Source organism: Bradyrhizobium sp. USDA 3311 (genome assembly GCF_054062495.1).
In genome coordinates this window covers 7,160,770-7,218,440 of sequence record NZ_JBSSFI010000001.1, presented here as the reverse complement: position 1 = coordinate 7,218,440, position 57,671 = coordinate 7,160,770, and the positions used below count along the sequence as shown (strand labels likewise).

The following is a 57,671-nucleotide window of genomic DNA, read 5'->3' as shown; positions in this document are numbered from 1 at the left end:
CGGGCCGCCACCGTGATCAAGGCGATCCGCGCCGAGCGCGGCGACAAGGTCGCGCTGCTCGACGGCGGCGATACCTGGCAGGGCTCGTGGTCTTCGCTGAAGACGCGGGGCCAGGACATGATCGACTGCATGGCCCTGCTCAAGCCCGACGCCATGACCGGACATTGGGAATTCACCTACGGCACCGAGCGGGTCAAGCAGGCGATCGAGGGGCTCGGCTTCCCCTTCCTCGGCCTCAACATCCGCGATACCGAGTGGAACGAGGCGGCGTTCGAGCCTTCGACTATGATCGAGCGCGGTGGCGTCAAGATCGCGGTGCTGGGCCAGGCGTTCCCTTACACCCCGGTCGCCAATCCGCGCTGGATGATCCCGAACTGGTCGTTCGGCGTCCGCGAGGAGGACGTGCAGGCCCAGGTCGACAAAGCGCGCAAGGACGGGGCGCAGCTCGTTGTGCTGCTCTCGCACAACGGCTTCGACGTCGACCGCAAGCTGGCCTCCCGCGTCAAGGGCATCGACGTCATCCTGACCGGCCACACCCATGACGCGCTGCCCGAAGCGGTCAAGGTCGGCAAGACCCTGCTGATCGCGTCGGGCTCGTCCGGCAAGTTCGTGTCGCGGCTCGACCTCGACGTCCGCGACGGCGAGGTCAAGGCCTACAGCTTCAAGCTCATTCCGCTGTTCTCCGATGTGATCGCGGCGGATGCCGAGATGGCCGCGAAGATCGCCGAGGTACGCAAGCCCTTCGCGCCCGAGCTATCGAAGGTGCTCGGCAAGACGGATTCGCTGCTTTACAGGCGAGGCAATTTCAACGGCACCTTCGACGACCTGATCTGCCAGGCCCTGTTGCAGGAGCGCGACGCCGAGATCGCGCTCTCGCCGGGCTTCCGCTGGGGCACAAGCGTGCTGCCGGGACAGGACATCACCTTCGAGGACGTCACCAACGCGACCGCGATCACCTATCCGGCGGTCTATCGCATGGGCATGACGGGTTCGCGGTTGAAGGAGATCATCGAGGACGTCGCCGACAATCTCTTCAACGTCGATCCCTACTATCAGCAGGGTGGCGACATGGTGCGCATCGGCGGTCTGTCCTATGCGATCGATATCGCGAAGCCGCAAGGCAGCCGCATCTCGGATATGCAGCTGCTCAAGACCGGTGCGCCGATCGATCCCGCGAGGGAGTATCAGGTCGCAGGTTGGGCCAGCGTCAACGAAGGGACCGAAGGGCCGCCGATCTGGGAGGTCGTGGCCAATTATCTGACCCGACAGAAGACGGTTCGCCTCGAACCCAACAGAGCTGTCAAAGTGACCGGAGCGTGAGAAGCGATGTCGAAGATGGACAGTCCCCGGCAATCCCGACGCAGTTTCCTGGCCGCTGGCGCCGGCGTTGCGGCGTCGGTGCTCGCGAAGCCCGCCTTGGCCGGCGGCGGCAATCCGGCGAACCAGCCTCCCAACGTCCCGGAATGGACCAAGTCGCTCGGCGAGGGCGTCGCCGTGCGCCCCTACGGCAAGCCTTCGAAGTTCGAGAAGGATGTCGTCCGGCGCGACGTCGAATGGCTGACCGCCTCGCGCGAGTCATCGGTGAGCTTCACCCCGCTGCACGAGCTCGAAGGCATCATCACGCCGAACGGCCTCTGCTTCGAGCGGCATCATGGCGGCATCGCCGAGGTTGATCCGGCCGATCATCGCCTGATGATCCATGGGCTCGTCGATCGTCCGCTGATCCTCACACTGGAGGAGTTGAAGCGCTATCCGCGCGTCAACCGCATTCACTTCATGGAATGCGCAGCAAATTCCGGCATGGAGTGGCGCGGCGCGCAGCTCAATGGCTGTCAGTTCACCCACGGCATGATCCATTGCGTGCAGTACACCGGCGTGTCGCTGCGTACGCTGCTCGAAGAAGCAGGGGTCAAGACCAACGGTAAGTGGCTGCTGGTCGAGGGCGCCGATGCGGCCGCGATGGATCGCAGCTTGCCGATCGAGAAGGCGCTCGACGACTGCATCATCGCCTACAAGATGAACGGCGAGGCGCTCTATCCCGAACAGGGCTATCCGATGCGGCTCGTGGTGCCGGGTTGGCAGGGCAATCTCTGGGTCAAGTGGCTGCGCCGCATCAAGGTCGGCGATCAGCCCTGGCACACCCGCGAGGAGACGTCGAAATACACCGACTTGATGCCCAACGGAAAGGCACGTCGGTTCACCTGGTCGATGGACGCCAAGTCAGTGATCACGAGCCCTAGTCCGCAGGCGCCGATCAGGCACGGCAAGGGCTTCACCATCGTCTCCGGGCTGGCCTGGAGCGGAAACGGCAAGGTCAGGCGCGTCGACGTGTCGCTCGATGGCGGCCGCAACTGGTGGCCGGCACGGCTCGACGGCCCCGTGCTCGACAAGGCACTGACGCGCTTCTACTACGAGTTCGACTGGAACGGCGAGCCGCTGCTGCTGCAATCGCGCGTGCAGGACGAGACCGGCTACGTGCAACCGAGCAAGGCCGAGTTGCGCAAGATCCGTGGCGTCAACTCCATCTATCACAACAATGGCATCCAGACCTGGCATGTGCAGGCCAATGGTGAGGTCGAGAATGTCGAAGTCGCTTAAGTTTGCTGCCGCGGCACTGCTCATTTGCGCAATGTGCGCGCCCGCGCTCGCGCAGCAGAAGACCGATGCCAAAGCCGGTCCGCGCTATCACATCGGCCGCGCGCCGACCGCGGCGGAAATCCGCGGCTGGGATATCGACGTGCGGCCCGATGGTCAGGGCCTGCCGGAGGGCAAGGGCACGGTCGCCCAGGGCGAGAAGCTCTTCATGGACAACTGCTCGACCTGCCACGGCGAGTTCGGCGAGGGTAACGGCCGCTGGCCAGTGCTGGCGGGCGGCAAGGGTTCGCTGACATCAGACAATCCGGTCAAGACGGTGGGCTCGTACTGGCCCTACGCTTCGACCGTGTTCGACTACGTCCGTCACGCCATGCCTTACGGCAATGCGGAGTCGCTCTCGGTCAACGAGTATTATGCGCTGGTCGCCTACGTCCTGTACCTGAACGACGTTGTCACCGACCAGAATTTCGAGCTGACCAACAAGAACCTTGCCACGATCAAGATGCCGAACGAACAGGGCTTTGTGATGGACGATCGGGCGACGAGCGAGAAATCGTTCTGGCAGAAGGACCCCTGCATGAGGGATTGCATCGAGCCGGTGAAGATCACCGCGCGCGCTGCCGTCATCGACGTGACCCCAGAGGATACCAGGGACGGAAAGTCGCGGGGCGTGGAATGATCCGCGGCCGGGCGAGCCGCCGTGGGTTGCTTCGCAGTTTGTTCGCTGCCGCCTTCATCATGACAAGTCCGGCCGCTCCGTCCCGGGCGACCGAACCGCACCGGCTCGCGCTGCAGATCAGCGACGACGACCCGGCCAAGATGCGCGCCGTCCTCGATGTTGCGGCGAACGTCTCGCGGCATTATTCCGGGCAGGGCGACGACGTCGAGATCGTGGTGGTTGCCTTCAATGGCGGCCTCGACATGCTGCTCGACGACCGCTCGCCGGTGAAGGAGCGCCTGTTGAATTTCCTGAAATCGATGCCCAATGTGAGCTTCATCGCCTGCGGCAATACCCTGGAGACGCTTGCGGTGAAGGAAGGCAGGCGACCGCCGCTGATCGAGGGCATCAGCGTCACCCGGGTTGGTGTTGCCGCACTGATGGATCTTGCGGAAAAGAACTGGACGATTGTCCGACCGTAAGGAGAGAGCCGCCGATGCGATGGTTGATGGGATTGGCTGTCTTGCTCCTTCTCGCGCCGCCCGCCGGCGCGGCCGAGCAGGAGCTCGAACTGTCGGCCGGCGGCCGCACGACCCTCGCGACACTGCGCACACCTGCCTCGATGGGACCGGATACGCCGCTGGTCGTGATGACCCACGGCACGCTCGCCCACAAGGACATGGAAGTCATTCAGGGCGTCGCGAAGGCGCTTGAGCAGCGCGGCATCGCTTCGCTCGCCCATACCCTGTCGCTGGGGCTCGACCGCCGCAAGGGCATGTATGACTGCGCGGCGCGGCACGACTATGTCGTTGACGATGCGGTTGCTGAGATCGGTGCCTGGGTGACCAAGGCGAGGGGCATGTCGCGGTTCGTCTTCACCCTCGGTCACTCGCGCGGCGGCAACCAGGTCGCGCGCTATCTGGCGGCGGGCGAACCCCCGCCGGTCGCGGGTGCCGTGCTGCTGGCGCCGGTGACGGCGAAAGCCGAGGCCGACTTGCGCGCCTCCTATGCCCAGACCTACGGCAAGCCGCTCGAACCGTTCATGAAGCAGGCGACGAGGACCGTCGCGGCGGGCCGCGGTGGCGAGTGGATGGACGTGCCAGGCTTCATCTATTGCCGCAACGCGGTGGTGACGGCGCGCGCCTTTGCCTCCTTCTATGCCGCCGACACCGGCCAGGACGCCGCGGCGCTCGTGGCGCGGCTCAAGCTCCCTGTGCTGGTGCTCGCCGCGACCAAGGATACGGTCGTGCCCGACGTGGTAGCGTCCTTTGCACCGCTTGCCGATTCGAGCGGCGGCAGGGTGCAGCTCGATAGAATCGAGGACGCCGATCACTTCTTCCGCGACCTGTTCGCGGAAGATGCTGCCGATCGTATCGCCGAATTCATCAAGCAGACACGTTAGGAGGGACCATGCAGCGTCGATCCATGCTTGGCGCGAGCCTTGCCGGACTATTTGGTGCTCTTGCCGTGCGCGAAGCGGCAGCGGCGACGGAAACACCGGCGCGACAGCGCGTCGTCTATCACCTCGCCGATGCCGACCGCGTCGTCTTCGTTCTGGGCAACCTCCAGAACCATGTCGATGGCGTTGGTGGCCCCGGCAAGGCCGATATCAGGCTGGTCGTGCATGGGCCCGCGCTTCGCGCCTTCCACGCGCTCGCCGCCGAAGATCACACCGTTGCGATGATGAAGAAGCTCGCCGACGCTGGCGTCGGATTTGATGCCTGCGCCAACACCATGAAGGCGCAGGGGGTCAAGCTCGACGACCTCACGCCCGGCTTCGTGGTATAGCCGAGAAGGGCGGCGTGGTGCGGCTCGCCGAGCTGCAACAGCAGGGATATGCCTATCTGCGGCCCTGAGCAGGCGTGGCGCCGATGCGGCCGGGCCTTGATTTGGCTCATACGGCGCGACCGCAGCGAGCGATAGACTTGGCAGACCTCAAAGGAACACTGAGGCGGCCGTGCTGACGACACTCATCGATCTCCTGGGGGAAGACCGCCTGTCATGGCTCGGCGGCCTTCTGGTCGGCGGCGTCTTTGGATTCTTCGCCCAGCGCAGCCGCTTCTGCCTGCGCGCCGCCGCCGTCGAGTTCTCCCGCGGCGAGGGCGGCCCGCGCCTTGCGGTCTGGCTCCTGACCTTTGCCGCGGCGCTGGTGGGCACGCAGGCCTTTGTCGCGCTCGGTCTGCTCGACGTCTCCGAGGCGCGCCAGCTCGCGCAGCAGGGCAGCATCTCCGGTGCGCTCGTGGGCGGCATGATGTTCGGCTGCGGCATGATTCTGGCCCGCGGCTGTGCCAGCCGGCTGCTCGTGCTCTCGGCCAATGGCAATCTCAGGGCGCTGCTGTCGGGCCTGGTGTTTGCGGTGACGGCGCAGGCTTCTTATCGCGGCCTGCTGTCGCCTGCGCGCGAGTGGGTGAGCAATCTGTGGCTTGTCGACGGCGGGCCGTCGCGCGACATCATGGCGGCGTTCGGCGGCGGTACGCCCGAGAAGCTCGCTTTCGGTGGACTATGGCTGATCGCGGGGCTCACCTTCGCCTTTCGCAGCCATTTGCCGCGCCGGCTGATCTTCGCCGCGCTGGCGACGGGCGTAGCCGTCGTCGCCGGCTGGCTCTTCACCTACCAGCTGTCGCAGGCCTCCTTCGCACCGGTGACGCTGAAAAGCCTCACCTTCAGCGGACCGTCGGCCGAATTGCTGATGCTGGTCTTGAACAGCTCGCAGATCCGGCTCGGCTTCGACCTCGGCATCATTCCCGGCGTGTTTCTCGGCTCGTTCGTCGCTGCGGCAAGCGCGCATGAGCTGAAGCTCGAGGGGTTTTTCGACGGGCTCGGCATGCGGCGCTATCTGCTCGGCGCGGTGCTGATGGGTTTCGGCGCGATGCTCGCCGGCGGCTGCGCGGTCGGCGCGGGCGTGACCGGCGCCTCGATATTCGCGCTCACCGCCTGGCTCGTGCTCGGCGGCATGTGGCTCGGGGCTGGGCTCACCGACCTCTTCGTCGACCGTGCCGGTACGCCACAACCGCAGCAGGCCGCTGGCTCGCCCGCAGCGGGCGCGTGATCAGATATTTTATGGTTTGCTAAATTACATTTTCTGAATATGATTTTCGCAAATGCGGGCCGATTGCGCCGCAACAATGCGGGCGCGCCGCCCTCGGGGAAACGCACATGACCACCATCACAGAAAGCTACGTTCGCGAAGCGCCGCGCACTGCGCGCATCGACTGGTCGCCCTATCTCGTCGGCGCCGGGATCGGGCTGTTGAGCTGGATCGCCTTCGCAGTGTTCGGCGATCCGCTCGGCGTCACCACCGCCTATTCGCGCGTCGCCTCGCTGTTCGCCGTTCCGGTGATCGGGCCGGAGGCTGCGGCGCAGAATTCCTACTGGAAGAGCATGCCGCTGAAGTGGGACTACGGCGTCTGGTTCCTCGTCGGCATCCCGCTCGGCGCATTCCTCTCCGCAGTGATGTCGGGCACGTGGCGGCTCGAGCTCGTGCCGGAAGTCTGGAAGGAGCGGTTCGGACCATCGATCGCCAAGCGCTTTGTCGGCGCGTTCCTCGGCGGCATCGTGATCATGTACGGCGCACGGCTTGCTGGCGGCTGTACCAGCGGACACGGCATTTCCGGCGGTTTGCAGCTCGCGGTGTCGAGCTGGCTATTCCTGGCGGTGATGTTCGCCACAGGACTCGGTATCTCCGCGCTCATGTTCCGCAAACGGTGAAGGGAATCAAGATGGCCGCGATGATGACAATCCTTGGCCCCGTGCTAATGGGCGCTGCCTTCGGCTTCCTGCTGCAGCGTGGCAAGGTGACGAACTGTAATGTGATCGAGAACCAGTTTCGCCTGCGCGATTTTACTGTGCTGAAGGTGATGGGCACGGCGATCGTCGTCGGCGGCATCGGCGTGCTGCTGCTCGTCGATACCGGCAACACGAAGTACTACGTGAAGGATGCCAACGTGCTGGCGATCGCGCTCGGCGCCGCATTGTTCGGTATCGGCATGGTGGTCTATGGCTATTGCCCGGGAACGGCGCTCGGCGCCATCGCCACCGGCAGCATCCATGCCTTGGTCGGCGCGCTCGGCATGGTTGCCGGTGCTATCCTTTACGCGCTGAGTTTCGATTGGCTGAAAGCGCACGTGCTCAACGTCTGGGCGCTCGGCAAAGTCCGCCTTCCGGACGTGACGAACATCCCGGACATCATTTGGTTCGCCGCTCTTGCAGTCGGCGCCGGACTGTTCTTCTGGTGGATCGAATCTGTGGAAGCTGAGCAGAAGCGGATGTAGCAAATCACAGGTCACCGCTTTGGTGTCTTGCAGAAGAGCCTGTGCAGCGTTGAAAACAGCTCTTCGATCCTCCGGTCTGCGACACGGTACCACATCGTCTGACCATCGCGCCGACAGGCGACGATGCGCTCTGTCTTCAGCTTTGCAAGGTGCTGCGATAGGGCCGAAGTGGAAAGGCCGACATCCTCGGCAAGCGCGCTCGCGTTGATTTCGCCATATTCGACGAGCTTGCAGACGATGAGCAGACGATGCTCATTGGCAAGCATGCGCATCAGGGCGGCCACCCCCTTTGCCTGCCTTTCGAGTTCGTTCGTATTCATTCGGCGCATGACGGTGTTTCGTTAGGACTTGCGTGCCAGCCGTTAAATATGGGGGCGAAATCCGGGTTTGGCCGGTTAATGAATCGCCCGCGATTGAATCGGCGCAACATAAGCATGCGAATTATACTCACATCGCTGAATGAGTATAACCGAAGCCCATCGTTCTCAAGGATCTCTGACATACGCCATACGAGTGACGTGTGCACTCCCGCTCCCGGTCCAATCACATAAAGGACTGGCCGGAGTTAAAAGACCTCAATAAGATGAATGGGTTAGGCGGCAAATTTGCCGCGGCGCCCATGATGGACTGGAGCGATGGTTCATGATTTTCAACTGGTTAGAGGGCGGCATGTGCACGACGTGTGCACCTGGAGATCAAGAAAAACCTGACGACAGCCAATGCGGGCAGGTCTTCTACACAAGAGCTTGGCTCACATCGGCTCGATGCCGATCTTCTTGATGACCCCGATCCATTTCGTCGTTTCCGAGGTCATGAAATTCTTCAGGCCCTGGGGATCCATCACCAGCGGCTCGGCGCCCTGCTCGACGAAGAGGGCGCGCACCTTCGGATCGTTTACGGCTTCGACCATCGCTTTGTAGAGCTTGTCGACGACGGCCCTATCGGTGTTCGCCGGCGCAAGAAGCGCAAGCCAGGCGGCGCTCTCGTAATTCTTCAGGCCGGCTTCGGCCGCAGTCGGGACATCAGGCACCGCCGTCATGCGCTTGTCACTGGCCACCGCGAGCGGGCGCGCATCGCCGCTTTTGATCAGGCCGAGGACGTTCGGCAGGAGCTGGAATCCGAGCGGGACCTGCCCTGCGATGAAGTCCGGCGTGTAAGCTGCGATGTTGCGGTAGGGAACGTGTGTGAGCTCGGTGCCTGTGAGCTGCTCGAAATAGGCGGCCGCCAGATGCTGCGAGGAGCCGACCCCGACCGTCCCGTAGTTCAGCTCGCGAGGATGTCCTTTCGCGTAGTCGATCAGCTCGCGCAGCGATTTCGGCGGCAGCTTCGAATTGATCACGATGACATTCGGCAGCGTCGCGAACAGGCCGATCGGGGCGAGGTCCTTCAGCGGATCGTAGGGGAGGTCCTTGTAGAGCGCCTTGTTCGCAGCCAGCGGGCCGGAGGTGCTCATCAGCAAGGTGTAGCCATCAGGTGCGGCATGCGCCGCGGCATCGGTGCCGATATTGCCGCCAGCGCCGGGACGATTGTCGACCACGAAGGCCTGTCCAAGTGACGTGGACATGCGGTTGAGCAGGATACGGGTGATCACGTCGCTGGCGCTGCCGCCGGCGAAGGGCACGAGCACCTGGATCGGTCGGGCGGGATAGTCTTGGGCGTTCGCAGCCTGCATCCCCGCGGCTGCGAGCAGGGCACCACCGCCGAGTGCGAGCAGCGACCTCCGGTGAGGATGAAATCCCTCGCTCTGCCGCTGAGAAATGTCCGTGATCTTGCTGCGACCGAACTTTGTCATCTCGGACTGAATCTCCCGACTGTGTCTTGTTCTGCGAGGCCAGGGAGCGTCCGTGACAAGAGCCGTCGGGGATAAGCGCCAGGTCGCGATTATTGCGCCTGGACCGTAGTTAGCGGCTTGATGCGACTGCCATGCCGGCTGGTCTCAAAACTTACCAACCCGTCTCATTTTGCGGCGGGCGCGACATCTTGTCCGAGCCGAAATCCTGCATCTAAGAGATCGTTTTCCGCCGCGGCTTTCTGCGCCTTTTTCGGGAGGACGAGCTTGTGCCACCGGAGGTAGGCTCCACGAACTCCTTTGCCACGGCGGCGGCCTGCGCGAGGTCGCGGCTGATGACGTCGAGCACGGCCTTCGCCGCGACCGACACCGTTCGCCGCGGGTGATGCACCCAGGCAATCGAGCGCACGATCCGTTGCTCGTTGAAGCGATGCGCCCGGATGGCTCCGCTCGCGAGCGATTGCCGGAGTGCGATGGTCGGCAGCACGGTTGCGAAATCCGTGGTGGCGATCACATCGCAGAGCGCAGGCAGGGTGTCGAGTTCGAGACGCGGCCTCAGGTCGATGCCGACGGCGGCGGCGTGCTCGTCCAGGATTAGCCGCAGGCCGTGCCGTTTCGAGGGCAGCACGAGGTCGACATTGGCGATGTGGTCGAAACGCAGTTTTGCCGGCGGCTTGATCGGGCCGTCCTTACGGCAGGCGAACACCATCTCCTCGTCCATGACGTGATGCGCGGCCAGCGGAGCCCTGCGGCGCGGCACGTTGATCAACGCGAAATCGAGCTGGCCGGTGTTGACCCAGTCGACCAGCGTCTCGGTGTAGCCCTCGCAGACCGACAGCGTGATCTCGGGATAGCGGCTGGCGACGGTCGCCGACGACCTCGCCATCGTGCTTTGCGCCACCGACGTGATGAGGCCGACCGAGACGCGGCCCGAGATGCGCCCGCCGAGCTGTGCCATCTCCTGCCGGGCATATTCGGCATCGCGCACGATCGGCGCCGTCAGCCGCACCAGCGCTTCGCCGGCGCTGGTCAGCGTCATGCCCTGGACGCTGCGGTCGAACAGTTTTTGCCCGAGCTCGGCCTCGAGCTTGGCGATCTGCATGCTCAGCGCCGGCTGCACGATATTGAGCTGGCGCGCGGCCCGGGTGACGTTCTTTTCCTCGGCCAGGCACAGGAAATATTGCATCTGCCTGAGTTCCACGGGGCTATCCTTCGGTCGCTGATCCTGCTCGCGAGCCATCATCTCAGGTGATCGAATATATAATCAATCATTATTTGTGATGATGGTTGTGATTGCCTAGTCTTGCTGATCGAGGGGCGCGTGCCCCAGGGAGCGAGACCAAAGATATGCAGGACGTCAGCCCCAAGCGGATGATCATCGGCATTTCCGGCGCTTCGGGCGTCACCTATGGTGTGCGCCTGCTCCAGCTCCTGCGCAATGCCGGCGTCGAGACGCATCTAGTGATGTCGAAGACCGCCGAGCAGACGTTTGCCTATGAGACCGACCTGAAGATCGCGGAGGTGAGGGCGCTCGCCAATGCCAACCATGCGATCGACGACATGGCCTCCGCCATCTCCAGCGGCTCGTTCCGCACCGCGGGCATGATCGTGGCGCCGTGCTCGATGCGCTCGATGTCCGAGATCGCGTCGGGTGTGACCACGACACTGCTGACACGGGCTGCCGACGTCGTGCTCAAGGAGCGCCGGCGCCTGGTGCTGATGGTGCGCGAGACGCCGCTGCACACCGGGCATCTCCGGACGATGACGGCACTCTCGGAGATGGGCGCGATCATCGCGCCGCCCGTGCCGGCCTTCTACGCCAAGCCCGAAAGCCTCGACGACATGGTCGAGCACACGGTCGGCCGCGTGCTCGACCTCTACGACATCGATATTGGCGTCGTGCGCCGCTGGGGCGAGGACGAGGCGCTCAAGCGCCGCTCGCCGTCGCTGCGCAAGATCGCGCCCTGACCTGAGACCTCAAGGAAAGACCCGTATGCGAATGGAAGATGTTGCGAGGAAGGGTTCGCCCGCCGATCTGCGCGCCTGGCTCGCTTATCTCGCCGAGCGCGGCAAGCTCGCGATCGCGCACGAGGGCGTTGCGCTAGCGGACGAGCTCGCCGCCATCGCCAAGCGGCTGGAGCGCGACAGCGCCGTGCTGTTTCCGCGCCCCGACGGGCACGCGATCCCGGTCGTCGCCAACCTCTTTGCCGGCCGCGACTGGGTCGCAGAGTCCATCGGCGTCACCGAGGACCAGCTGCTGCCGCGGTTCCTCGCTGCCGCGAGCCATCCGCTGCCGACACATGAAGTGGCGAGCGGGCCCGTGCAGGAGGTCGTGCATGAGGATATCGATCTGCTGCGCCAGCTTCCGGTCCCCAAGCACAATGAGCGCGACGGCGGCCCCTACATCACCGCGGGCCTCTTGATCGCCCGCAATCCTAAGACCGGCGTGCAGAACGTCTCGATCCACCGCTGCCAGATATCTGGCAAGAACCGCATCGGCGTGCTGCTGCTGCCGCGGCATACATTCTCCTATTACCGCCTCGCGGAAGAGTTGGGCCAGGCGCTGGAGATCGCGATCGTCATCGGCGCGCATCCAGCCTTGCTGCTTGCATCCCAAGCCATCGCTGCGCTCGACGAGGACGAAATGGCGATTGCCGGTGCTCTGCTGGGCGAGCCGGTGGACGTCGTCAAATGCCGCACCAATTCGGTCCGCGTGCCCGCGCATGCGGAGATCGTGATCGAGGGACGGATCTTGCAGGGCGTGCGCGAGCCGGAAGGCCCGTTCGGCGAATTCCCCCAATATTACGGTCCGCGCGCCAATCGCGAGGTGATCGAGGTCGATGCGATCACGCATCGCAAGGCGCCGATCTTCCACACCATCGTCGGCGGCGGTTTCGAGCATCTCATCCTTGGCGGCGTGCCGCGCGAAGCGACGCTGCTGCAGCATCTGCGCCGCAGCTTTCCTGGCGTGATCGACGTCCGCCTGACTCGCGGCGGCACCTGCCGCTATCATCTCGCGATCAAGATCGACAAGGCCAATGACGGCGAGCCCAAGAACGTCATGATGTGTGCCTTCGGTGCGCATTACGACATCAAGCAGGTCATCGTGGTGGACAAGGACGTCGACATCTCCTCGTCCGAGGAGATCGAATGGGCGGTGGCGACGCGCTTCCAGGCCGATCGCGATCTCATGGTCGTTTCGGGCGCGCTCGGCTCGAAGCTCGATCCGACCACCGATAATGGCATCAGCGCGAAGATGGGCCTGGACGCGACCGCGCCGGTCAGCGCCCCCGAGCTCGCCTTCAAGCGCATTCGCGTCAAGGGCGAGGAGGAGGTTGATCTCGCCACGGCCTTGCAGGCCGATCCCAGCGCCGCGGTCGCGCGGTTGCTTGCGGGGGCGCGCGCATGAGCCGATTACCGCGAGAAGGCAACTTGCGTCCGTTTGCGCGGTTGGAATATGTAGCTGACGCCGCTTATAGTGCCGCGCCAGCTAGCCAATCGTTTTGCAGCGCAACGCTGGGAGGAAGGAACTGATGTCGACGGCCCTGCGCATCGCTCACGGCGCTTTCGGCAGGGTCGCTCTGCTCGACATGGATCGTTCGCTGGTCCGTCACGCCCATCATCATTGCCACGTCCTGCTCAAGGTCGAGGGCGCCGACACCCAGTTTCTGGTTGGCGATCAGGTCACGCCGCTCACGGACATGGCCGCCGTGCTGGTCGACGGCTGGAAGCCGCACGCCTATGTGCACGACGCCAGCCGTCCGCGCACGCTCATCATGGCGCTCTATATCGAGCCCGAATGGCTGAAGGAGTTCCGACCCGGATGGGCCGCGAGCGGCGCGCCGGGCTTTTTCGAACGCCCCTCGGGCGAGGTGTCGCCGCGCATCCGCCAGCTCACGCTGCATCTCGCAGCCGAAATGATGGCGAATCCGGACGCGGTGCGGACCCACGAGCAGACGCTGTCGGATCTCATGATCGCGGTGATCGAACGCTTCACGCCCTGGCGCAGCTTCCCGACCTCGATCCGCGGCATGAGGGCGGTGAGCTGCGACTGGCGCATCCGCCGCGCGATGGACGCGATGCGTGTGCAGGATTCCTATGGCAGCGTCGATCAGTTCGTGAAGGGCGCAGGGCTCTCGCGCGCGCAGTTCTTCCGCCTGTTCGAGACCTCGCTCGGCGTCTCGCCAAAAATCTATCTCAACGTCGTCCGCATGGAGCGCGCGCTCGATGCCGTCATGCGCGAGGACACGCCGCTCGGAGAGCTCAGCGAGCGCTTCGGCTTTCCGGAGCCGGCGCATTTCACGCGCTTCTTCCGCGACCATGCCGGCGTCAGCCCGCGCGAGTTTCGCAACGTCTCGCGTCTTGCGGGCTGAGTCTAGCGGCTAATTTTGCGCTGCACGCGCTCGAATGAGACGATTTGGTAAGTCGTGAGAGCGGGCGGTATGGCCCGCGCAGCCCCTGTCCTGACAAGTGTCACCGTCGCGTCAGAGAACGCGTCGGGAGGTATGCCGGGACATGTTGCAGGCGGTCATATCCGCAAATCCGGGAAGTAGCGATGAGCCGTGGGTTGGGCGCTCGATCGAGCGCGTCGAGGACGCCGCGCTGCTCTCTGGCCGCGGTCGCTTCATCGACGATCTCGGTGTCCAGCCCGGCACGCTGCACGCGACCATCCTGCGCTCGCCGCACGCACATGCCGACATTCTCTCCATCGATGCTGAAGCTGCAAAACGCCTGCCGGGCGTTGCCGCGGTTCTGACCGGCAGCGACGTCAAGGCCGTCACGACAAGCCTGGTCGTCGGCGTGAAGGCGCCGGTCGAATGCTGGCCGATCGCGACGGACCGTGTGCGCTATGTCGGAGAGCCGGTTGCTGTGGTCGTGGCCACCGACCGCGCCCGAGCCGAGGATGCGGCCGAGCTGATCAACGTCGAATATCGCCCGCGCGGCGCCGTCGTCGATCCGCTTGGTGCAATCGCACCGGGAGCGCCGGTGCTGCATGACGGCTTTCCCGGCAACCTCGCCAGCGACCGCTCATTTCGCTACGGCGATCCTGAAGAAGCCTTCGCGGATGCGCCGCATCGCTTCTCCATCGACATCCGATATCCCCGCAACTCCTGCACGCCGATCGAGACCTATGGCGTCGTCGCCTCGCACGATGCGGCCGAGGACGCGTTCGAGGTGCTCGCCAATTTCCAGGGCCCGTTCAGCATCCACACGGTGATCGCGCGTGCGCTGAAAGTGCCGGGCAATCGCTTACGGCTGCGCACGCCGCCGGATTCCGGTGGCAGCTTTGGCGTCAAGCAGGGCGTGTTTCCCTATATCGTGCTGATCGCCGCGGCGGCGCGCGTCACGGGGCGGCCGGTCAAATGGATCGAGGACCGGCTCGAGCACCTTACCGCTTCGGTGTCGGCGACCAATCGCGCGACGACGCTGTCGGCGGCGGTTGGCGTCGATGGAAAGATCCTCGCGCTCGACTGGGACCAGGTCGAGGATTGCGGCGCTCATCTGCGCGCGCCCGAGCCGGCGACGCTTTATCGCATGCACGGCAATCTGACCGGCGCCTACGACATAAGCCACGTCAAGGTCCGCAACCGCGTCGTCGTCACCAACAAGACGCCGACCGGACTCAACCGCGGTTTTGGTGGTCCGCAGGTCTATTTCGCGCTCGAACGGCTGGTGCAGCGCATCGCGATTGGCCTCGGGCTCGATCCGCTCGACGTCATCAAGCGCAATCTGATCGAGGCGAACGCGTTTCCCTATCGAACAGCGATGGGCGCGCTCCTGGATTCCGGCAACTACCACGAAGCGATCGCGCGCGCGGTCGAGCAGGGCCGGCTTGCCGAACTGAAAGCACGGCGCGACGAGGCGCGGGCAGAGGGGCGTCTCTACGGCATCGGCTTCACCGCGGTAGTCGAGCCCAGCGTTTCCAACATGGGCTACATCACCACCGTGCTGACGGCGGCCGAGCGCCGCAAGGCCGGACCGAAGAACGGCGCGCAGGCGACCGCGACCGTCGGGCTCGATCCGGTCGGCAGCGTCACGGTGCATGTGGCGTCCGTGCCGCAGGGGCAGGGCCATCGTACTGTGCTGTCGCAGGTCGTTGCCGACGTGTTTGGCCTCCAGCCCAGGGATATCCGCGTCAACACCGAGATCGACACCGCCAAGGACGCCTGGTCGATCGCATCGGGCAACTATGCGAGCCGCTTTGCGGCGGCGGTGGCCGGCACCGCGAAGATTGCGGCCGAGCGCGTCGCCGGCAAGCTCGCGCGCATCGCCGCCAGCCAGTTGAACGTCGAGGCGTCGGACATCGTGTTCGCGCGGGGATTCGTCGCATCAAAACACAATCCCGAGAACCGGATCGCGTTCTCGCGCGTCGCCGCGCTCAGCCACTGGTCGCCGGGTTCGCTACGCGACGACGCAGGCCAGACCATCCGCGAGACTGTGTTCTGGACGCCGCCGGAGCTGACGCCGCCGGACGATGAGGACCGCATCAATTCCTCGCTGTGCCACGGCTTCATCTTCGACTTCTGCGGCGTCGAGATCGACCGCACGACGCTGGAGACGCGCATCGACCGCTACGTCACCATGCACGATTGCGGCACCATTTTGCATCCCGGCATGGTCAACGGCCAGATCCGCGGCGGCTTCACTCAGGCGCTCGGTGCCGCACTCTTTGAGGAATATGCCTACGCCGAGGACGGCAGCTTCCTGACGGGAACGCTCGCCGACTATCTGCTGCCGACCACGACCGAGGTGCCGGAGCCCGAAATCATCCACATGGAGACGCCGTCGCCGTTCACCCCGCTCGGCGCCAAGGGCGTCGGCGAAGGCAATTGCATGTCGACGCCGGTGTGCCTTGCCAATGCGGTCGTGGATGCGCTGGGCGTTGCCGACATCACCTTGCCGCTGGTGCCGGCGCGCCTTGCGGAGATGGTGCGCGGCGCCGAGCCGCCGCCGCCAGCAGGCGGTGCGACCGCAGCGCCCGTGCGCGAAGGCGACCGGCGGCTGCGCGGCGAGGGGCAGGCCTCGGTCAAGAGCGCGCCGGAGCAGGTCTGGGCCATGCTGCTCGATCCCGCGACGCTGCAATCGGTCATTCCCGGTTGCCAGAGCGTCGACAAGGTCACCGAGACGCATTTCCGCGCCGACGTGACGCTCGGCATCGGCCCCGTCACCGGCCGCTATCGTGCCGATGTGGAATTGTTCGATCTCGATCCGCCGCATGCAGTGACCTTGCGCGGCGGTGCCAGCGGCGCGCTGGGTTTTGGCAGCGCCGATGGACGCATCACGCTCGCGCCCGACGGCAACGGCGGAACGAAGCTCACCTACAGCTATGACGCTGCCGTCGGCGGCAAGGTTGCCAGCATCGGCGGGCGGCTGCTCGACGGCGCGACGCGCGTCATCATCGGCCAGTTCTTCACCGCGCTGGCCCGCAAGGCCGGCGGTGGTGGCGCGGAGGGCGGAGGTTTCTCGCTGTTCGCGTTGCTGGCCGGCTTGTTCGGGGGGCGCCGATGAAGCCGCCCGCATTCGACTATCTCCGCGCCGAGAGCATCAGTGATGTCCTTGATGGACTGGCACAGCAGGGCGGCGATGCCCGCGTGCTCGCGGGCGGGCAGTCACTGATGGCGATGCTCAACATGCGCCTTGCCAAGCCAAAACTGTTGATCGACATCATGCGCCTCAGGGAGCTGCGCCAGATCGAGCGGAAGGGCGACGCCGTCGTCATCGGCGCCGGTGTACGCCAGGCCGATCTCCTGGCCTGGCCAGATCTTGCCGAGACCCTGCCGCTGGTGGCGCTGGCGCTGCCCTGGGTCGGGCACATGCAGACCCGCAGCCGTGGCACCATCTGCGGTTCGCTCGCGCATGCCGATCCCAGCGCCGAGATTCCGCTGACGCTGGTCGCGCTTGGCGGTGAGGTGTTCTTGCGCAACGCTAAACGACGCCGCCGCGTGGCGGCAAAGGACTTCTTCTCCGGCATGATGCTGACCGCGCGCGCTGATGATGAGCTGATCGAGAGCATATCGCTGCCTGTCATCAAGGGATCGCGCGTCGCTTTCCGCGAGGTCGCGCGCCGGCACGGTGATTTCGCGATCGTCGCCTGCGCAGCCATGAAGACGCCAACGGGTGTGCGCCTCGCTGTCGGGGGCGTCGCGGATGTGCCGACCGCGCGCGATTGGCCGCGGCTCGATGGGACCGCGCTCGACGACGCCCTCAACGCCTTCGCTTACGAGCTTGGCGCCCACGACGACGTCCACGCGACCGCGCGCTACCGCCGCGACCTCGTGCGCATGATAGGCCGCGACCTGATCGGCGAGGTGCTGCAATGACCCGTCTCAAGGCGGACCGCCGCCATGCCGTCCGTTTCGCGCTCAACGGCAATCCCGTCGAGGGCGAAGCCGAGCCGCGGATGCTGCTCTCGGATTTTCTGCGCCACCAGCTGGGGGCGACCGGCACCCATGTCGGCTGCGAGCACGGTGTCTGCGGCGCCTGCACAATCGTCGTCGACGGCATGCTGACGCGGTCGTGCCTGACGCTCGCGGCGCAAGTCGATGGCTGCGAACTGAAGACGGTCGAAGGGCTCGCGCCGTCGGCCGATCGGCTTGGCGTGCTGCAGCAGGCCTTCCGCCGCAACCACGCGCTCCAGTGCGGCTTCTGCACCGCCGGCATCTTGATGTCGCTGGACCATTATCTCGCGAGGAACCCGGCGCCGACCGAGGCGGAGATCCGGGGTCTTCTCAGCGGGCATATCTGCCGCTGCACCGGCTACACCCCAATCATCCAGGCGGCGCTCGAAGCCGCCGCCGAACTCGCTTCATCCAAAAATGAGACGTCCGATGCTTGATCTCGCCAGCAGCTTCATGGCCAGCGCCGCGCGCGATCCCAATGCGATTGCCTTGGTCGACGGCGACCTTCGTCTGACCTATCGGCAATGGTACGACAAGATCTCCGCGCTGGTGGTGTCGTTCGACCGCCTCGGCCTCAAGCCCGGCGATCACGTCGTCACGCTGCTGCAGAACCGCTGGGAGGCGGCGACGCTGCACTGGGCCTGCCAGATCGCGGGCCTCGTGATGACGCCGATCAACTGGCGCGCCAAGGCCGACGAGCTCGATTATTGCATCGAGAACGCCGAGGCCTGCGCGGTCTTCCATCAGGACATCTCTGCCGAGGCCGTGCAGGGTTCGGCGCTGGCAGGCAGGCTGCTGCGCGTGTCCGTCGATCCCGGGACCGGTGAGGCCACCAGCTTTTCTGACCTGATCAAGGACCGCGCGCCCGACGCGGAGCCGCGTGTCGGTGCCGATGCCTGGTCGATCATGCTCTACACCTCGGGCACGACGTCTCGGCCAAAGGGCGTGCCGCGCCGGCACCGCGCCGAGCGGGCCGCAGCGATCGCCCATGTCGCGCAGAATCTCTACGGCCGCGGGGAGCGCACGCTCGGCGTCATGCCGCTCTACCACACCATGGGCGTCCGCTCGCTGCTGGCGATGTCGCTGATCGGCGGCACGTTCATCTGCCTGCCGCGCTATGACAGCCGCCAGGCGCTGGTGCTGATCGAGAAGGAGGAGATCACCAACCTCTATCTGGTGCCGACGCTCTATCACGATCTCGTTCATCACGAGGCCTTTGCCGGGACCAACGTCTCCAGCGTGCGCAAGCTCGGCTTTGCCGGCGCGTCGATGACCGATGGCCTGCTGAAGAAGCTGAACGAGGCGTTCAAGCCAAACCTGTTCGTCAATCACTACGGCAGCTCCGAGATCTACACGTTTACGATCGACCAGAACGCGGCCGCAAAGCCCGGCTCGGCTGGCAAGGCGGGATTGAACCAGCACGTCAAGGTCGTGCGCATCGGCGCGAAGTCGGTCGCGGATATCGCCGCGGTCGGCGAGGAGGGCGAGATCATCGCCACGCTCAAAGGCGACGAGGCCTTCGAAGGCTATTGGCGCCGTCCGGAAGCCGACGCCAAGTCGCTGCGCGAGGGCTGGTATTTTACCGGCGACACCGGCTTCGTCGATCCCGACGGCGACCTGTTCGTCACTGGCCGCGTCGACGACATGATCATCACCGGCGGAGAGAACGTCTCGCCGGTCGAGATTGAGAGCTGCCTGTCGCTGCATCCTGATGTCGACGAGGTCGCGGTGGTCGGCGTCACCGATGAGAAATGGGGCAAGGTTGTCGCCGCCTTCGTCAAGCGCAATCGTGCGGTGTCGGAAGGAGAGCTGGAGCAGTTCTGCCGCACCTCGGGCCTTGCCAATTTCAAGCGGCCGCGCCGCTACGTCTTCGTCGACGCGATCCCGAAATCACCCGTCGGAAAGCTGCTGCGGCGGCTGCTCGTCGCCGGAGAATACGAGGCCGAGCGCCTGCCGCCGTCGGACGCGGCCTGAAAAATCGCCCATCAACAGAAGGAAGCCAAAATGCCGTCACTCTATACATTTGCCGACCCCCGGCACGCCAAGCTCGACGGGTTCAAGGTCGAAATCGACGAGGCGCATGAGCGCGCCGACATCATCCTGGGACGGCCGCCCTACAACGTCGTGTCGATGCCGCAGCGCGACCAGCTTCGGCTGACCTTCGAGACGCTGGATGAGGATCCGCGCGTGCGCGTCATCGTGGTGCGCGGCGAGGGCGAGCATTTTTCTAGCGGCGGCAATATCGGAGGCTTCATGGAAGCGAGCCCCGAGCACGTCTCCAAGCTCGCCTGGAACATCGCCGCGCCGGCGCGTTGCGCCAAGCCTGTTATCGTCGCCAATCGCGGCTATTGCTTCGGCGTAGGCTTCGAGTTGTCGCTGGCCTGCGACTTCCGCATCGCATCCGAGACCACGCAATATGCGCTCCCGGAGCAGAAGCTCGGCCAGATCCCGGGCTCGGGCGGCTCGGCCCGCCTGCAGAAGATGGTCGGCATCACCCGCACCAAGGACATCGTGATGCGCTCCAAACGCATCTCGGCCAAGCAGGCCTATGAATGGGGCATCGCCACCGAATGCGTGCCGGATGCCGAGCTGGAGAAGGCGACCGACAAGCTCGTCGACGAGCTTCGTACCTTCTCGCCGCTGGCGCAGCGCACCGCCAAGAAGCTCCTCAACGACACCGAGGACTCGACGCTCGCCATCGCCATCGAGCTCGAAGGCCATTGCTACAGCCGCCTGCGCCAGTCGGAAGACTTCAAGGAGGGCGTCGAGGCCTTCAACGCCAAGCGCCCGCCGAGATTCGTCGGCCGCTGAGACGCGACGCAAGCGCAATGCCGCGGTTCGCAATGGCGCGGACCGCGGCGCCGTTCAAACGGGGGAGGTAAAACAACATGGCTGAGATGGATATGCCGGTCGCCGGTGCACAGGCATCGGCTGACAACAAGCAGATGGTCAATGCGATCATCGCATCGGTGCTCGGATGGGCGCTCGATCTGTTCGATTTGTTCATTCTGCTCTACGTGGCGCCGGTCGTCGGCGCGCTGTTCTTTCCGTCGAGCAATGCCGCGCTTTCGCTGGCCGCGGTCTATGGCTCGTTCGCGGTCACGCTTTTGATGCGGCCGCTCGGCTCGGCGGTGTTCGGCCATTATGCCGACGTGCACGGCCGCAAGCAGGCGATGCTGATCGCCATTGTGGGCGTCGGCCTCAGCACGGCGGCGTTCGGCCTGCTGCCGACCATCGCGCAGGTCGGCGTGATCGCGCCGATCATGTTCCTGATCCTGAGGCTGGTCCAGGGCATCTTCGTCGGCGGCGTCGTGGCGTCCACCCATACCATCGGCACCGAGTCCGTGCCGCCGCAATGGCGCGGCGCGATGTCGGGCCTGGTCGGCGGCGGCGGCGCGGGCATCGGTGCGCTGCTCGCATCCTTCATCTTCCTGATCACGTCCTCGGTCTTCCCCGGCGATGCCTTCGCGGTCTGGGGCTGGCGTTTCATGTTCTTCTCGGGCCTGCTGAGCTCGCTGCTGGGCTGGTTCATCTTCCGGAACCTCGAGGAATCCCCGTACTTCAAGGAGCTGAAGCGCCAGCAGGGCAACAAGCAGGCGAAGGTCTCGAAGGCGCCGGTGAAGGACGTGTTCTCCGGCCAGTATCGCGGCGTGCTGCTGGTCAATTTGCTCATCACCTTCGGCGGTGGAGCCGGCTATTACCTGACCTCGGGCTACCTGCCGAGCTTCCTGAAGGTCATCAACGCGGTCCCGAACCAGACTTCGTCGCTGATCCTGATGGGCGCGAGCGTGTCGGCGTTCTTCTCTGCGGTGCTGGTCGGCGCGCTGAGCGACCGCATCGGCCGCAAGAAGACGTTCCTTCTGATCGGCGCACTGGCGGCAGTGCTGCTGCCACTGTGCTATCTCAATCTCGCTGCGACAAAGGACACGACGCAGATCACGGTCTACGCGCTGGCAATCGCCTTCATCGGCAATGCCGGCTATGCGCCGGTGCTGATCTTCCTGAACGAGCGCTTTCCGACTGCGCTGCGCGCGAGCGGCACGGGCTTGTCCTGGAACATTGGCTTTGCGCTGGGCGGCATGATGCCGACCTTCGTCTCGCTGGTGAGCGGCAGCCCCGCAGAGATTCCGATGTCGTTGGCCTATTTCGCGGTCGGCGTGTTCGTGATTTATCTGATCGGCGCGATCGTGATCCCGGAGACCAAGGGCAATTTCCGCTAGGCCAAATCGGCGCGGCTGCACCCGCGGCCGCGCCGATCCATCGAATTGCGCAACGAGACGGGTATGGATGGACCGCATCAGACGACCTGATCGTCGGCGGCGGGGCGGCGGGCCGCGTGCTCGCTAACCGGCTTTCCGCCGATGGGCACCGCCGCGTTCTCCTGATCGAAGCCGGAATGGACATGCCGCCGGGAGCAAGCCGGTCGCCCGTGTCTATGAGCAGGGCCGGTGATGGGCGGCGGCTCCAGTATCAATGTGCAGTCGGCCAATCGTGGCTTGCCGCGCGACTATGACGAATGGCGCGATCTCGGAGCGCGAGGCTGGGGCTGGGCGGAAGTGCTGTCGTACTTTCTCAAGCTCGAGACCGATCTGGATTTTGACGGCCCGTTGCACGGCCGAAGCGGCCCGATCCCGGTCCGCCGCATCGCGCACGAGGCGATGCCGCCGTTTGGCCGCGCCGTCGGCGAGGCGTTGTCGGCGACGGGCCTGCCGTTCCGAGAGGACCAGAACGGCTAATTCGAAGACGGTATCTTCCCGCCGGTCGAATGCCGGACGAAGGAACGCCGAGCGTCCGCTCGGACCAATATCGCGGCGCCAAGCTCTATTGTAATATTTGATATATCATGTATCAAAGCTGAGGCGGTGGCGTGAAATCGTGTAAGGGCATCATGAAACCAGTTTTTGGGGTGGTGGCGGACGATCTAACCGGCGGTATGGAGACCGCCGCCATGCTCATCGCTGCCGGTATCGACTGCGCGTTTGTCACCGACCCCGAACTTGTTGCGACGATCGGCGACATCCCCGCCATCGTGGTTGCGCAAAAAACGCGCGTCATCCCGGCTGACGAAGCTGTTGCCAGGGGCGGGAAGGCGGCGCGGGCTTTGCTCGCGCGTGGCGCGCGTCAGATCTTCTTCAAGTATTGTGCGACATTCGATTCCACCGACCGCGGCAATATCGGTCCCGTGGCGGACATGCTGATGCAGCTCACGGGCGCGGACCACACTGCGTTTTGCCCCGCCTCTCCCTCGCTTCGTCGCACCGTCTACAACGGCCATCTCTTTCTCGGGACCGAGCTGATCTCGGACTCGCCGAAGCGCAACGATCCGCTGACGCCGATGACGGATCCCGATCTCGTTCGCGTGTTGCAGAGGCAGACGCCAACCAGGGTTGGCCTTCTTGCCCATCCTTTGGTCAGTGCCGGCCCTGCACATTTGGAGCAGGCTATCGCGTCCGCGACCGGGCAGGGTGTTCGCTACTTCATTACGGATGCGATCTATGATCGCGATCTCGATGTGCTCGCCGAGCTGACTTCCGACTGGAAGTTGATGACGGGCAACGCAACGATCGTTCAGCACTACCCTGCGATCTGGAAGGCGCAGGGGCTCGTCGCCCCAACGAGCAACCGGGCGCGCTTGCCCGCAGTGGATGGCAGCGGGGTGGTTCTTGCCGGCAGTTGCGCGGAACGCACGCTCGAGCAACTCGCCGAATTCGAACGACACCGCCCAGTGCTTCGGATGAATCTCCTGGCGGCCGACGATGTCGGGTCAGCAGTCGGGGTGGCGCTCGACTGGGCGCGACCGCGGCTGAAGGACGGGCCTATCGCCATCTCAACCTCGGAGTCTCCCGAAGTCGTCAAAATGGTCCAGGAGCGATATGGGCGCGAAGGTGCTGCGCAACTTGCCGAGACCATCCTCGGCCGTCTCGCTGTTTCTCTTCGTGGTGCCGGAGTCCGCCGCTTCGTCGTCGCCGGCGGCGAGACCTCGGGTTCGATCGTTGATCACCTTGGCATTCGAAGCCTGCGGGTTGGCCCCTATGGCGGCCCGGGCATCGGCACGGCCACGACCGACGACGCGGATCCGATCGCCCTTTGCCTCAAGTCCGGCAAGCTCGGGCCGGTCGACCTGTTCATGACGACGCTGAAATCGATGCTGAATCCGGAGGATGCCAATTGAACGAGCTCGAAACCAGGCAATCGCTGCTAAACATCGTCGAGACGCTTGAAAAGAAGGGGTTCAATCACGGCAGCAGCGGCAATGTAAGCTGCCGCCTCGGGGAGGACATTCTCATCACGCCGAGTGGTGGCAACAGCGGCAACACGACGCCCGATCGCCTGGTGCGGCTGAAGCACGACGGAACCGTGCTCGGCGGCGGCCTGCCGTCCAGCGAATGGCATATGCACCTCGCCATCCTCAAGGCCTATCCGCACGTGAATGCGGTCGTACATACACATGCCGACTGCTGTGTCGCGCTGGCATGTCTTGCGAAGCCAATTCCGGCGTTCCACTACATGGTCGCCGGTTTTGGCGGGAACGACGTGCCGTGCGTTCCCTACGCGACATTTGGAACACGAGCGCTCGCCGAAGGCGCGGTCGCCGCGCTTCGGAAGCGCAAGGCCTGCCTGCTGGCCAACCACGGGATGATCGCCGCGGGCGCAAGCCTGCAGGCGGCTTTCGATCTCACCGTAAAGCTTGAGACTCTTGCCAGGCAGTATCTGCTCGCCTGTCAGGCCGGCGCGCCGACGATCCTTCCCGATGATGAAATGGCGCGGGTGCTCGAACGCTATGCGAGCTACGGCCGAGTTGCTTTACCAGCCTGATCGAAGGAGGGCCCATGGAGATCACCGGCAAGACCAAGATCATGTTCGTGCTGGCGCACCCGGTCGACCATGTTCGCGCAAGCGCTGTCTTGAACACCTATTTTCAGTCCATCGACGACGACGTGGCGGTATCGCCGCTTCATGTGCTGCCGGCCGATCTGGGGGCAGTTCTCGCGAGCGTCAGGCTGATGCGCAATGTCGTCGGCTTTGGTGTCACGATCCCGCACAAGACAGGCGTGATCGAACATCTGGATGAGACGACGCCGACGGCGGCGCTCATCGGCGCCGTCAATTTCGTCAAGCGAACGGCTGACGGACGCCTCATCGGCGACAATCTGGACGCGCGGGGTTTTGTCGCCAGCCTTGCGCAGCATCAGATTGCGGTTCGTGGCCGGAAAGTGCTCCAGGTCGGAGCAGGCGGTGCGGGGCGCGCAACCGCATTCGGCCTGGCCGAGGCCGGCGCACGCGAGCTGACCATCATGAATCGGGATGGAGCGAAGGCGCATGCGCTCGCCGAGGTGGTGTCACGGCGCTATCCGGAGACGAAGGTCAATGCCGGGCGCGCTGAGGCACGCGCGTTCGACCTCATCGTCAATACGACGTCGCTCGGCATGAAGACGGATGACCCTCTGCCGCTCGATATCGAGGGAGTGGGTCCCGCGACCGCCGTCAGCGACATCATCGTCACCCCCGAGGTGACCCGGCTTCTGGAACGGGCCGCAGCTCAGGGCGCGAGAACCATCGGCGGCAAGCCGATGCTCGACGCGCAAATGGCCCTTGTCGCGCGCTTTATTGCGCGATAGCCTGATATATCAAATATTATATCGAGAGTAGCCGCCGTGGATCGAGGTCCCCGGCATCAGTGTAAGGGGCATTTGCCTCCCGCGTCGTACCAGGCGGACAGATGGGAAACGAGATCTTCGTGAAGGCTGCATCGACTACACCGGCAACAGCGGGCGCATCCATCCGCATCAGCCGTCTGGAAAAACGTTTCGGCCCGGTTTTTGCCGTCGATGGCGTGGATCTCGATATTGCCGCCGGCGAATTCATCGCTTTGCTTGGACCTTCCGGCTCCGGCAAGACCACCATCCTGATGAGCGTTGCGGGGTTCGAGTTTCCGACAAGCGGCACCATCCAGGTGGATTCCGAAGACCTCACCTATGTGCCCTCGAACAGGCGCAACCTGGGAATGGTCTTTCAGAACTACACGCTGTTCCCGCACATGACGATCTTGGACAACGTCGCCTTTCCTCTGAAGATGCGTGGACTGCCGAAGGCCGAGCGTCATGCGCGCGCCGAAGCTGCGCTCGAAACGGTGCGTCTGGGCGGTTACGGCAACCGTCGTCCCAACGAGCTCTCCGGCGGCCAGCAGCAACGCGTGGCGCTCGCGCGTGCCGTCGTCTATCAGCCGCGCGTCCTGTTGATGGACGAGCCACTCAGCGCACTCGACAAGAATCTGCGTGAGGACATGCAGCTCGAGATCAAGCGCCTGCATGCCGAGCTCGGCATTACCGTCATCTTCGTCACTCACGATCAGAGTGAGGCCCTGACCATGGCCGACCGGATCGCCGTCCTGAAGGATGGTAAGATCAAGCAGATCGGGCCGGCACGCGAACTCTACGAGAGGCCCGCAAATCTCTTCACCGCCGGCTTCATCGGCGAGATGAATTTCGTTGACGTCACGGTCGAAAGCGTCGGCGACGTTGTCTCGGTGGGGCTGCCATGGGGTGAGACGTGGCAACTGCCGGCGACCGCGGCGGTCGATGCAGTGAAGGCCGGCGAAGCCGGGGTGATGGCCGTGAGGCCCGAGCGGCTACGGCTCGGCGCGAGTGCGGCAGGGCAAATCGTCAACGTCACGCTGAGCGACATCGTCTATGCGGGGTCAGCCATGCTCCTGATTGGCCGCCTGCCGGATGGCACCGAGATGCGTGCGCGCATTCCGGGCGAATCGCAGCTCAGCTCCCTGGCTCCCGGAGACGTTGCGTCCTTCACCGTGCCTGCGGCGGCGATCCTGCTCTACCGAGGGAAGCGGTGATGACGAAGGAGGTGCGATCGCAGTTCTGGTACTCCGATGGCCGCAGGCTGAGCGGCCTGTCGACGCTGCTGCTGTTGCTACCGTTCTTCGCCGTCATCGCCTTCGTCTTCATCTATCCGATTGCGCAGCTCCTCCTGATCAGCTTCTTGGAGCCGCATCCGACTTTGGACAACTACGCCCGCGTCGTCGACAACCCGGTTCACGCGCGCGTCCTGATGCGCACGCTCTGGACTGCTGCGCTCGTGACAGCCCTATCCGCGGTTCTCGGCTTTCCGGTGGCCTACTATATGAGCCGGACGAAGGGGGCGCCCGCCGCCCTTGTCGCGGTCTGCGTGATCCTGCCGCTCTGGTCGAGCGTACTGGTGCGCACCGCCGCCTGGTCTTTCCTGTTCCAGCGCAATGGGCTGATCAACTCGGCGCTGATGGCCCTCGGCCTGACCTCGCAGCCGTTCAAGCTGCTCTACACCCAGAGCGCGGTGGTCATCGCCATGACTCACGTGTTGCTGCCGTTCATGATCCTACCGATCTACGGCGCCTTGCGCAGCATTCCGAACGACTATGCGCGGGCGGCCGCCGTGCTCGGCGCGACGCGCCTGCGGACCTTTCTCGAAGTCATTCTTCCATTGAGCCTGCCGGGCGTCGTTTCCGGATCGCTGCTGGTGTTTCTCACGGCGCTTGGCTTCTTCATCACGCCCGCGCTTCTCGGCTCACCGCAGGAGATGATGATCTCGACCCTCGTGTCAAAACAGATCCGCGAGGTCCTTGACTGGCCCTTCGCCGCCGCATTGGTGGGGGGGCTGACGTTCTTCGTGACCTCGCTCGCGATCGTGTTCAGCAAGACGTTGCGTTTCGACCGGCTGATGGGGAGCGCCTCGTGAAACCGCCGACCGACCGAGGTTCCCTCGTGTTGGGCGCCTATGTTTATGCTGTGCTGGCATTCATCATTGTGCCGCTCGTCATCGTCATTCCAATGTCGTTCAGCCAGAACGACTACCTGGCATTCCCGCCGACCGGTTTCACCTTGAAATGGTACGCCGAGTATTTCGACAGCAGGCAGTGGCGTGCGGCCACCTGGCTCAGCGTGCAGGTGGCGCTTCTGACGGCAGTCTGTGCTTCGCTGATCGGAACCGCAGCCACCTATGCCATGGTTCGTGGTCGCAGCCGGCTCGTGACCCTGTTCCAGATCCTCCTGATAGGGCCGATCATCGTGCCGCATATCGCGCTCGCCGTCGGTCTCTACCTGTTTTTCCAGACGATCGGTCTCTCAGGAACCGTTCCCGGCTTTGTGCTTGCACATACGGTTCTGACCCTGCCGTTCGTCGTGTTCACGATGGCGGCGGCCCTGGGCAGCGTCGACGCCAATCTCGAAGCGGCGGCGATGAGCTGCGGTGCGACGCGCTTTCAGGCCTTTCGCTTCGTGACGCTGCCGCTGGTCCTGCCGAGTCTTGCGAGCGGCGCGCTGTTTGCCTTCATCATCTCCTTCGACGAACCCGTCGTGTCGTTCTTCCTGTCCGGCATACGCCAGAAGACGCTGCCGCGTCGTATGTTCGAGGACATCGAGCAGAATCTGACACCGGTAATTCCTGCGATCGCGACGCTGCTGATCGTCCTGTCCATCGCGATCTTGCTGGGAGGCCATGCACTCAGGTCCCGCAGCAAGACTCAGTCAAGCGCCGGATGAGAGCTCAAAGAGGAGAACGTCGATGTCGAAGAAGACCTGGAAGCGGACCTCAGCACTGCTTGCGCTGGCTTCCGCTCTTTCTGTAACGTTGCCGGCTGCCGCTCAGAAGCTCGAAGATCAGCTGGTGATTGCCACGACCGGTGGTCTGATGGGCAACACGCTGGCGAAATACTTCTACGAGCCCTTCAACAAGGCCAGGAATGTCGAGGTCGTCCCGGTCGCGGTCGAAGTTCCCGACCAGTGGGCGCGCGCCAAGGCAATGCAGCGAACCGGCAAGATGGAGTTCGACATCGTCACGGCAACCGGTCCAGATCTGGTCGGGCGCACCGACATGCTCGAGAAGATCGACTGCGCCAAGCTGCCGAGCGTCCAGAAGTTCGGCGTCTCCGATGCCTGCCAGCCCTACGGTGTCGCTCGCACGACCGGAGGCATGCTGATCACCTACAATACCAAGGCGTTCAAGGAGAAGGCACCGAAGACCTGGGCCGATTTCTGGGACGTGAAGCAATTCCCCGGACCTCGTGGCCTGCCTGATACCGGCGACAGCGACTGGTGGGTGCCCGTGGCCGCGCTCCTCGCCGACGGCGTCAAGGCGGACCAGCTCTTTCCGCTCGATCTCAATCGCGCCTACAAGAAGCTTGACGAGATTCGTCCCAATGTCTCCGTCTGGTGGAAAACAGGCGATCAGGTGCAGCAGATCATGCGCAGCCGCGAGGTGGTCTTGGCCATGAGCTATTCGGGACGCGCGCTCGCCGTCGTGAAGGAGGGCGCACCGGTCGCCATGTCCTGGGATCAGGCCATTCGCGACACCGGCTATATGGCTGTTCTCAAGGGCGCGCCGGACCTCAACGCGGCCATGGCCTATCTCGACTTCTTCTATGCGAGCTCCGACGCCCACGTACCGTTCATGCGGGCCGTCAACTATGCAACTGCCAGTAAGTCGGCCATCGAGTTGCTGAAGCCGGAAGAGCGCAATCTCTATGCGACCTCGCCGGAAAACTACGAAAAGCTGGTCAAACCCGATTTCGCCTGGATCGGCGAGCACCGCAACGAATTGCGCGAGCGGTGGATGGCCTGGCTGACGCGCTGAGCCGCGACAGCGTCTCCCGCGGCTTCGCGTTCGCAAGATGAGGACGGACCATGGATCACACCAGTGACCCCAGTGCGATGCGCTACGTCATCGATCCGAGCAGGCTCGATCTCGTAGAGGAATTCCGCGCGAGCCCGCTCGGTGTGCACAGTCCGGAGCTCCGCAAGCTGCTGGCGCGGATGCGATGGGGCAGGCCGGAAGGGCGACTTGTCCTGATCGTGCTCGAGCCGGGCAGGGCCTGGCGGCTGTCGTGTATCCCCAAGCGGCGGGGCGATCCCATGCCTTTCGTCGATGATCGCGTCTTCACCTCTCTCGCTGAAGCGGAGTGGCATGTTTTCAAGTTGCGTTGGCGGGAAATGACAGGCGAGACGCTGCCTGCGGAGGTTTCGGGTGATCTATAGGACCAACGAGTATCTCGGCTATCCGGACCGCATCAGCGTTCCGGCAGGTGAGACCATCCGTTTTCAGCTGAGCAGTAAGCGGCCGAACGTGAAGGTCGAGGTGCTGCGGTTGCGCTGCGGCGATGTCGATGTCAACGGTCCGGGCTTCAAATACGAGGTGATGACGAGCAACGTCGACGGCGAGCACGCCTGTCTCGATCAGCCAATCCGGCCGGGATCCAACGCGATCGTCGAGCACGATGGCGCTCTCGCTCCGACCCAGGGGCACTGGTGCTTCGGCGCCTATGTCTATCCGACGCGCATCGCCGACAATGCCAAGGCTGTGATGGGCAATTGGTGCGAGGCCTCGGGGCGCGGCTACGCTCTCGAGCTTGATGAGGAAGGATGCCCGGTTCTGGTCCTCGGCCAGTCAACCGGAGCGTCGGCCCGTTTTACCCTCGACGTGAAACTGCGACAGCGCGTCTGGGCGTTCGTATCGGTCGCGCTCGACCTCGTACGGCGATCGGCAACGCTGTCGTTGATCGTTCCGGCGGATGGCGTTCAGCCGACGGTCGCCCACGCGAAATCATTCGCTCTGCCGCTGGCGCTTGCGCTCGACTCGGGATTGCCGTTCCTGATTGCGGCCCATCATCTGAACGGGGAGCAGCAATACGCGTCTCATTTCGACGGCAAGATCGAGGCGCCGCGGATCTTCTCGCGTCCGCTGGAGGCGGAGGCGCTGCGCGTGTTCGATTGCCAGCCGCGGACAGGTGCGACCGAGGCCGGCCTTGTCGCTTTCTGGGATTTTGCGGACGGGATCTCGACGCTGTCTGTCAAGGACCTGTCGCCCAACGGTCTGCACGGCAGCCTGCGCCAGCTGCCCCGCAGAGGCGTCACCGGCTTTCATTGGTCGGGGAGCGTCCATGACTGGCGGCTCTCGCCGCGCGAATATGCGGCGATCCATTTCCACAGCGATGACATCTACGATTGCGGGTGGCAGACCACGTGCGCGCTCGATGTGCCGGCCGATTGGCGATCGGGCGTCTATGCGCTGCGGTTGACGCCTGGCGGGAATGACCCTGAGGCGAACTGCGAAAGCTATGTCACTTTCTTCGTGACCCCCGGCAGGAAGTCCAGGCGAGCCGATTTCGTCATCGTCGCTTCGGTGGCGACTTATCTGGCTTATGCCAACAGTGCATTGCGGCTCTATCAGGTTCACTTCGAGACTCTGATGGAGCACGTCCTGTGGCTGCCGCAGGACGACGTCTTTATGCAGGAGAACCCGGAGATCGGGCAATCGACCTATGATTGCCATGTCGACGGATCGGGGCGCGCCTACAGCTCCTGGCTGCGGCCCATCCTCAACATGCGCCCGCGGGGCTACTGGTTCAATCTGATCAACGACACCCACATCCTCGATTGGCTTGAGGAGAAAGGGATTTCCTACGATCTGATCACGGATGTCGAGCTCGATCGCGAAGGGGCACGGGCGCTCGCGCCTTATCGGGTCGTGATGACGCCGACCCATCCCGAATACTACAGTTTCAGCATGATGAACGCGATCATGGCGCACCAAAACGCCGGGGGGCGGCACATCTCGATGGGAGGCAATGCGTTCTACTGGCGCTGCGGCTTTCATCCGGCCGCGCCCGCGGCGCTGGAGGTCCGCCGCGGCATGGCCGGAACGCGGACCTGGGAGTCGGAGCCGGGCGAGGTACATCTTGCCGGCACCGGCGAGCCGGGCTCGTTGTGGCGGCACTCCGGCTTTGCACCGCAGAAGCTCGTGGGCGTCGGCTTTTCGGCGATGATCAACGACACCTGCGGCTACTATGTGCGCACGGCCGAGAGCGAGGACGCGCGCGCCGCCTTCATCTTCGAGGGCGTGGACCGCGCCGAGAAGCTCGGTGACTTCGGCTTTCGCTACAATGGTGCGGTCGGCAGCGAGATCGACCGCTACGATCTCGATCTGGGAACGCCGCGGCACGCGTTACGGATTGCGACCTCCGAAGGTCTGGGGGCAGGCGCGCTCCCGACGCCGGAAGAGTTTCGTACCGTGGTTGACGGGCTTGACGGCACGCAGAACGCCTTGGTCCGCGCCGACATGGTGTTCTTCGAAACCGCCAATGGCGGTGCGGTATTTGCCACTGGCTCGATCACCTATGGCATGTCGCTGGGCCACAACAACTACGACAACAACATCAGCGCTATCACCCTGAATGTCGTGACACGGTTCCTTGATCCGGCGCCGTTCGTCATCCCCGCCCAGGCTTAGGGCACGGACACGGCTTCGATCAGAAGAGATCTCCCATGACTGAGAAGCGCCATTTCCAATCTCCGGAATTGGGAGCCATCAACGTCGGGCCGCGAAAGGTGCGCCCGATGCATGCGGACGAGCATTGGGGTAGCCAGCCCTGGTACGAAGCGCCGCGCGAAGACCCCGAAGTGCCGGAGGTGTACACCTATACCGACGCGATGTCTTACGATCCGGGAGGGGAGGTTGCCTTCCATTCCAGCGCGACGGCGAAGACCTGGCGGTTGCAGGTCTATCGCGATGGCCTTGAGCCGGAAATGGTGCATGAGGTCGATGCACTGGACGGTGTGTTCGCACCCACGCCACCGGACGCCTACCGCAATGGATGTAACTGGCCGGTCCCGCACCGGTGGAGATTGCCGTCCGATCTGCGCTCCGGGTTCTATCGCGTGATCTCGTCCTGCGAGCGGGCGAATGGCGGCCGATTCGTCCAGCATCACTTTTTCGTCGTGCGCCCAGTGGAAAGGACACGGCGTGCGAAGATCCTGATGATCCTGCCGACGGGTACCTGGACTGCCTACAACGATTTCGGTGGTGCCAATCACTACTTCGGCGTCGAAGGTCCGGGCCGGGACGAGCCGTCGCCGGTGTTGTCGCTCGAGCGACCATGGACCCGCGGCATGGTCTGGCTCCCCGCAGGTGCGCCCCGCATCTGCGCCGATCCTGCGCCCGAGATGGGCGATGCCCCGCGCTATCCGATGAAGGAGTGGGCCTTTGCCAATGGCTTTGGCCAGTATTACGCGGCGGCTGGCTGGGCCCAGTACGATCGTCATTTCGTGTTGTGGGCGGAGAAGGAAGGCTATGCCCTCGACATGATCACCCAGACCGATCTCCACTACAAGCCTGAATTGCTCGACGGCTATCCTTGCGTGACGATCATCGGCCATGACGAGTACTGGACATGGGAGATGCGTGAGGCGATCGAGCGCTATGTGGAAAGCGGCGGACGGCTCGCGCGTTTCGGTGCCAACTTCCTGTGGCAGATACGGCTTGAAGAGGATGGCAAGCGGCAGGTCTGCCACAAGTTCAAGGCGATCCACAAGGATCCCATCGCCGGCACGGGCAGGACGCATCTCATGACGTCGGCCTGGGAAGACCGTAACGTGCGTTGGCCCGGCGCCTCGACAGTGGGTGTGAACGGCGCACACGGCCTCTATGCGTCCTGGGGAGGTTTTGCACCGAACGGCCAAAAGGGCTTTACGGTCTATCGCCCCGAACATTGGGCCTTCGCCGGCACCGGGCTGCACTATGCCGACATCTTCGGCGACAAGCAGCACATCTTTGCCTACGAGGTCGACGGACTCGACTACACTTTCCGCAACGGCCGTCCGTTTCCCGTTCCCGCCGACGGGCAGCCCGAGACCATCGAGATATTGGCCATGGCACCTGCCGTCCTCGCCGAGGACGAGCCGCAAGGCGAGGGCTTTCGCTACTACGTGCGCAGCAGCGATCACGAGGGCCTGGTGGAATGTCTTACCGGCGAAATCACGCCGGAGGGACTTGCCCGCTACAAATACGGATCGGGCATGATGGTGCACATGACCCGTGGCAAGGGCGAGGTTCTGACCGCCGCGACCTGCGAATGGGTGATGGGGCTAAAGCGCGGCGACCCGTTCACGCAGCGGATCACCCGAAACATTCTCGACCGGTTCACGTCGTCGACGCCTGCTGTGCCGCGAGAGGAGAGGGCGTGATCGGGCAAGCCACGCGTGAACGACAGCCGGCGCCACGCACAACCGACATCGCGGAGTTTGAACCCATCGCGCGATCATCGGCGCTGTGAAGGAGGCGCGAAAGATGCGCCGCTGAGGTCAATCCTCCCCAGGCGTCATGTTGCGGGTGCCGCCATGCTTTTCCAGGAGCCGCACGAGGTTTTGGCCGCCCTCCATCATGTCGGCCTGGATCGCTTCCCGCACCTTATCGGGACGGCGTTGTCGCAAATAGTTGAGCACGGACAAGTGCTGATGCTCGTTCGGATAAATCGGTGGCGCGTGCGGATAGTGAAAATTCAGCAAGGGACCGTTGCGCATCCAGATATCGTCGAGAATGGCAAGCACCTCGGGAAGTCCAGATCCATCGTACAGGCCGCGATGGAATTGCCAGTTGGCGCGAACCGCGTCCGACCACCGGCGCTCTTTTTCGGCGCTGATCAACTCGTGATGGATTGCTTCCATCTTGTCGATGCCTGCTTCGGAAATGCGCGTCGTGGCGTGCTCCGCGGCGAGGCCTTCGAGAAACAGCCTCACGGTCCTGAGCTCGATATACTGCTTGGCTGTCATGTGAGCGACCATGATCGAACGGCCAGCCTGCATCTCGAGGGCGCGCCCGCGCACGAGTTGCATCAATGCCTCGCGAATGGGTGTCTCCGACACGTTCATCGTCGCAGCGAGCTCGCGGATCTTGAAGCGGTGGCCCGGCCAGAACCGGCCCTCCATCAGCGCCTGTCGCAGGTTGTTGTAGACAAGGCTTGTCAGGCTATCGCGGGCGACGGGACCAACTCCGCTCTCGCCAGGCTTCTGTTCCACGTCAGTCATTTCGGTCCCTCGCAACGGTTTGGCCGTTTGTGCCAACCCCGCCACCGCTCGAATCCACTTTATATATAATATAGGCAAGCAGATTTGCCGAAATCATTGCCGCCGGCGCCGATTCCGCCGAAAGGAGGTCACTCCTTGTGGTCGGGTTGCTCCACATCGGCATAGGGAGACAGCCACTTGCAATTCACCTTATAATATATGATATATCATCTTAGAGTTGGAGAGGGCCGTCATGCCGGGATTGAACCGAACAAGGGACACCACGCTGCGCGCACGCGCGGAGAAGGTCGTGCCGGGCGGGATGTGGGGGCACCTCCACGCGGCCAAGCTGCCGGACGGTTATCCGCAATTCTTCCGGCGCGGCGAGGGCGGGGTGATCTGGGATGTGGACGGTAACCGGTACGTGGATTTCATGTGCAGTTGGGGACCCAATCTGCTCGGCCACCATCATCCCGAAGTGGAAGAGGCTGCCGAGCGTCAGCGCCGTGAGGGGGATTGTCTGAACGGCCCGGCGGAAGTCATGGTCGAGCTGGCCGAACTCGTCGTGGATATGGTGGGTCACGCCGACTGGACGCAATTCCAGAAGAACGGCACCGACGCGACTACGACCTGCGTCACCATCGCGAGGGCAGCAACGGGCCGGCGAAAGATTTTGGTCGCCAAGGGCGCCTATCATGGTGCTGTGCCGTGGTGCTCCCCGTCGTTGCTCGGTGTGACTGCAGAGGATCGCGCCCATCTCGCATATTTCACTTTCAATGATGTCGAGAGTCTCGAGGTGGCGGCAAAGGCGGCCGGCGACGATCTCGCCGGCATCCTGATCTCGGCATACCGCCACGATCTCGGGCTCGACCAGGAACTTCCCACCGTGGAGTTCGCGCATGCGGCACGCCGCATCTGCGACGACAGAGGGGCTGCGCTGATCATTGATGAAGTCCGCGCAGGCTTGCGCCTGAACGCTGCCGGGAGCTGGGAAGGGCTTGGTGTCCGCCCCGACCTGTCCGCCTGGAGCAAGGCGATCGCCAACGGCTATGCCCTGGCGGCTGTCACCGGAGCCCATTGGCTCCGCGGTGCCGCGTCCCAGGTCTTTGTCACCGGGTCATTCTGGGCCGGCGCTGTCGCGATGGCTGCCGCCGTGGCGACGTTGAAGATCGTGCGCAGGGACAATGTGCCGAGCCGTCTTGCACAGCTCGGGCAAATGCTGCGTGAGGGCCTTGAGACACGTTCGCGCCAGTTCGGCGTGTCAATTCGCCAATCGGGGCCTGCGCAGATGCCGACTCTCCTGTTCGACCAGGATCCGGCTTACCGGAAGGGTTCGGCCTTCTGCAGCGCGATGTTGGGGCGAGGCGTTTACTTCCATCCCAAGCACAACATGTTCCTCTGCGCCGCGCACACCGAGGCGGACATCGCCGAGGCGCTCCAAGCCGCCGAACATGGCTTTGCTGTGGTAGCAGGGCTGTGATTCCTTGCTCTGCTTGCCGTTTCCATGTTTAGTCAGCCGTGCCGATGCGGGCCTTTAAGGCCATCCTCGCCTATTCGGATCGGGTGTTCGATCAGCTCCCGTTGGCTCCGGAATCAATCTGCTTCAAGCCAGATTGGTCGGTGCAGAATCATCGGACCTGCGCCCAAATGGCGTCAGGGCCAGACTTGGAAGCTTATTGACGGCACCGCTAATGCCGATCCGGCTTCTGTAGATTCTCGTCCCGCACGGATGTGTTCATTGGCGAGCTCGATACCGGATACCTCGGTAGCTCCGCGCGGCTGGCAGTCATCAAGCGAGCGCCGCTACTGCTTTCGTGTGGGTTCTGGCCAGTATTTCCCTAGTTCGACGAAACGCTTGCGGCGGCGTTGCTGACCGCGGCGGCCGACGAGCGACGCGAAAAATCTGCACTCCAGGAGGCGATCCGGTTACTGCTCGGTGAGCGCGATATCTTCGGCGCCTACGACAAGGAGACTCTGGAGGACGCCTCTGACCGATCACTTCGGCAGAGTGCTCACGACGTGACCCAGACATTGTCGACCTCAAGGCTGATCGACATTGGCGTCCTCAGGGCAGATGCCATTCGTACGGAGACAGTAGGCAACCTGGCGGACCTAAGAACTCCATACTCTCCGATTCTATCAACTCTCTATGCAACAGAAAAATTCATAAGATGGAACTTCTAGCGTGTCACCCTTTGCCGTACTCATCGCCGGCTGGTTCGGCGTCGCGCCTGACGCCGTCCGGATGATCACGGACGGCGTCAACAAAACTCTTCGCGTCGTGAGCGATCATGATGACGTATTCGCACGCTTCTCGCCTACCTCCTTGCACAGTCGTGAAGCCCTTGAAAGCGCAACGCTCCGACACAGATTGGTCTTATAGAGGTCTATTGCTCAAATGCCTTCTTCGATTTTGCGCCATCGCGCCCCAATCGTGATCCGATAGCAGCAACGGTTGTTTCTTTCCTTGATCTATTGGAGTCGAATCCAGCATCGATCACATTCCTCGTTTCCGAGGCAAGTGCCGAGGTGGCAGGCTTTTCGGTCGCGCGAATAACAGTCCGTCGGGTCTGGGAGATCCAGATCGGTGCGCATGCTGCGCAAAGAAATCGTGGGATCGGAGGCGCATTAATGAGCTGGGGATCGTCAAAGCGCCTTTGGAAGTTTTCCAAACGCAGGCCAACTGGCTCGAGTCGTCAATGATCGAGGCATTCTAAGTCGCACCGCACGCATTTGCGTTGCGGTGACGATAGCGTCTCACTAGAGAAGCGATGCAGATAGTGAGCAATCGGACGTTGCCGATATAAACGCAGGCAACTGATCTGAATGCGAGTCCGCGGAGGAGCTGAATCACAAGCGATAAGCGTCGGCCGCGCGCGGACGCGGCGAGCCGATCTTGGATCCATGATCGTTGCAGGTCGAGCGTGGAGCCATTTCGTGTTGGGCGACGTGTTGCTGTTGAGGGACTTTCTGGAAATGCGACGTGCAGTTGAGGTTGGGACGGCAGCTCGCTTTGGTGCGACACTGCTAGGTGGAGTGATGTTGCTGGCGTGGTTCGAATCGCCCGCTCAATCCCAAACCTCGCAAGGCGCCAACTCGCTTCCACCCGTTACTGTCGATGCTCCAACGCAACAGACGATCCATCGCACGCCGAGCAAACGAGATGCGTCTCGGGTTCGATCAACTTCACGGCGCGTCACGGCGCCTGGTGCCCTGCAAGCCGAAGCTGTCGCTGCGCAGTCGCAGCCGTCGCGGTCGGGTGTCGTGCCCGCCTTCGCAGGCGGCCAGGTCGCTCAAGGCGCGCGACTAGGACTGCTCGGAAACACCGGCACGATGAAGTCACCGTTCAACGTGACGAGTTACACGGACAAATTCATTCGCGATCAGCAGGCAGCGACGGGGGCGGACGCCTTGATCCTCGATCCTTCCGTACGAAGTTCCCATCCAACGGGCGGTGTGCTCGATTCGTTTTACATCCGTGGCTTCCCGGTCAACGAAGGCAATAACGGTGAATTTGCCTTCGAGGGCCTGTACGGGATCGCGCCGACATACCGCATCTTTACGGATTACGTCGAGCGCATCGAAGTGCTCAAGGGTCCCTCAGCCGCGCTCTCGGGCATCGCGCCCAATGGCGGCGTCGGCGGCGTTATCAATGTCGTGCCTAAACGCGCGGGAGAGGATTTGACGCGCTTCACCGTGGATTACGGCTCGGCTGCACGGTTTGGCGGTCACTGGGATGTTGCGAGGCGTTACGGCGACAGCAAGGAATGGGGCGTACGCGCCAGCGGTAGCCTGCGCGACGGCGACACGCCCATCGATCGCCAGTCCGAAACGACCGGGGTCGGGTCGCTGGCCCTCGACTATCAGGGCGAACGGTACAGGTCCTGGCTCTACCTCATCGCCCAGACCGATCGGTTCGATGCTCCGTCACGTCCGTTCCTTATGGCTGCCGGCGTGCCGGTGCCAAAGGCGCCGGACGGCCGGCTGAACGTGACGCAGCCCTGGGAATGGTCGCGCATCAACGACCAATCGGTCTTGTGGCGCAACGAATACGATGTAACCGATCAGGTTACGCTGTTCGCCGACGTGGGCGGCTCGCGGACCAATGTCGAGCGATTCTTCGGTCTTCCGACGATCACCAACACCAGGGGCGACACGACCTCGACGCCCCAATTCTTCGGGCTCAGCATCGATCGACATACATATGATGGCGGCGTCCGGGCCCGCTTCGATACCGGGTTCGTTCGTCATGCCGTCACCTTCCAGGCCTCGGTCTATCACGACGAACTGTACCGGCGGCTTACCAATGGCACGCTGGTTACGTCGAACATCTATAGTCCGACAGTCGCGCCAACTCAGTTCGCAAACGAGATCGCAGGACGCCCTCGGCTTTCGGACAGTCAGCTCACAGGGCTATCGATTGCCGACACCTTGTCCGTTCTCGACGAGCGTGTCCTGTTGACGTTGGGTGTCCGGCGCCAGGGCGTCGAGGCGAACAACTATGTTTCCAATGTCGGAACGCTGGCGAACTCCTACGACAAGAGCGCGACCACTCCCGTGGTCGGCCTCGTCGTCCGGCCCCGAGACAACGTCTCCCTGTATGCAAACTACATCGAAGGTCTAAGCAAGGGCGATATAGCGCCGCAGCAGACGGGTGTTTCCAATGGCGGCGAGATACTCCCGCCCTACATCGCCAAACAGTACGAGGCCGGCGTCAAGGTGGATTTCGGGCGGGTCGCAACCACCTTCAGCGCCTTCGAAATATCGAAGGCGAGCGGCGAAACGTTGGCCGGGCGCTTCGGGGCGACTGCCGAAACGCAGGTGCGCGGGCTCGAATTCAACGTCTTCGGCGAGCTCAGGCCCGATGTTCGCGTCCTCGGGGGCGTTTCGCTGCTGGATGGTACCCTGACGAAGTCCGCCATCACGTCACGTGTGGGCAATACGCCGATCGGCGTTCCGAACGTGCAGGCCAATGTCGGAGCCGAGTGGGATCTCCCGTGGGCGAGAGGGCTCACCTTGAATGGCGCCGTCATCTATACAGGCCGGCAGTTCGTCGATGCGGACAACAAGCAGCCGATCCCGGATTGGACGCGGCTCGATCTCGGCGCCCGCTACACGACGGCGATCAACGGCAGGAAGACGGTGTTCCGCGCGAACATCCAGAACGTGACCGGTACGACTTATTGGTCCAGCGTGGCCTCATTCGGAACGTTCTTCCTGGGAGCACCGCGCACGTATCTGCTGTCGATGACCGTCGACATGTAATCGCTGCTCTCACAGAGCGGTGAGACGCTTCGGATCCTGCTGACAAAAAGCAGGCTGGTCGATGTGCAAGTGTGCCTTCTTCCGCCAACGTGCTCTGTCCCGACCGAAGAGGTAGATCCCGACAGGGTAGCGGAGCTCCACGCGCAAATTCGAAGGACGCCCTGTGCGTGATGGACAGTCTTCACCGGCTAAAAGTCGCGCACCGTCTGCGACTGCCGCTGGTGCCAGTGGTTCTCTTGGACCTACCAGTCGGGCACGGGAACGCCTGCGGGCGATGAGGTCGGCGATCCGGGCGGCGGACCAAGATCACCGTCCGGTCACTGGTCCGCGGAGCGTTGCCGACATCCGCGATGAACTGCCGACTGTGAAGGACCGAAAGCGGGTTTGAAGATGTAATTTCGGCGCAGTGTCGGCAACCGGATTAGATGATGCGTGGGAGAACGTCGGTGCGCCGGTCCTTGTCGAAATAGCGGTGCTTCAACGCACCGGCGACGTGCAATATGACCAGAGCCAGCAGGCTGTAGGCGAGGGTCTTGTGCAAAAACTGGAACAGTCTGAATCGATCATCATCCTTCGGCAGAAGTTCAGGAATGTGGATGCCGAAGAAGAACACCCCGTCGCTGTCGGTGAAAGAGCTGGACATCGCATAGCCCATTAGCGGGACAAGCAGCAGCAGCGCGTACATCGCGACGTGCACGGCCTGCGACAGGAGTCTCTCCTGGGCGGGGAGCGGCGCCGGTCCGGGCAGGCGTGACATCGCGCGGATCGCAAGCTGCGCAAGAACGATCAGGAACACCAGCACGCCGAAGGATTTGTGCCAGGGATAAAGCAGGGTGAATTTCTCCGTGACGGTATCAGCCAGCACGGTCATCATCCAGCCGGCCGCGATGAGGCCCAAGGTCAGCAGGGCGCGCACCCAGTGCAGGATCCGCAGTGCCGCCGGATACTTATCGTTCGTTGGGTCAACGTCGTGAATCATGCTTTAGGCTCCTTGCCGGGAACGGTCTAGAATGCACATCGGGCAACGGGCATCCACGAAGGAGCGGTTCAAGTAATGTCGGTAGGGGGGTGAACATCCGTGAAGTCGGTTCTTCCCGCTTGGTGCGCGAGACATGTTAGGTTTGAATCGACGCGTCGGGTGCAACATTGGATTCATGGTCCTCAAGCGGAAGTGTGATCTCAAAAATGGCGCCTCCGCGTGAGGATGTCCGATACGCGACACGTCCGCCATGTGCCTCGGCGATGGCGCGAACGATGGACAGGCCCAGCCCAGATCCGCCATAACGTGGCGAGCGCGATAGGGCGCCACGTGCGAACGGATCGAATGCCCGCTTGGCAAACTCCGGCGGCATTCCGGGACCGTCATCCTCGACGCGAATGATGGCGGAGTTGCCAGACTTCAGAGTCGAGAGTTCGATACGGCCGGGCTTCGCGTAGCGTTGAACATTATCGAGAAGGGCGAGCAACGCCTGGCGAATGCGAATCCCGTCGCCGAGAGCGACCAAATCTGCCAGCGTGAGTTCGAGCGAGAATCCGGCGTTTGCGAGCACGGGCTCCAGCAGGTCGGCGACGTTTTGAATTTCCGCGGCGAGCGCGACCGGCCCTCTCCCAAGATCCAGGCGCCCGCTATCGGCCAGCGTGACTGTACGCAAATCGTCGACGAGCCGCGAGAGCCCGTCGATCTGCAGCAGCAGATTTCCGATTGACGCTTCATCGGGCGTGAAAACGCCGTCGGCGATGCCCTGTAGCCGGCCCTTCAGGATCGTGAGGGGCGTTCTGAGCTCGTGTGCGATCGCGGCATTCCAAGCGATCATGTCGTCTGCGTTATCTTGCAGCCTCTGTGCCATCGCGTTGAAATCGGCTACCAGATGAGCCGTCTCGCCGAGCGACCGATCGCCGGGGGACGCGCGCGCTGACAGGTCTCCTGCAGCTATTTTGCGCGCGGTTTCCGCCAAGGAGTTCAGCGGAGCCAGGATTCGTTTCGTCAGCCGGAGCGCGACAACGATCGCAAGGGCCAGTCCGACAAGAAGGAAGACTGCGATCATCACCAAGTCCGGCGCTTCTGGCAAAAGGGGAGGCGGCCCGGGTGGTGGCGGAAAATAGCTTAGATAAATTCCATAGAAGACGAATGAACCGACGAAGACGATCAGCATCGCGATGGTCGCCACGACGCTCATTGAGACGATGATCTGCTGACTTAGGCGATACCGCTTCATATCGCGGCCAAACGATAGCCGATGCCGCGAACACCGGACAGCATGCCAGGCGCGCCGGCCGCGTCCAGCTTTTTGCGAAGATTGCTGATATGGCTGTCCACCGTCCGCTCAAGGGCGTCGCTGCCGGGCAGGCAAGCATCGACCAGTTCACTTCGCGTGAAGGCTTTGGTCGGTGTTCGCGCCATGTGAGCCAGGAGACGAAATTCGGTCAGTGTGACCGGCAGTGGTTGTGCCGTTCCATCCACTTCGACCTTTACCATGTGGCCATCGAGATCAATAGCAACGCAATCGACGCGCAGCATGCCGCCGGCGCTTGACCGGCCAGCCCGCCGCAATACCGCTTTGGTGCGAGCAACCACTTCGACCGGATTGAACGGCTTCACGACATAGTCGTCAGCCCCGATGCGCAGTCCCTGCAATCGATCGATATCCTGGTCGAGCGCAGTGATCATAATGACGGGTGTATCGCCCCGGCGGCGGATCTCGGCCAACACCTCCCATCCGTCGAGGCGGGGCATCGTCACGTCGAGAAGGATGAGGTCCGGTTTCAGCGCAAGGTGCAGGTCGAGTGCGGCTCGGCCATCGCCGGCGCGGACCGTGCGGAAGCCCTCACGCGTTAGATAGGCGTCGAGAATTTCGCAGATCTGCGGTTCATCTTCGGCAATGAGGATAAGGGCGTTCATCGGAACACGAGGTCAGGCGTCACTGGATGGGGTCTCTTGGCATAGGGTGAGAGTCCCGTCGACCTATTACAGGCCTTCTCCACCAAGTCTCCATCAATTCTCCATGGTCGATCGACCGTTGCCAGCGATGACGCGGCATACCGGCCATGCCCGGCGGGCTGGTGGAAGCCGAAGCCGCTCTTGGATCGCCGCGACGCTCTGTAAGGACCATTTCGCATGCGCATCGACCCTGTTCGCACCGCCATTTACGGACTTCCGGTGGTTTTGGCTATTACGCTCGTCTTCGCTATTGCGCTCGTTTTCGCGCGCGACGTCGCGGCAGGACGCACCATGCCGAGAACCGGTCCCTTTGGAGCCTGGCTGACTCAGGCGGGCGACGCCAAGGTGGTGGTGAAGCCCTGCGGCGCGGCAATATGCGGCAAGGTCGTGTGGCTGAAGCAGCCGATCGATAGCGCAACAGGCAAACCTCAGACAGACGACAAGAACCCGGATCCGTCTCTCAGAACGCATCGCATCGTGGGGCTTCAGCTCTTCCTCGATATGCTGCCCTCCACATCGAACTCATGGTCGGGGCGAGTCTATAACGCGGATGACGGCAAGAGCTACGCCAGCACAGTTACCCTGCTTGATGCAGCACGACTGGAAGTGCGGGGGTGCGCCGGTTCGTTGTGTGGGAGCGAAATATGGACTCGGGCTGCGCGATAGCCCCGGCATTTAGATGTGAGGTCGCATCATCGCCTCGACGTCTTCCACAACAGTGGCTTCAGCGTGAAGTCCTCCACCAAATCCCAACTTGGCCTCGACTCTGCGTCAACAGCCGCGAGGCAATGCGCAGGGAGCGAGACGGTGGCCGGCCGCAGCCCACCTGGCGGGCCACTTCGATACTTTCCATTGGAGAAACTATGAAAAATCGCCCCATTGTCTATGCAACCACGCTGCTCCTGATCGCCTTTGCTGGCGAGGGCCATGCTGGAACAAACGACGGATATTCCGGCGTGAATCTCAACGTGCGGTCCGGACCGAGTGTTCGATTTCCCGCGGTCGGGAGGTTGATGGCCGGTTCATCGCTGACGATTCACGGATGCCTGGCACGCTATACTTGGTGCGACGTGAGCGCATCTGGTGTTCGCGGCTGGGTGTCGGGAGCGCATGTTCAGTTCGTTCACGAAACGCGCCGCGTCTACGTTCCTGCCTACGCGGCGCAGGCGGAAGTCTCCGTCGTAACGTTTAATCTCAGCAGCTATTGGCGTGACTACTATCGTGACTATGGCTTCTACGGCGAAGCCGACCGTTGGAACGACCATCGCTGGGAGGACGACGGCAATCCGCCCGGTTGGCGCGACAATTGGGATGATGACCACGTCGACCCCGAAAATAAGCCCGCGCCGGACAACGACTAGGCGGCTCGATACGCCCATCATCGTCATCTGGAGCGCGTACTCATGAATCGGACCGGAAGGTATGTCCGTAACTGATCGATCTCCTGGGTCTCATCGGCGTGCAACCACCCGTCATTCATTCAATGAAAGGCCCATCCATGAGTGACCTCCTCGTCCGCCTCTACGATCTTCCCGACGTTCGGACCGAGGAGAAGATCGCTTCCCACGGGATCACGGTTCGTCGCGCGATGGCTGCGGAGGCGCATGTCGTGCTTCCCTGGATTGAGAGGCATTTCTACAATCCCTGGGTGAGCGAAGCGACACGCGCCTTCACGCGCTCCCCGGTCATGGTCTGGATCGCTGTGCGGCATAACGAGTTGCTGGGCTTCGCCTGCGCCGACTGCTCGATGCGCGGCTTCTTTGGTCCGACGGGAGTAGCGAAGGCTGCTCGTGGGCAGGGCATTGGCGAGGCGCTCCTCTTCACCACCCTGCGCGGCATGCGTGAAGCGGAATATGCCTACGCGGTCATCGGTGGCGTTGGGCCCGTGGCATTTTACCGAAAGCACCTCGACGCGATCGATATCCCGGGCTCCGAAGAAAGCATCTACGGTCCGATGCTGCACGACGACAAAGGGCGAGATTTCGACGACTTTTAGAGCGGCCAGCGCCGCACCGGAAGGAAGAAAGACGTTGCCTTCGTGAAGCGCGCCCGTGCGAACGTTCCGGACCACGCGTGGCTTGGACGCTCCGTTGCGATCGATATTGCGCTCCATTTCGAGCGGCCATTCTTCTCCGTCCTAGCTACAAACTTGATCCAAAACTAGGCCGCCGCACCGTGCCGCAGGAAATTGCCGACGACCTCGCCAAGCACGGCATTGTCTTGGACGTGGACACCGTGCGGAACTGGTTGAAGTAAGCAGCGGACTTACTGCCGGGGCGAATAGTTGGCATTACGCTCCGAATATACGCGATGAGGATGCGCTCCATCGAAGATCGCGATTAACCCGCCTTTAGGCCAGATGGAAATCGTGGTAGCTGACCAACGTTCCGGTCGTCTTGTCCGCCTCGATCTGGAAGCCGGTGGGATCAAACGTACCCAACAAAGCGATGTTGGCAGTATGGGCTCCGTCGGTGATGCTCAGAGTCCCGCCGCTGCTGTCCGCGTTGGGGGTGTAGTTCAGCGTCGGCGCGCTAGCGAAGTTGAAGTCGAGAAGATCAATATGATCGTCTGCGGTCATCCCGGACACGGTCCCTGAGAAGTTGAAGGAATCGCCAAGGATGAGGGTTCCGGTTGCGCCTGCAGCAAACGTGGTAGTTTCCGCCGAAGCATGTGCAAACGCCAACGTCGCGGTCCCACTGATCAGCGCTGAACCGTTGCCGCTGACGTTGCCGTCGATCGTGACGTCGCCGTCGTTGGCCCACAACAAGCCCGTATTGATGACATCGCTGTGGATGACAAGCCCGCCGGCGCCGGTTGCCTCGAAGGTTCCGGAGTTGGTGATGGCGTTGGTCCCGGTATCAATGTCGAGAGAATTGGTGCCGGTAGCGATAATGGTACCCTCGTTGACGAGGGTCATCACTCCATCCCCAAGGTGTCCCGCGCCGGCGATGGTGTTGTCGACGTTCGTGAGCGTGACGTCCGCGACCGTTCCGGTGATCACGTTCTCGCTGCTGTCGGTAAGTTCAACATGGCCGCCGCCCTGCAGGGTGATGCCAAGCTCGATCAACTGCAGATCGGCCTCGTTTCCGGTTGAGTTCAACTCAATGGTGCCGGTGTTGTCGATGATGCCGGATAGCGGCAGGATCGCCCCGTCGCTGATCACCATGTGGCCCGGATTCTCGGTGACCGGCGTGTGATTGAAGACGAAGTCATCAGCAGTGAGCGAAGACGCATCGACCCCGTTCAGTGTGATCGACTGGCCATCGGCGAGCGTGATCAGTGCATCCCCGGCAGCATCGTTGGCCATGTGCGCCTGGATGTCGCCAAAACCGGTGAAGTTGGCGTAGCCGATCAGATCGATCTGATCCGAGGCAGCGTCGAAGCTGTAGATCACGTCATGCCCGATCGGCTGGGAGAACACGAACAAGTCGCGGCCGGTGGAGCCGGTCAGGTTGTCGTCGCCTGAGAGCGCGAAGATTGGGGAGCCTTGTCCATAGGCTTCGACGTTGTCGGCGATCATGGCCAACCCGGTGCCGCCCGTAGAATCCGTCCAAGTTTGCGATATATGCAGCGACACCGCGCCCGCGTAATCATCAAACGTGGTGATAGTGAGTGCGGTGACATCGTTTGTCTGCACCGACCAGGTCCCATCGCCGTTGTCGGTGCCCTCGCTCAGCGTCCAACCCGCCGGAATGCCACTGACGCTGACGCTGACCGTGCCAACGTGATCCACCGGGTTTGTCAGTCCAAGGTTGATGGCTTCGCCGGCCATGCCTGCGGGACCGAGATGTGCCTGACTGATGTTGGTCAGGGTGACCCCTACGAGATCGACCAGGATGTCGTTAGCGGCGTTCGGAGTTGTGCCGACCTGCTCAAAGACATAGCTATGGGTAGTTCCGGCGATGTTCGCGACAAAAGCAACCGCTGCGCCGGTGCCGGTCGCTATATCGTTGTTGTGAAGGTACTGCACGACGGCTGCGACGTTAGCGGTGGACGTCAGGGTTAGTGCTGACGCAAAGGCATTGGCATCATCGAATGTGATGACGCCGTTCGTGATGGCATGCGATTTCACCGTCTGACCGGAAATGGTCAACGTGGAGTCAGTACCGTTAGTGCCGGCAGTATTGGCCGTCACGTTGGTGACCGGCAGATCAAGGATGTCGTTGGTGCCGGTCGTGGCGAAGTCGTTGATCGCGTCATAGCCGGAAATCGTGCCGGCATCCCCGGAGCCCCCAACGGTGCCGAGAGATTGTCCGCTGTTAATGACAAACGTATCGCTACCAGCTCCGCCGGTCATTGTATCAGCGCCGCTGCCTCCAGTAATGCTGTCGGCGCCGGAGCCGCCGGCAAGCGTGTCATTTCCGGAGCCGCCGATCAGCGTGTCATTCTGTGCTGAACCGGTGATGGCCGCCGCCGCGCCGGTGTTGGTGACTGTAAAGCCGTTGGCGCCGGTCGCCGCGCTCAAGTCAACGGCAAAGCCGTTGCTGCTCAGGTTTGCCGTACCAGCGTTGCTGGTCGATGACGTGGCCGTAAAGGCTGCAGTGACGGTAGCGTTGGCCGTGGCCCCTGCGCTTATGACAAGGACATCATTCCCTGAAAGATCGGTGACGCTGTCAGTGCCAGAATTGACGTTGAACGTGTCGTTGCCAGCACCACCGGTAAGGGTGTCGTTACCCAAGCCGCCGGTGAGGGTGTCGTCGCCGGAACCAGTCTTGAGAGTGTCGTCACTGTCTCCGCCGATAACAATGAAAGCTCCGGACGTGACTGCGCTTGCATCCAAATTGAGCTTTCCATTGCCACCGATACCAGTCGCGTCGACGGTCAGTGCCCCATTATTTTGGAAAGTCGAAAGGAACGTTACGTTGTCGGTATGATTTCCGCTGTTGGTGTCGACCAGTTTGAAAACTTCAAAATTTGTGAGAAAGAGGTTTCCCACGCCATTCCCAAATGTGAATGGTCCAGGGGAGCCGCCGGTGACGATGAGCGTGTCCGTGCCGGTTCCGCCGGTGATGCTATCTGTACCGTTCAAGGTCAGATTGGTTGCATTTACCGTGTTCGTGCCGCTGGCGTAGAAGATGACGTCGGTCGAACTCGTCGTCAGCGTACCCGGGTTAGGGCTGTCCTGATTGATGGTAACGGTGTCGCTATCGCTCAATCCACCCTGATCCGTCGTCGTGATCGTCAAAGTATCGGCGCCGACGAAAGTGTCGGTTGGATTGTAGAGAAGACCATTCAAGGCGTTGTTGATGTTCGCCGCCGTGCCGGAGAAGGTCATGGTCGCGTCGGTCGTACCGTCGCCGGTGGTGAACGAGAGGCCGGTGGTGCCCGATAGCGTCAGCGTGCCGTGCGCGACCGACAGCGTCACTGTCTCGGTCCCAGCGCCTACGTCAACGTCCGAGATTGAGATGAGTTTGGCGCCATTGAATGTCACGTTGGTATTTTGTACCACCTCCTGCGTACCGGGCACCGTATTCACCGGCGCATCGTTGGCGCCGTTGATGGTGACCGTGAGCACCGCGGTGTCGGTGAGATTGCCCGGGTCCTTTACGGCATAATTGAAGCTGTCGGTAATGGTCTGGCCGCTGTTGAGCGCCTGCACCGCCGAGTCGCTGTCATTCACAACATAGGTGTAGGAGCCGTTGGCGTTGAGCGTCAGCGTGCCGTGTGCACCCACTAGGCTGGAGCCTAGCGTGCCGGCCGTGCCGGAGCCTTCGACCGCCCCAGTGCGGATCGCCGATACCACCAGAGATGCGTTGGTGTTGTCGACGTCTGTATCGTTGGTCAGCACGTTGCCGGTCGCGTTCGAGCCCGCGGTGCCATTGCCGGTGCCGCCCGCCTCGGTGGCCGAGCCGGTGTCGTTGACGCCCACCGGCGCATCGTTGACCGGCGTCACATTGATCGTGTCGGTCACGGCCACGCTGTTGGCGGTCCCGTCATTGGTGATGATGGTGACCGTGCGGGCCAGGCCCGACGGGTTATCGCTGGTGTTGAGGTAGGTCACCGAGTCCAGCGCGGTCTGGTAGTTCGCGACGCTGGATGAACCGGTCAAGGTGAGCGTCCCGGTCGCCGCGTTGAACGATCCGGTGATGCCGTTCTGGTTGGTGAAGCCCAGCATGTCCTGGCCGGTGACGTAGTCGCCGGTGATCTGCACCGTCGCCGAGGCTAGATTGGCACTGTCGACGTCGGACACCGTCAGCGCAGGGTCGATCGCGGTGGCGGCCTGGTTTTCCGTGTAGCTCAGCGTATGACCAGCGACGACCACCGGCGCATCGTTGACCGGCGTCACGTTGATCGTGTCGGTCACGGCGACGCTGTTGGCAGTCCCGTCATTGGTGATGATGGTGACCGTGCGGGCCACGCCCGACGGGTTGTCACTGGTGTTGAGGTAGGTCACCGAGTCCAGCGCGGTCTGGTAGTTCGCGACGCTGGATGAACCGGTCAAGGTGAGCGTCCCGGTCGCCGCGTTGAACGATCCGGTGATGCCGTTCTGGTTGGTGAAGCCCAGCACGTCCTGGCCGGTGACGTAGTCGCCGGTGATCTGCACCGTCGCCGAGGCTAGATTGGCACTGTCGACGTCGGACAGCGTCAGCGCAGGGTCGATCGCGGTGGCGGCCTGGTTTTCCGTGTAGCTCAGCGTATGACCAGCGACGACCACCGGCGCATCGTTGACCGGCGTCACGTTGATCGTGTCGGTCACGGCGACGCTGTTGGCAGTCCCGTCATTGGTGATGATGGTGACCGTGCGGGCCACGCCCGACGGGTTGTCACTGGTGTTGAGGTAGGTCACCGAGTCCAGCGCGGTCTGGTAGTTCGCGACGCTGGATGAACCGGTCAAGGTGAGCGTCCCAGTCGCCGCGTTGAACGATCCGGTGATGCCGTTCTGGTTGGTAAAGCCCAGCACATCCTGGCCGGTGACGTAGTTGCCGGTGATCTGCACCGTCGCCGAGGCCAGATTGGCATTGTCGACGTCGGACAGCGTCAGCGCCGGGTCGATCGCGGTGGCGGCCTGGTTTTCCGTGTAGTTCAGCGTATGACCAGCGACGACCACTGGCGCATCGTTGACCGGCGTCACCGCCACTGTCGAAGTCACAATGTTGCTGGCGTGGTTTGCCGTCTGGCCGTCATCAACCTGATAGCTGATGGTGCGGGTCGTACCCGACGGGTTGTCGCTCGAATTGAAGTATGTCACCGACTCCAGCGCCGCCTGGTACTGGGCGACAGTCGCAGAACCGGTCAGCGTCAGCACGCCGGTCGATGCGTTGTAGCTGCCTGTGATGCCGTTCTGATTGCTGAAGCCGAGCACATCCTGGCCGGACGTGAAGTTGGCCGTGATCGACACCGTCGCCCCGGTCAGATTCGCACTATCGACATCCGACGCCGTTAGTACGGTGTCGATCGCCGTCGCCGCCTGGTTCTCGGTGTAAGGCAGCGATCCACCATTGGCGTTCAGCACCGGGGCGTCGTTGGTGCCGGTCAGCGTGATGGTCAGCGTCGAGGGGGCGCTGGCGCCGTGCTCGTCGGTGACGGTGTAGTTCGCCACCACGTCGGTGGTGGCGCCCTGCGCCAAGTGCTGGTAGGCGGCATTGGCCGCGTCAAGGCTGTAGCTGCCGTCCGGGTTCAGCGTCAGGCCAGCCACCGCCGCATCGAGGCTGTAGCTCAGAGTGGCGCCATCATCGACGTCGCTGTCATTGCTCGCGACCGTGCCGGTGATGGTGCTGTCTTCCAGGCCGCTGTTGGTATCCGCCACCGCAACCGGGGCGTCGTTGGTGCCGGTCAGCGTGATCGTCAGCGTCGAGCTCGAGGTCGCGCCATGCTCGTCGGTGACGGTGTAGTTCGCCACCACGTCGGTGGTGGCGCCCTGCGCCAGGTGCTGGTAGGCGGCATTGTCGGCATCGAGGCTGTAGCTGCCGTCCGGGTTCAGCGTCAGGCCGGCGACTGCCGCATCGAGGCTGTAGCTCAGAATGGCGCCGTCATCGACGTCGCTGTCATTGCTCGCGACGGTGCCGGTGATGGTGCTGTCTTCCAGGCCGCTGTCGGTGTCCGCCACCGCGACCGGGGCGTCGTTGGTGCCGCTCAGCGTGATCGTCAGCGTCGAGTTCGAGGTCGCGCCGTGCTCGTCGGTGACGGTGTAGTTCGCCACCACGTCGGTGGTGGCGCCCTGCGCCAGATGCTGGTAGGCCGCATTGTCGGCATCGAGGCTGTAGCTGCCGTCCGGGTTGAGCGTCAGACCGCCCACCGCGCTGGTCTGCGCGTAGGTCAGGCCCGCGCCGTCATCGACGTCGCTGTCGTTGCTCGCGACCGTGCCGGTGATGGTGCTGTCTTCCAGACCGCTGTTGGTATCCGCCACCGCGACCGGGGCGTCGTTGGTGCCGGTCAGCGTGATGGTCAGCGTCGAGTTCGAGGTCGCGCCGTGCTCGTCGGTGACGGTGTAGTTCGCCACCACGTCGGTGGTGGCGCCCTGCGCCAGATGCTGGTAGGCCGCGTTGCCGGCATCGAGGCTGTAGCTGCCGTCCGGGTTCAGTGCCAGGCCGGCGACCGCGCTGGTCTGCGCGTAGGTCAGGACCGCGCCGTCATCGATGTCGCTGTCATTGCTCGCGACGGTGCCGGTGATGGTGCTGTCCTCACTGCCGCTGTTGGTATCGGCTACCGCGACCGGAGCATCGTTGGTGCCGGTCAGCGTGATGGTCAGCGTCGAGCTCGAGGTCGCGCCGTGCTCGTCGGTGACGGTGTAGTTTGCCACCACGTCGGTGGTGGCGCCCTGCGCCAGGTGCTGGTAGGCGGCATTGTCGGCATCGAAGCTGTAGCTGCCGTCCGGGTTCAGCGTCAGGCCGGCGACTGCCGCATCGAGGCTGTAGCTCAGAGTGGCGCCGTCATCGACGTCGCTGTCGTTGCTCGCGACGGTGCCGGTGATGGTGCTGTCTTCCAGGCCGCTGTTGGTGTCGGCCACCGCGACCGGCGCATCGTTGGTTCCGGTCAGCGTGATCGTCAGCGTCGAGCTCGAGGTCGCGCCGTGCTCGTCGGTGACGGTGTAGTTCGCCACCACGTCGGTGGTGGCGCCCTGCGCCAGGTGCTGGTAGGCGGCATTGCCGGCATCAAGGCTGTAGCTGCCGTTCGGGTTCAGCGTCAGCCCGGCCACCGCCGCATCGAGGCTGTAGCTCAGAGTGGCGCCGTCATCGACGTCGCTGTCGTTGCTCGCGACGGTGCCGGTGATGGTGCTGTCTTCCAGGCCGCTGTTGGTATCCGCCACCGCAACCGGGGCGTCGTTGGTGCCGGTCAGCGTGATGGTTAGCGTCGAGGGGGCGCTGGCGCCGTGCTCGTCGGTGACGGTGTAGTTCGCCACCACGTCGGTGGCGGCGCCCTGCGCCAGGTGCTGGTAGGCGGCATTGGCCGCGTCAAGGCTGTAGCTGCCATCCGGGTTCAGCGTCAGCCCGGCCACCGCCGCATCGAGGCTGTAGCTCAGAGTGGCGCCGTCATCGACGTCGCTGTCGTTGCTTGCGACGGTGCCGGTGATGGTGCTGTCCTCACTGCCGCTGTTGGTATCGGCCACCGCCACCGGGGCGTCGTTGGTGCCGGCCAGCGTGATGGTCAGCGACGAGTTCGAGGTGGCGCCGTGCTCGTCGGTGACGGTGTAGTTCGCCACCACGTCGGTCGTGGCGCCCTGCGCCAGATGCTGGTAGGCGGCATTGGCGGCATCGAGGCTGTAGCTGCCGTCCGCGTTGATCGTCAGGCCGGCGACTGCCGCATCGAGGCTGTAGCTCAGAGTGGCGCCGTCATCGACGTCGCTGTCGTTGCTCGCGACGGTGCCGGTGATGGTGCTGTCTTCCAGACCGCTGTTGGTGTCGGCCACCGCGACCGGGCCGTCGTTGGTGCCGGTCAGCGTGATGGTCAGCGACGAGTTCGAGGTGGCGCCGTGCTCGTCGGTGACGGTGTAGTTTGCCACCACGTCGGTGGTGGCGCCCTGCGCCAGGTGCTGGTAGGCGGCATTGGTGGCATCGAGGCTGTAGCTGCCATCCGGGTTCAGCGTCAGGCCGGCGACCGCGCTGGTTTGCGCATAGGTCAGGACCGCGCCGTCATCGACGTCGCTGTCATTGCTCGCGACCGTACCGGTGATGGTGCTGTCTTCCAGGCCGCTGTTGGTGTCGGCCACCGCGACCGGCGCATCGTTGGTGCCGGTGATGTCGATCGTGACCTGCTGGGTGGCGAGGCCGCCATGGTGGTCGTCGACCTCGACCGTAAAGCTGTCGGCGAGATGCTCGCCGACGGCGAGCGCATCGACCGCGCCGCTGTCGAGCACAGTGTAATGCCAGGTGCCGTCGGGATCGACGGTGGCGGTGCCGTGGGCGGCGGCGACGCTGACCGACAGCGTGTGGGTGTCGATGGCATCGACGTCGGAGAAGCTGACCTGGCCGGTGGCGGTCTGCGCCGCGGCCGGGAGGTCGTCGCCTTCCGACACGGTGCCGGACTGCGTGGCGCTGGTGATCACCGGGGCGTCATTGGTGCCGACAATCGTCACTGTCACGGTCTGCACCGCGGTGCCACCGTGGCCGTCCGAGATCGTCACGTCGTACTTCTGAGTCAGCGTTTGGCCAGCCTGCAGATAATCGACGGCGCCGTCGGCGACCGAGAAGCTCCAGCCGATCGCGCCGCCATTGCCGGTGTCGTGGTTGGTGGTATCGAGCGTGAAACTGCCGAGGTAGCCGCCGCCCTGCGGCGCGAAGCTCGCGGTATGGCTGTCGAGCGTGTCGACGTCGGTGAAGGCCACGGCGCCGGAGGCGGTATGCGGTGTGTTGGCCGCCTCGGCCGCCGACATATCCGCCCACTCCGTCGCCAGGCCGCTCTGCGCCGACGAGATGATCACCGGCGCATCGTTGGTGCCGACAATCGTCACTGTCACGGTCTGCACCGCGGTGCCACCGTGGCCATCCGAGATCGTCACGTCGTATTTCTGGGTCAGGGTTTGGCCGGCCTGCAGATAATCGATGGCGCCGTCGGCAACCGAGAAGCTCCAGCCGATCGAGCCGCCATTGCCGGTATCGTGGTTGGTGGTATTGAGCGTGAAGCTGCCGAGATAGCCGCCGCCCTGGGGAGCGAAGCTCGCAGTGTGGCTGTCGAGCGTGTCGACGTCGGTGAAGGTCACCGCGCCGGAGGCGGTATGCGGCGTGTTGGACCCTTCGGCCGCCGACAGATCCGCCCACTCCGCCGCCAGGCCGCTCTGCGCCGACGAGGTGATCACCGGCGCATCATTGGTGCCGGTAACCGTGATGGTCAGGTTGGCAGTGCACGAGCCGCTATGATTGTCGGAATTGGTGTAGCTGAAAGTGTCGTAAACCAGCTGGTCTGCCGCTAACGCCTGCACATTGGCCTGGGCATTGTTGAGCGTATAGGTGTACGTGCCATCGGAGTTGAGGTGCAGCGTGCCGTAGGTGCCGACCACATCAGCACCGACCTTGGTGGCAGAGCCGTTGATGGCCGTGACGCTATGACTGTCGTGCGTATCGGCGTCGGTATCGTTGATGAGTACGTTGCCGCTGACTGAATTCGGCGCGGTGTCTTCCTTCACCGCACTTGTGTCGGCCGCTGCAACGGGGCCATCGTTGACCCCGGCAATTCTCACTGTGGCGGTCGCCCAGCTCAGCGTCCCATTGCCAAGCCGGATAGCGTAAATGAATGAATCTGTGAAAAAATCCCCTGCTGACAGGGCAGCGACTTGAGCGCTTAATGCTGACGCGTCATACCCGACTTTACCATCCGCCGTGATCCAGATTTTTGCGCCATTCAAGCTTGTATCGCTGCTGGTGGCTTCGACGCGCGCGGTATCCTGAGTCAGCAAATCAGCCGCACTATAGCCGCTCATGGCGCCGCTGTTATTAATGCCGTTGTCGATGGAAAAGAGGGTCTTGGCATTGCCCCCAAGGTCATTTCCCATGACATCGAAAAAGACAGGCTGAAGGTTATCCTCCGTCAGCGAAATGGATACACCGGCGGCGGTCAGGCCACTCGTAAAAATATCGTTCGTCGCTTGCGGTGTGTTGGAGAATGAAGTGGTGCTGCCGCCGCCGGTTGCCTGAGTAGCCATGTCTTCGACCTCAAAACGCGTAGAATATGAAAGTCATTTGGGAGCAACCCGAACACGGGTGAGCAACGTGACGGATTCGGGCGACCTTGAAGCGGCCCAGAACTCTGCAGTCGTGTCCTGACGAGGAGATAGCGAAGGTGCGCCGTCGCTCGACGAGGTCTGCAGATCGGCTGAATCGATCACCGGAGCCGCCGTCACCCGGGAGGCAATCGCAACTGCCATAGACAGCTCGACCGAAAGATCCGATGGTCGAGATGAACTCGAATTGTCCTTGAGGTGAGAATTAGTTTCAGACCAGCCGGCGGCTCGTAAAGACGTCGAGGTGAATAAGGCGCTGCTCACAACACACTCCACTCTGCCGATGCAGAGCAGGTGCAATCGCATTCGAAGAGCAACTCACAGGAGAGCGCCGGCAATGAGCGCCCGTTCAGCGCCTACGCGCCGCCGCCAGAAGAAACTCTGGCCTGTTGTGAAAAGATCCCGACGCCATTAACTCCTGCCCCGTTCGTGCTCGGCCTCCTGACGACCGCGCACGGCTTATGATTTTCCAATAACGTTTCTTGCTTTAGTAAGGTCCCTTCAGAGATCGAACCCGACAGTCGCCCGCGGCACAGGGGCGTTCGCACGTATGGATCAGCGTAAGAATCCCAATCCGGGCTGGAAAACGCTGTGCGCATCCCCGCGTCGGCGATTCGTTTGAAATGTGAGACGAGCAATCGCGCAGCCCCTGCTTCTCGTACATCGCGATGCTCGCTAGGAATCTCGGTCGGGGCAACGGCCCAAGAGGGGTACTCCGTCGGGACCACGTAAGACTACGGTTGCGCATGCTGATCGACCGCACCTGCGGCACATTATCGACGAATTCGCAGATAGCTAATTGGCGCTTCTTTGCCGCCCGGGGTCAGCAAGACTAAGTGCCGGCTTCTTAGTCTTGCTCAGTCTAAGCATGGCATCCGGCCCCAAGGCTTTCGCCTCCCGGTCAACGAGGAGCTGGCCGCGGAGTTCGGCGTGTCACGCGTCACGATCCGGCAGGCCGTCGAGTTGCTTTCAGCCGACGGCGTCATCGAGGCGCGGCAGGCCCGCAGCAGGCGCGGTGCGGAAGGACCGCTGGCTCAAGGTCGAAACTACGCTGTCGGTTCTCGCCGATATGTACCGCGACACTTCGCTGGAGATCGTCAACATCTCGGCGAGGCACAGCGACGCGCCGGCGTCTCCCGAGGACGGCAACGGCCGACTTCATGCGCCGGCTTCATTCGCCACTCGGTCCGTCGCACCGCGGCCGAAACAGGCCGTCATGCGATCAGTTGCCTAACTTGGCACAAATCGAGCCAAGCCTGACAAGTTGCTAGTGTGTTGCTGTACCTAGCTCAAATCGGCCCATGATGGATTGGAGCGAGAGTTCAAGTTCTTCAATTGCTTGGAAGGCGGCGTATGCACCGGGAGATCAAGAAAAATCTCGACACAGCCAATGTGAGCAGACCTCGTGAGATGAGATTGGGCTGCCTCGGGTCGGCGGAAGAGCATGCCCATTGTTTCCGAGGGCAGGGGAGATAGGTGAGTGCTGACGATCAGCAACAGTTGCTGGAAACATGAGGCGCCACCCTCTCATCTCGCTCCGTGCAGCCCCGCTGGTCGAACTTGCTGCACCCATGCTTGAGTTCGATCGCGTTAGCTGCGCTTTGGCGAGGTCGTTTCTGGGGCGAAACAGGTGTGGTCCGCGGCGATGGCAGACTTCGGCCGATGAGGAGACTGCTCACGCTCTTAATCGCTTTGTTGAACGTTCAGTAAAGCCATTTGCTAAACATGCTTGGCGATGGCCAACTTCTGGCTCGCCGGTTATCCAGGCGGGCTGGATTGCTCCGCGGCGCCAGATCGGCAATCGAAGCTTTCGACAAAATCCAGGCATTTCGCTGCGCTGCGAACATCCCGCTTGCGCGCGCGAACGTCGCGAATCTTTTCGCCAGGCTAGCGACAAACCGGCTTGACGGGCTCCAAAATTTAGTAATACGTTTAGTCCTACAAAAAAACTAAACATCACGCATCGAGCCGATGTGTGGGAGGAGCCCAAGCCCTTCCGGACCCGTTTCCGGAAATGGTCCGTCTCGTTCTCCACTCATCGCTCCTCAAACTCGGTTTCAGGATCTTGGCGTCGTTCCGGCAGGGAGCGCCGAGCGGGTTGGATGCTTCAACGAGAGAGGAAACGGATATGCGGACATTCAATTGGCTAAGAAGCTCGGCGGCAACCACGGTCCTCGGCACGGCGCTGCTGGGGATATTTGGCGGAGGCGAAGCCGCAGCTCAGGGCAAGCAGCTTACGCTGTGCTGGGCGGCATGGGATCCGGCCAATGCGCTGGTCGAGCTCGGCAAGGACTTTACCAAGCAATCCGGCATTGAGATGAAATACGAGTTCGTCCCGTGGACGAGCTATGCCGATCGCTTCCTCAACGAGCTCAACTCCCACGGCAAGCTCTGCGACCTGATCATCGGCGATAGCCAGTGGATCGGCGGCGCCGCCGAGAACAAGTGGTACGTCAAGCTCAACGATTTCTTCGACAAGGAGAAGATATCGATGGACGACTTCGTCCCGGCGACGGTCGTCGGCTACTCGCAGTGGCCGAAGAACTCGCCGAACTATTGGGCGCTGCCGGCTATGGCCGATGCGGTAGGCTGGACCTACCGCAAGGATTGGTTCTCGCGGCCCGAGATTCAGTCCGCCTTCAAGGCAAAGTACGGCCGCGACCTGGCGCCGCCGAAAACCTATGACGAGTTGAAGCAGATTGCGGAGTTCTTCCAGGGCCGCGAGATCGACGGCAAGAAGGTCTATGGCGCCTATATCTTCACCGAGCGCGGCTCG

Annotated in this window: 42 protein-coding genes and 2 pseudogenes (2 of these 44 only partly in view); 36 read left to right on the top strand and 8 right to left on the bottom strand. The window is 63.0% G+C overall.

Annotated features, from left to right (window positions below; all coding sequences use genetic code 11):
- The 9 genes and pseudogenes from soxB to ACVWW6_RS34590 all read left to right on the top strand — a co-directional run.
- Positions 1 to 1,320 carry the 3' portion of a thiosulfohydrolase SoxB gene (gene soxB / locus ACVWW6_RS34630; protein ID WP_456682263.1) on the top strand. The gene continues 372 nt to the left of window position 1, outside the view, so only the last 1,320 of its 1,692 coding nucleotides appear in the window; its start codon lies beyond the left edge, outside the window; its stop codon occupies positions 1,318 to 1,320.
- Positions 1,321 to 1,326: 6 nt separating this feature from the next.
- The gene (gene soxC, locus ACVWW6_RS34625; RefSeq protein WP_456682262.1) at positions 1,327 to 2,598 is read left to right on the top strand and encodes a sulfite dehydrogenase; all 1,272 of its coding nucleotides are present in this window, start codon (positions 1,327 to 1,329) and stop codon (positions 2,596 to 2,598) included.
- A complete protein-coding gene (locus ACVWW6_RS34620) occupies positions 2,582 to 3,274 on the top strand; it encodes a c-type cytochrome (protein ID WP_456682261.1) in 693 nt (230 codons plus the stop codon). Before soxC ends, ACVWW6_RS34620 begins: the two co-directional genes overlap by 17 nt.
- A gap of 59 nt (positions 3,275 to 3,333) precedes the next feature.
- Complete coding sequence (locus tag ACVWW6_RS34615; protein ID WP_231166726.1) at positions 3,334 to 3,735, top strand: DsrE family protein; 402 nt, start codon at positions 3,334 to 3,336, stop codon at positions 3,733 to 3,735.
- Between the two features lie 14 nt (positions 3,736 to 3,749).
- The gene (locus tag ACVWW6_RS34610; protein WP_161535502.1) at positions 3,750 to 4,655 is read left to right on the top strand and encodes an alpha/beta hydrolase; all 906 of its coding nucleotides are present in this window, start codon (positions 3,750 to 3,752) and stop codon (positions 4,653 to 4,655) included.
- 8 nt (positions 4,656 to 4,663) lie between these two features.
- Positions 4,664 to 5,109: pseudogene (locus tag ACVWW6_RS34605) on the top strand (DsrE family protein).
- A 101-nt stretch (positions 5,110 to 5,210) separates the two neighbouring features.
- Positions 5,211 to 6,302 carry a YeeE/YedE family protein gene (locus ACVWW6_RS34600; RefSeq protein ID WP_060911431.1) on the top strand — a complete coding sequence of 364 codons (1,092 nt, stop codon included), beginning with the start codon at positions 5,211 to 5,213 and terminating at the stop codon, positions 6,300 to 6,302.
- 107 nt (positions 6,303 to 6,409) lie between these two features.
- Positions 6,410 to 6,961, top strand: a complete 552-nt coding sequence (locus ACVWW6_RS34595) for a YeeE/YedE thiosulfate transporter family protein (RefSeq protein WP_456682260.1) — start codon at positions 6,410 to 6,412, stop codon at positions 6,959 to 6,961.
- An 11-nt stretch (positions 6,962 to 6,972) separates the two neighbouring features.
- Positions 6,973 to 7,524: a YeeE/YedE thiosulfate transporter family protein gene (locus tag ACVWW6_RS34590; protein WP_456682259.1), complete on the top strand. Its 552-nt coding sequence runs from the start codon at positions 6,973 to 6,975 to the stop codon at positions 7,522 to 7,524.
- Between the two features lie 11 nt (positions 7,525 to 7,535).
- Here the strand turns inward: ACVWW6_RS34590 and ACVWW6_RS34585 are convergent, their stop codons facing one another.
- The 3 genes from ACVWW6_RS34585 to ACVWW6_RS34575 form a co-directional block, all read right to left on the bottom strand.
- A complete protein-coding gene (locus ACVWW6_RS34585; protein WP_456682258.1) occupies positions 7,536 to 7,853 on the bottom strand; it encodes an ArsR/SmtB family transcription factor in 318 nt (105 codons plus the stop codon).
- Positions 7,854 to 8,275: 422 nt separating this feature from the next.
- Positions 8,276 to 9,316: a Bug family tripartite tricarboxylate transporter substrate binding protein gene (locus tag ACVWW6_RS34580; protein WP_456682257.1), complete on the bottom strand. Its 1,041-nt coding sequence runs from the start codon at positions 9,314 to 9,316 to the stop codon at positions 8,276 to 8,278.
- A gap of 211 nt (positions 9,317 to 9,527) precedes the next feature.
- Positions 9,528 to 10,499, bottom strand: coding sequence for a LysR family transcriptional regulator (locus tag ACVWW6_RS34575; protein WP_456683217.1), 972 nt, complete (start codon positions 10,497 to 10,499; stop codon positions 9,528 to 9,530).
- 161 nt (positions 10,500 to 10,660) lie between these two features.
- On the opposite strand from ACVWW6_RS34575, the gene ACVWW6_RS34570 reads away from it, so the two are divergent.
- From ACVWW6_RS34570 to ACVWW6_RS34475, 20 genes and pseudogenes are all read left to right on the top strand, one after another.
- Positions 10,661 to 11,281 carry a UbiX family flavin prenyltransferase gene (locus tag ACVWW6_RS34570; protein ID WP_404549035.1) on the top strand — a complete coding sequence of 207 codons (621 nt, stop codon included), beginning with the start codon at positions 10,661 to 10,663 and terminating at the stop codon, positions 11,279 to 11,281.
- Between the two features lie 25 nt (positions 11,282 to 11,306).
- Positions 11,307 to 12,722 carry a UbiD family decarboxylase gene (locus ACVWW6_RS34565; RefSeq protein WP_456682256.1) on the top strand — a complete coding sequence of 472 codons (1,416 nt, stop codon included), beginning with the start codon at positions 11,307 to 11,309 and terminating at the stop codon, positions 12,720 to 12,722.
- A gap of 124 nt (positions 12,723 to 12,846) precedes the next feature.
- On the top strand, positions 12,847 to 13,686 hold the full coding sequence (locus ACVWW6_RS34560) for a helix-turn-helix transcriptional regulator (RefSeq protein ID WP_011086314.1): 840 nt from the start codon (positions 12,847 to 12,849) through the stop codon (positions 13,684 to 13,686).
- 142 nt (positions 13,687 to 13,828) lie between these two features.
- Positions 13,829 to 16,822 (top strand): xanthine dehydrogenase family protein molybdopterin-binding subunit, encoded by a 2,994-nt coding sequence (locus tag ACVWW6_RS34555; protein WP_456682255.1) that lies wholly within the window; start codon positions 13,829 to 13,831, stop codon positions 16,820 to 16,822.
- A complete protein-coding gene (locus tag ACVWW6_RS34550; protein WP_011086316.1) occupies positions 16,819 to 17,634 on the top strand; it encodes an FAD binding domain-containing protein in 816 nt (271 codons plus the stop codon). The genes ACVWW6_RS34555 and ACVWW6_RS34550 overlap by 4 nt, the downstream gene beginning before the upstream one ends.
- Positions 17,631 to 18,149 (top strand): (2Fe-2S)-binding protein, encoded by a 519-nt coding sequence (locus ACVWW6_RS34545; protein ID WP_456682254.1) that lies wholly within the window; start codon positions 17,631 to 17,633, stop codon positions 18,147 to 18,149. The genes ACVWW6_RS34550 and ACVWW6_RS34545 overlap by 4 nt, the downstream gene beginning before the upstream one ends.
- Positions 18,142 to 19,686 carry an AMP-binding protein gene (locus ACVWW6_RS34540; RefSeq protein ID WP_456682253.1) on the top strand — a complete coding sequence of 515 codons (1,545 nt, stop codon included), beginning with the start codon at positions 18,142 to 18,144 and terminating at the stop codon, positions 19,684 to 19,686. The genes ACVWW6_RS34545 and ACVWW6_RS34540 overlap by 8 nt, the downstream gene beginning before the upstream one ends.
- Positions 19,687 to 19,716: 30 nt before the next feature.
- Positions 19,717 to 20,523, top strand: a complete 807-nt coding sequence (locus ACVWW6_RS34535) for an enoyl-CoA hydratase/isomerase family protein (RefSeq protein ID WP_456682252.1) — start codon at positions 19,717 to 19,719, stop codon at positions 20,521 to 20,523.
- Between the two features lie 77 nt (positions 20,524 to 20,600).
- Entirely contained in the window at positions 20,601 to 21,932 is a 1,332-nt protein-coding gene (locus ACVWW6_RS34530) for an MFS transporter (RefSeq protein ID WP_028171914.1), read from the top strand.
- A gap of 44 nt (positions 21,933 to 21,976) precedes the next feature.
- Positions 21,977 to 22,508: pseudogene (locus ACVWW6_RS34525) on the top strand (GMC family oxidoreductase N-terminal domain-containing protein); the annotation flags it as partial.
- A 92-nt stretch (positions 22,509 to 22,600) separates the two neighbouring features.
- Positions 22,601 to 23,884: a 3-oxo-tetronate kinase gene (otnK, locus tag ACVWW6_RS34520; protein ID WP_456682251.1), complete on the top strand. Its 1,284-nt coding sequence runs from the start codon at positions 22,601 to 22,603 to the stop codon at positions 23,882 to 23,884.
- Entirely contained in the window at positions 23,881 to 24,528 is a 648-nt protein-coding gene (locus ACVWW6_RS34515; RefSeq protein WP_011086324.1) for a class II aldolase/adducin family protein, read from the top strand. The genes otnK and ACVWW6_RS34515 overlap by 4 nt, the downstream gene beginning before the upstream one ends.
- 14 nt (positions 24,529 to 24,542) lie before the next feature.
- Positions 24,543 to 25,331, top strand: coding sequence for a shikimate dehydrogenase family protein (locus ACVWW6_RS34510; RefSeq protein WP_456682250.1), 789 nt, complete (start codon positions 24,543 to 24,545; stop codon positions 25,329 to 25,331).
- A 101-nt stretch (positions 25,332 to 25,432) separates the two neighbouring features.
- Complete coding sequence (locus ACVWW6_RS34505) at positions 25,433 to 26,563, top strand: ABC transporter ATP-binding protein (protein ID WP_456682249.1); 1,131 nt, start codon at positions 25,433 to 25,435, stop codon at positions 26,561 to 26,563.
- Positions 26,563 to 27,441, top strand: coding sequence for an ABC transporter permease (locus ACVWW6_RS34500; RefSeq protein WP_456682248.1), 879 nt, complete (start codon positions 26,563 to 26,565; stop codon positions 27,439 to 27,441). Before ACVWW6_RS34505 ends, ACVWW6_RS34500 begins: the two co-directional genes overlap by 1 nt.
- Positions 27,438 to 28,244 carry an ABC transporter permease gene (locus tag ACVWW6_RS34495; RefSeq protein ID WP_456682247.1) on the top strand — a complete coding sequence of 269 codons (807 nt, stop codon included), beginning with the start codon at positions 27,438 to 27,440 and terminating at the stop codon, positions 28,242 to 28,244. The genes ACVWW6_RS34500 and ACVWW6_RS34495 overlap by 4 nt, the downstream gene beginning before the upstream one ends.
- Positions 28,245 to 28,266: 22 nt before the next feature.
- The gene (locus tag ACVWW6_RS34490; RefSeq protein ID WP_456682246.1) at positions 28,267 to 29,334 is read left to right on the top strand and encodes an extracellular solute-binding protein; all 1,068 of its coding nucleotides are present in this window, start codon (positions 28,267 to 28,269) and stop codon (positions 29,332 to 29,334) included.
- 50 nt (positions 29,335 to 29,384) lie between these two features.
- Positions 29,385 to 29,735 carry a hypothetical protein gene (locus tag ACVWW6_RS34485; protein ID WP_456682245.1) on the top strand — a complete coding sequence of 117 codons (351 nt, stop codon included), beginning with the start codon at positions 29,385 to 29,387 and terminating at the stop codon, positions 29,733 to 29,735.
- Entirely contained in the window at positions 29,725 to 31,986 is a 2,262-nt protein-coding gene (locus ACVWW6_RS34480) for a N,N-dimethylformamidase beta subunit family domain-containing protein (protein WP_456682244.1), read from the top strand. Before ACVWW6_RS34485 ends, ACVWW6_RS34480 begins: the two co-directional genes overlap by 11 nt.
- A gap of 35 nt (positions 31,987 to 32,021) precedes the next feature.
- Positions 32,022 to 33,719 carry a N,N-dimethylformamidase beta subunit family domain-containing protein gene (locus tag ACVWW6_RS34475; protein ID WP_456682243.1) on the top strand — a complete coding sequence of 566 codons (1,698 nt, stop codon included), beginning with the start codon at positions 32,022 to 32,024 and terminating at the stop codon, positions 33,717 to 33,719.
- Between the two features lie 117 nt (positions 33,720 to 33,836).
- On the opposite strand, the gene ACVWW6_RS34470 is transcribed toward ACVWW6_RS34475, so the two are convergent.
- Positions 33,837 to 34,559, bottom strand: a complete 723-nt coding sequence (locus ACVWW6_RS34470; RefSeq protein WP_060911444.1) for a GntR family transcriptional regulator — start codon at positions 34,557 to 34,559, stop codon at positions 33,837 to 33,839.
- Between the two features lie 232 nt (positions 34,560 to 34,791).
- On the opposite strand from ACVWW6_RS34470, the gene ACVWW6_RS34465 reads away from it, so the two are divergent.
- Both ACVWW6_RS34465 and ACVWW6_RS34460 read left to right on the top strand, forming a co-directional pair.
- Complete coding sequence (locus tag ACVWW6_RS34465) at positions 34,792 to 36,018, top strand: aminotransferase class III-fold pyridoxal phosphate-dependent enzyme (RefSeq protein ID WP_456682242.1); 1,227 nt, start codon at positions 34,792 to 34,794, stop codon at positions 36,016 to 36,018.
- 1,424 nt (positions 36,019 to 37,442) lie between these two features.
- Positions 37,443 to 39,803 carry a TonB-dependent receptor gene (locus ACVWW6_RS34460; RefSeq protein ID WP_456682241.1) on the top strand — a complete coding sequence of 787 codons (2,361 nt, stop codon included), beginning with the start codon at positions 37,443 to 37,445 and terminating at the stop codon, positions 39,801 to 39,803.
- 421 nt (positions 39,804 to 40,224) lie between these two features.
- Here ACVWW6_RS34460 and ACVWW6_RS34455 read toward each other — a convergent pair whose 3' ends face one another.
- The 3 genes from ACVWW6_RS34455 to ACVWW6_RS34445 all read right to left on the bottom strand — a co-directional run bounded on the left by ACVWW6_RS34455 (position 40,225) and on the right by ACVWW6_RS34445 (position 42,702).
- A complete protein-coding gene (locus tag ACVWW6_RS34455; RefSeq protein ID WP_456682240.1) occupies positions 40,225 to 40,782 on the bottom strand; it encodes a cytochrome b in 558 nt (185 codons plus the stop codon).
- Positions 40,783 to 40,918: 136 nt separating this feature from the next.
- Positions 40,919 to 42,019 (bottom strand): ATP-binding protein, encoded by a 1,101-nt coding sequence (locus ACVWW6_RS34450; protein ID WP_011086340.1) that lies wholly within the window; start codon positions 42,017 to 42,019, stop codon positions 40,919 to 40,921.
- Positions 42,016 to 42,702, bottom strand: a complete 687-nt coding sequence (locus ACVWW6_RS34445) for a response regulator (protein WP_161535492.1) — start codon at positions 42,700 to 42,702, stop codon at positions 42,016 to 42,018. Before ACVWW6_RS34445 ends, ACVWW6_RS34450 begins: the two co-directional genes overlap by 4 nt.
- A 216-nt stretch (positions 42,703 to 42,918) precedes the next feature.
- On the opposite strand from ACVWW6_RS34445, the gene ACVWW6_RS34440 reads away from it, so the two are divergent.
- From ACVWW6_RS34440 to ACVWW6_RS34430, 3 genes are all read left to right on the top strand, one after another.
- The gene (locus ACVWW6_RS34440; protein ID WP_161535491.1) at positions 42,919 to 43,407 is read left to right on the top strand and encodes a DUF2147 domain-containing protein; all 489 of its coding nucleotides are present in this window, start codon (positions 42,919 to 42,921) and stop codon (positions 43,405 to 43,407) included.
- 197 nt (positions 43,408 to 43,604) lie between these two features.
- Complete coding sequence (locus ACVWW6_RS34435) at positions 43,605 to 44,102, top strand: SH3 domain-containing protein (protein WP_404522882.1); 498 nt, start codon at positions 43,605 to 43,607, stop codon at positions 44,100 to 44,102.
- Between the two features lie 137 nt (positions 44,103 to 44,239).
- Positions 44,240 to 44,737 carry a GNAT family N-acetyltransferase gene (locus tag ACVWW6_RS34430; protein WP_404522879.1) on the top strand — a complete coding sequence of 166 codons (498 nt, stop codon included), beginning with the start codon at positions 44,240 to 44,242 and terminating at the stop codon, positions 44,735 to 44,737.
- Between the two features lie 354 nt (positions 44,738 to 45,091).
- Here the strand turns inward: ACVWW6_RS34430 and ACVWW6_RS34425 are convergent, their stop codons facing one another.
- Positions 45,092 to 54,817 carry a VCBS domain-containing protein gene (locus ACVWW6_RS34425; RefSeq protein ID WP_456682239.1) on the bottom strand — a complete coding sequence of 3,242 codons (9,726 nt, stop codon included), beginning with the start codon at positions 54,815 to 54,817 and terminating at the stop codon, positions 45,092 to 45,094.
- A 1,008-nt stretch (positions 54,818 to 55,825) separates the two neighbouring features.
- Here ACVWW6_RS34425 and ACVWW6_RS34420 point away from each other — a divergent pair.
- Together ACVWW6_RS34420 and ACVWW6_RS34415 are read left to right on the top strand one after the other, a co-directional pair.
- Entirely contained in the window at positions 55,826 to 56,155 is a 330-nt protein-coding gene (locus ACVWW6_RS34420) for a hypothetical protein (protein WP_236842223.1), read from the top strand.
- 868 nt (positions 56,156 to 57,023) lie between these two features.
- A protein-coding gene (locus ACVWW6_RS34415) for an ABC transporter substrate-binding protein (protein WP_011086348.1) crosses the window boundary here: on the top strand, positions 57,024 to 57,671 show its start. The gene runs 711 nt beyond the window's last position; 648 of the gene's 1,359 nt are visible here — the first part of the coding sequence; the start codon lies at positions 57,024 to 57,026; its stop codon lies beyond the right edge, outside the window.

Coding starts and splice junctions, on each gene's coding strand:
- soxC (WP_456682262.1), top strand. CDS start 1,327: ATGTCGAAGATGGACAGTCCCCGGCAATCCCGACGCAGTTTCCTGGCC.
- ACVWW6_RS34620 (WP_456682261.1), top strand. CDS start 2,582: ATGTCGAAGTCGCTTAAGTTTGCTGCCGCGGCACTGCTCATTTGCGCA.
- ACVWW6_RS34615 (WP_231166726.1), top strand. CDS start 3,334: ATGACAAGTCCGGCCGCTCCGTCCCGGGCGACCGAACCGCACCGGCTC.
- ACVWW6_RS34610 (WP_161535502.1), top strand. CDS start 3,750: ATGCGATGGTTGATGGGATTGGCTGTCTTGCTCCTTCTCGCGCCGCCC.
- ACVWW6_RS34595 (WP_456682260.1), top strand. CDS start 6,410: ATGACCACCATCACAGAAAGCTACGTTCGCGAAGCGCCGCGCACTGCG.
- ACVWW6_RS34590 (WP_456682259.1), top strand. CDS start 6,973: ATGGCCGCGATGATGACAATCCTTGGCCCCGTGCTAATGGGCGCTGCC.
- ACVWW6_RS34585 (WP_456682258.1), bottom strand. CDS start 7,853: ATGCGCCGAATGAATACGAACGAACTCGAAAGGCAGGCAAAGGGGGTG.
- ACVWW6_RS34580 (WP_456682257.1), bottom strand. CDS start 9,316: ATGACAAAGTTCGGTCGCAGCAAGATCACGGACATTTCTCAGCGGCAG.
- ACVWW6_RS34575 (WP_456683217.1), bottom strand. CDS start 10,499: ATGCAATATTTCCTGTGCCTGGCCGAGGAAAAGAACGTCACCCGGGCC.
- ACVWW6_RS34570 (WP_404549035.1), top strand. CDS start 10,661: ATGCAGGACGTCAGCCCCAAGCGGATGATCATCGGCATTTCCGGCGCT.
- ACVWW6_RS34565 (WP_456682256.1), top strand. CDS start 11,307: ATGCGAATGGAAGATGTTGCGAGGAAGGGTTCGCCCGCCGATCTGCGC.
- ACVWW6_RS34560 (WP_011086314.1), top strand. CDS start 12,847: ATGTCGACGGCCCTGCGCATCGCTCACGGCGCTTTCGGCAGGGTCGCT.
- ACVWW6_RS34555 (WP_456682255.1), top strand. CDS start 13,829: ATGTTGCAGGCGGTCATATCCGCAAATCCGGGAAGTAGCGATGAGCCG.
- ACVWW6_RS34550 (WP_011086316.1), top strand. CDS start 16,819: ATGAAGCCGCCCGCATTCGACTATCTCCGCGCCGAGAGCATCAGTGAT.
- ACVWW6_RS34545 (WP_456682254.1), top strand. CDS start 17,631: ATGACCCGTCTCAAGGCGGACCGCCGCCATGCCGTCCGTTTCGCGCTC.
- ACVWW6_RS34540 (WP_456682253.1), top strand. CDS start 18,142: ATGCTTGATCTCGCCAGCAGCTTCATGGCCAGCGCCGCGCGCGATCCC.
- ACVWW6_RS34535 (WP_456682252.1), top strand. CDS start 19,717: ATGCCGTCACTCTATACATTTGCCGACCCCCGGCACGCCAAGCTCGAC.
- ACVWW6_RS34530 (WP_028171914.1), top strand. CDS start 20,601: ATGGCTGAGATGGATATGCCGGTCGCCGGTGCACAGGCATCGGCTGAC.
- otnK (WP_456682251.1), top strand. CDS start 22,601: ATGAAACCAGTTTTTGGGGTGGTGGCGGACGATCTAACCGGCGGTATG.
- ACVWW6_RS34510 (WP_456682250.1), top strand. CDS start 24,543: ATGGAGATCACCGGCAAGACCAAGATCATGTTCGTGCTGGCGCACCCG.
- ACVWW6_RS34505 (WP_456682249.1), top strand. CDS start 25,433: ATGGGAAACGAGATCTTCGTGAAGGCTGCATCGACTACACCGGCAACA.
- ACVWW6_RS34500 (WP_456682248.1), top strand. CDS start 26,563: ATGACGAAGGAGGTGCGATCGCAGTTCTGGTACTCCGATGGCCGCAGG.
- ACVWW6_RS34490 (WP_456682246.1), top strand. CDS start 28,267: ATGTCGAAGAAGACCTGGAAGCGGACCTCAGCACTGCTTGCGCTGGCT.
- ACVWW6_RS34485 (WP_456682245.1), top strand. CDS start 29,385: ATGGATCACACCAGTGACCCCAGTGCGATGCGCTACGTCATCGATCCG.
- ACVWW6_RS34475 (WP_456682243.1), top strand. CDS start 32,022: ATGACTGAGAAGCGCCATTTCCAATCTCCGGAATTGGGAGCCATCAAC.
- ACVWW6_RS34470 (WP_060911444.1), bottom strand. CDS start 34,559: ATGACTGACGTGGAACAGAAGCCTGGCGAGAGCGGAGTTGGTCCCGTC.
- ACVWW6_RS34465 (WP_456682242.1), top strand. CDS start 34,792: ATGCCGGGATTGAACCGAACAAGGGACACCACGCTGCGCGCACGCGCG.
- ACVWW6_RS34460 (WP_456682241.1), top strand. CDS start 37,443: ATGATCGTTGCAGGTCGAGCGTGGAGCCATTTCGTGTTGGGCGACGTG.
- ACVWW6_RS34455 (WP_456682240.1), bottom strand. CDS start 40,782: ATGATTCACGACGTTGACCCAACGAACGATAAGTATCCGGCGGCACTG.
- ACVWW6_RS34450 (WP_011086340.1), bottom strand. CDS start 42,019: ATGAAGCGGTATCGCCTAAGTCAGCAGATCATCGTCTCAATGAGCGTC.
- ACVWW6_RS34445 (WP_161535492.1), bottom strand. CDS start 42,702: ATGAACGCCCTTATCCTCATTGCCGAAGATGAACCGCAGATCTGCGAA.
- ACVWW6_RS34440 (WP_161535491.1), top strand. CDS start 42,919: ATGCGCATCGACCCTGTTCGCACCGCCATTTACGGACTTCCGGTGGTT.
- ACVWW6_RS34435 (WP_404522882.1), top strand. CDS start 43,605: ATGAAAAATCGCCCCATTGTCTATGCAACCACGCTGCTCCTGATCGCC.
- ACVWW6_RS34430 (WP_404522879.1), top strand. CDS start 44,240: ATGAGTGACCTCCTCGTCCGCCTCTACGATCTTCCCGACGTTCGGACC.
- ACVWW6_RS34425 (WP_456682239.1), bottom strand. CDS start 54,817: ATGGCTACTCAGGCAACCGGCGGCGGCAGCACCACTTCATTCTCCAAC.